The following is a 57,671-nucleotide window of genomic DNA, read 5'->3' as shown; positions in this document are numbered from 1 at the left end:
GTCCGCCAGGTAACGCAGGAGGATGCCCTCGGAGCGGGTGAGGGCGTAGAACGCGACGTACTCGCCGAAGCTCATGGCGCGCTCGTACATGTCGCGGACCACGGACTTCGGTGCCAGCTCGAAGTCACCGAGCCAGGGCGCCGACGCGCGGTACACCTCGAAGGACTGCTGCAGCAGGTCCTCCAGCGGCTTCGGATACCCGATCTCCTCGAGGCGCGCCATGCGGGCGTCGTAGTCGATGCCCTCCGCCTTCATCGCGGCGACGGCCTCGCCGCGCGCCTTCTTCTCCTGCGCATTGAGCACCTGGCGCGGCTTCTCGAGCGTCGCCTCGATCACGGAGACGACGTCGAGCGCGTACCCCGGCCCCTCGGGGTCCAGCAGCTCCAGGGCGGCGAGCGCGAACGGGGACAGCGGCTGATTGAGCGCGAAGTTCGCCTGCAGGTGCACCTTCAGTCGCACCTGCCGGCCGTCGGGCTCGGGTTCGGGCAGCCGTTCCACGATGCCGGCGGTGACGAGTTCGCGGTAGATGCCGATGGCGCGGCGCATGAGCCGCAACTGGGAGGCCCGCGGCTCATGGTTCTCCGTCAGGAGTCGCTTGGCGGCGACGAACGGGTCGCCCGGTCGCTCGAGGAGATTCAGGAGCATGGAGTGGCTCACCGAGAACGACGACGTCAGCGGGTCGGGGACGCTCTCGACGAGCCGCTCGAAGGTCGGTCTGCCCCACGAGACGAAGCCCTGCTGCGGCTTCTTCCGGACGACCTGGCGCAGCTTCTTCTGGTCGTCGCCGAACTTCGCGACCGCCTTCGCCATGGCCTTCGCGTTCTCCACGACGTGCTCGGGTGCCTGCACGACGACGGTCCCCGCGGTGTCGAACCCGGCGCGTCCGGCGCGACCGGAGACCTGGTGGAACTCGCGCGCATTGAGCAGGCGGGTCCGCACGCCGTCGTACTTGCTCAGCGCCGTCAGCAGGACGGTGCGGATGGGCACGTTGATACCGACGCCGAGTGTGTCCGTGCCGCAGATGACCTTGAGCAGACCGGCCTGCGCGAGCTGCTCCACGAGGCGCCGGTACTTGGGGAGCATCCCCGCGTGGTGCACACCGATGCCGTGGCGGACCAGGCGGTTCAGGGTCCTGCCGAAGCCGGAGGAGAACCGGAAGGTCGCGATCAGCTCGGCGATGCGGTCCTTCTCCTGGCGCGTGGCCATGGTGAGGCTCATCAGGTTCTGCGCGCGCTCGATGGCCTCGGCCTGACTGAAGTGCACCACGTAGACCGGTGCCTGCCGCGTGGACAGCAGCTCCTCCAGCGACTCCTGCACGGGGGTCTCGACGTAGTAGTAGTGCAGGGGGATGGGCCGCTCCACGGACGTCACCGTCGCCGTCGCGCGCCCGGTGCGCTCCGTGAGCTCCTGCTCGAAGCGCGTCACGTCGCCGAGGGTGGCGGACATCAGGAGGAACTGGGCCTGCGGCAGCTCCAGCAGGGGTACCTGCCAGGCCCAGCCGCGCTGCGGGTCCGAGTAGAAGTGGAACTCGTCCATGACCACGGTGTCCAGCTGCGCCCGGGCACCCTCGCGGAGGGCGAGATTCGCGAGGATCTCCGCCGTGCAGCAGATGATCGGGGCGTCCTGATTGACGCCGGAGTCGCCCGTGATCATGCCGACGTTCTCCGCGCCGAAGATCTCGATCAGGGCGAAGAACTTCTCCGACACGAGGGCCTTGATCGGTGCCGTGTAGTAGCTCGTCCTGCCCTCGGAGAATGACTTCAGGTGGGCTGCGATCGCGACGAGGGACTTGCCCGACCCGGTCGGCGTCGCCAGGATCACGTTGTTGCCCGAGACGAGTTCCATCGCGGCCTCGTCCTGCGCCGGGTAGAGGGTGAGCCCGCGGGACGTGGTCCACGCCGTGAAGGCCTCGTAGACCGCGTCCGCGGTGAGTCGGCCGTCGTCGTGCCGGGGCAGGTGCTCTTGGATCCTCATGGTCCGTTCAGCCTACCGGGGCCGGGTTTAGGGTGGAGCATGCGCTGGGACCCGGACCTCTATGCCCGTCATGCCGGACACCGCGGGCGTCCCTTCGTCGATCTTCTCGCCCGCGTCGCTCACCCTGGGCCGCGGAGGGTCGTCGATCTCGGCTGCGGACCCGGTCAGCTGACCGAGGCGCTGGCCCTGCGCTGGCCCCACGCGCAGGTCACCGGCATCGACGCGAGTCCCGACATGATCGCCGCCGCCGGGCAGCGGGAGGTTCCCGCCAATCTCTCGTTCGACGTGGGAGACCTCCGGGACTACACACCGGGCAGCGACGACGTCGTCGTCACCAACGCCGCTCTCCAGTGGGTGCCGGGGCACCAGGAACTCCTGGCGGCGTGGTCGGCGGGACTTCCGCCGGGCGGGTGGATCGCGGTGCAGGTGCCCGGCAACTTCTCGGCCCCGTCGCACGTCCTCATGCGCGAGCACGCCGCGAGCGAGCGATGGTCAGCACGCCTCGGCGGGGTGCTCCGCCACGAGGACGCCGTCGGCGAACCTGTCGACTACCTCCAGCTTCTGCTCGGCGCGGGACTCGAGGCCGACGTCTGGGAGACGACGTACCAGCAGGTACTCGCCGGGGAGGACGCCGTGCTCGACTGGGTGCGCGGCACGGGTCTGCGGCCCGTCCTCGACGTCCTCTCGCCCCAGGAGGGCGAGGAGTTCGAGGCCGGGTACGGGCGGCGGCTGCGCGAGGCCTATCCACGCGGCCCGTACGGGACGGTCTTCGGGTTCCGGCGCATCTTCGCCGTCGGGCACAGAACGTGTTGAGCGAAGCCCTGCCACTCGTGGTGCGGTGACTACCAGCCACGCTGCTTCCACTCGGCCAGGGAGCCGCGCTCGGCGCCGAGGGTGGTCCCTGCACCGTGACCCGGATGCACGACGGTGTCGTCGGGCAGCTCGTCGAACACGCGGGTCACGACGTCGTCGTACAGGGAGGCGAAGCGCTGCGCGTCGCCCTGCGTGTTCCCGAGGCCCCCGGGGAACAGCGAATCACCCGTGAACAGGTGCGCGGGTCCGTGCGGATCGCGGTAGAGCAGCGCCACGGATCCCGGGGTGTGCCCGCGCAGGTGGAGGGCCTCGAGCTCGAAGCCCTCGAAGGACCCGGTGTCGCCGTGGTGCAGCGGGACATCCGTCGGCACCTCGATGTCTGCGACGTCGTCGGCTCCCGCGGCCGTGCGGGCCTTCGTGGCCTCGCGCACCTCGGCGAGGGCCCGCACGTGGTCCCAGTGCGAGTGGGTGGTGACGATGAGCGCGAGGCGCGCCTCGGCATCGGTGTCCTCCTGCGCGTCCGCGAGGAGCGCCAGGATGGCCGGCGCGTCGTCCGCGGCGTCGATCAGGACCTGAGCACCCGAGGACTTCGAGGTGAGCAGATAGACGTTGTTGTCCATCGCGGAGACGGAGATACTGCGGATCGTTACCTCATCGAGGCTTGCGAGGATCATGCTCTCAGCCTAGGGGTCTCTTAGCACCGTCTTCGAGGAAAAGCTGAGCATTCTCAGCGTCGATCCGCTCATCCTCGGGGTCTGCGACTTTGAGGTCCTCGCGCATCGCTGAGATGAGATGAACCATCGATGCCTTATAGCGGGTCACAAATTCGCTGTAGGCCCTCCGGCGATCGGTTCGGTCTTCCGATGTTCCAGAGTCAACGTCTGCCAGGTCAGCCATGAACCATAGACCTGTCGCCTCGTTGTCTACGTCTCGCGCTAAGCGTCGGACGGTTGCGGAACCAAAGAGCCGAATCGCAGATCGAGCAGCGGTGATGGCGAGTAACCGATCACTACCTACTGCCTGCACATTAGTATCGAGGTCTTTCTCAAGCTCATCGAGTTTGATCAAGTACTCGATGTACGCCTGATTCTTCTCGTTCCGATGCCACTGTTTGTGCTCCGTCGTCCTCGTGAGGAAGGAACCGAGCAAGCTACCACCGAGTGCAGCGCCAGCGGCTAAAAGGGCAATGACAAGCTCTTGAGACATGCCCACACCCTATCGACGTAGAAGGCCGCTCCTGCTGTGGGGGTACGTCGGTCAGGTCTGCAAGCATCACGGCCTCAACCTATCCAGCTTGCTTCTCCTGAAGATCCACCCTCATGCCCATGAGAGCAGCACGATAATGCTCGTTAACCGTCCTCATTCTGCTTCGAAAGTCCTCCTCCGGGCCTGATTTGAGAAGGATGTTCTGAGCCCGTTCTAGAGCGTTGACGGTCTTCAGTACTGGTAGCGCAACTGCTTCCGGAGCCACGAGCAGGAGCCCTGCTCCGTCGTAGCTTTGCCATTTCGCGCTGAAGTCCTCAGGCAAGACACCACGCGCCTGGTACTGGATGAGGACTTCACTTCTTGCGTGGTAGATGCTGATGAACTCTGAGTACTTCTCTTGTCGCTGACCTCGCAGCCACTGTCGATGCTCGGTATTTCGGGTAAGAAGGTGGCCGATCAAACCAGCAACACCTGCGATGAGACCGCCAAGCAATATTCCCCGAAGTTCCATGCTGTCAGCCTAGCGACGACCTTGTCCCCTTCTTCGGAACCAAGGGGCTTTGTGGGCTTTAGTTCCAGTTGAGGTAGTAGATGACACCCGCCAAGACGACACCAGTGGTAAGGGTCGATCCAGCCGCGATGGTGTGGTCACGCCAAGTGCGTCTCCACCAACCTGCACTGCCTTCAGCGACAACAGCGCTACTGCCAACCAACTGCGAGGGGGTGTCCAAGTTCTGTGGCCGCGTCTCAGCGGCCCTCTCCGGCTGTGCCGCTGCATCTACGACCTTCTCAACGATGCGATCGAACGAGGCCTTGAGACCGTCCACGACGATTCGATTTGGTCCAGTAATTTCCAAGCTGATCGACCCGGAGATCCTGTACCAAGAAGTGAACTGGTAGTACTGATCTGGGTCTTCCTTCACCCTATTCATCTGATGCCTGAAGAGGCGCTGGGGAGCGAGGCCGTGGGTCTCGAACTCTTCAAGGAGTTCCACTGGATCTTCGCCTTCGACCTCGTTGGAGGCGGCATCCCACAGCTTCCACTCCACTGCTCCGATCTGTCGAGCCGACAGTTCGGGTGTTGACTCAATCAGCTTTACAACCTCGCGGTTGAAGACGTCCAGAGCCGACTTGTGGTTACTGCCGGTGTGATTACCTTCAGCGGTCCCAGTGAAGCGAATCGGCTTCCTCTGCCTCGCTGTCGTGTCCCCTCTGTTCTGTTCCACTGACACACTCACCCCTCGGTAGCCTGCCAACCAGCTTACGCAAAAGACCGCTCCTGCTGGTCTCAACAGGGATGGGTTAGTAGGAGCGGCCCTAGCCATGTCATAAGGGAAGCGGCCCCTAGGAGAGATAGGTGCCGAGTTCCGGTGATAAGGCCGGAAGCCTAAGCAGCTAGGTCGAGGATTGAGTAAGAGGCAGCGCTGCTAGTTGGAAGCCGACCGGTCTTCAAGGGTGCTGGCCTTTCGCTAGATCCGAAGGAAGTGGCGGCGCATCGACACGATGTGGGCACGAGGAGACGAGGGCATGCGGAGACAATTATTCAAGGTTCCTGCTTGGTGAACTAACTACCTCAACTGCTGCGGTACCAGGTTAGGCGTCCATCCCTCTTCTCGTTCGATAAACTCCCGAACGTTCTGCTCCTGCAGGGCAGGGGAAACGGTGACCTCTGAGATCTGGGACTGCCGAACGTAGATCACTGCTCGCTTCGAGGTCGCAAAGCCACGCTACATTTACCATTTCTAGTTATCCATCTCGGAGACGGAGATGCTGCGGATCGTGACTTCACTGAGGTCGAACATGGGTCCAGTGTATGGAGTGCACGGCCACGCGGACGGCCCGACGGTAGGGTTCTGGCACGGGGTCCGTCCGGTTCCCGACGAAGCCGAGGGAAGGTGGACGGCATGGAGCAGGACATTCCCCGCTGGCTGAGGTTGGACGCCACCAGCGCCGTCCCGCCGTTCGAGCAGCTGAAGCAGGCCGTCCTCGCCGCCGCCAACTCCGGCACGGCAGCCGTCGGGACGCGGCTCCCGCCCGTCCGGATCCTCGCCGCACACTTGGGGATCGCCGCCAACACCGTGGCCCGCGCCTACCGCGAGCTGGAGCAGGCAGGCGTCGTCGAGACCCGCGGCAGGGCCGGGACGCTGATCTCCGCAGGGGGTGACGAGGCCCGCCGTAAGGTCGCTGAGGCGGCCGACGCGTTCGCCGCCGTCGTGCATGCGGCGGGCATCGCCGAGCCCGATGCGGTCGCGCTCGTCAGGGCGGCATTGCGCCGAGCGTGAACGACGTCGGGACCCGCGCCGGAAGAGCGCGGAACATCATCAATTAGAAGATGTCTTCGAAGCCCCTTTCACCTACAGTTGACGGGTGTCTATCGCAAAGTCCCTCGAGTACCATGCCCACAATCCCGAGCCGGTCCCGCAGGACCTGTCGCGGTTGATCGTCAAGGGCGCTCGCGAGCACAACCTGCGCAACGTCGACCTCGATCTTCCGCGCGACGCCATGATCGTCTTCACCGGGCTGTCCGGGTCGGGGAAGTCGTCCCTGGCCTTCGACACGATCTTCGCCGAGGGCCAGCGCCGCTACGTCGAGTCCCTCTCCGCCTACGCACGCCAGTTCCTCGGCCAGGTGGACAAGCCCGACGTCGACTTCATCGAGGGACTCTCGCCCGCCGTGTCGATCGACCAGAAGTCCACGAGCAAGAACCCCCGCTCCACCGTGGGAACCATCACCGAGATCTACGACTACATGCGCCTGCTGTGGGCGCGCGTGGGCCGTCCCCACTGTCCCGTGTGCGGGGAGCCCGTCACCAAGCAGACGCCCCAGCAGATCGTGGACCAGCTGCTCGAGCTCGACGAGGGGACCCGCTTCCAGGTGCTCGCCCCCGTGGTGCGGGCACGCAAGGGCGAGTTCGTGGATCTGTTCTCCGAACTCACGGCGAAGGGCTACTCGCGGGCACGCGTGGACGGGACGCTGATCCAGCTCAGTGATCCGCCGACGCTGGGCAAGCAGTACAAGCACACCATCGAGGTCATCGTGGACCGGCTCGTGGTCAAGGACGGCATCCAGCAGCGGCTCACCGACTCCGTCGAGACCGCCCTGAAGCTCGCCGACGGACGCGTGCTCGCGGAGTTCGTGGATGTCCCGGAGGACGATGCGAAACGGCTGCGGGCCTACTCCGAGCACCTCGCGTGCCCCAACGAGCACCCGCTGGCCATCGACGAGGTCGAGCCGCGTTCGTTCTCCTTCAACAACCCGTTCGGTGCGTGCCCCGCGTGCACGGGGATCGGGACCAAGCTGGAGGTCGACGAGGAACTGGTGGTCCCGAATCCCGATCTGAGTCTCGCCGAGGGCGCGATCGCCCCGTGGGCGCTCGGAACGGCGACCCTCGAGTACTGGACCCGGCTGCTGCAGGGACTCGCGTCCGAACTGAAGTTCGACCTGGACACCCCGTGGCGCAAGCTCCCGGACCGGGCGCGGGAGGCGGCGCTGTACGGCAAGGACCACAAGGTCGTGGTGCAGTACCGCAACCGCTTCGGCCGCGAGCGCAAGTACAGCACGGGGTTCGAGGGCGCCATCCAGTACATCCAGCGCAAGCACCTCGAGACGGAGTCCGAGCACGCGCGGGACCGCTACGAGGAGTACATGCGGCAGATCCCCTGCCCCACGTGCGGAGGCGCCCGGCTGAACCCGGCGTCCCTGTCGGTCCTGATCAACGGCCGCTCCATCGCCGAGGTCTCGGCCATGCCGATGCGCGAGTGCGCCGAGTTCCTCGACAATCTCGTGCTCACGGAGCGTGAGGCGCAGATCGCCAACCAGGTCCTCAAGGAGATCCAGGCGCGGCTGACCTTCCTGCTCGACGTCGGCCTCGAGTACCTGAATCTCGAACGGGCCTCCGGGACGCTCTCGGGTGGCGAGGCCCAGCGCATCCGACTCGCCACGCAGATCGGCTCGGGACTCGTCGGGGTGCTCTACGTCCTGGACGAGCCCTCGATCGGTCTGCACCAGCGCGACAACCGACGCCTGATCGAGACGCTGATCCGCCTGCGGGATCTGGGGAACACCCTCATCGTCGTCGAGCACGACGAGGACACCATCGCGGAGGCCGACTGGATCGTCGACATCGGGCCGGGGGCGGGGGAGCACGGCGGTGAGGTGGTGCACTCGGGCCTGCTCGAGGACCTGCTGACCAACGAGCGATCGATCACCGGTGACTACCTCGCGGGGCGGCGGCGGATCGAGACGCCGGCGAAGCGCCGGAAGATCGACAGGTCCCGGCAGCTGAGGATCGTCGGTGCCAGGGAGCACAATCTCGCGAACGTCGACGCGACCATCCCGCTCGGTGTCCTCACCGCCGTCACCGGGGTCAGCGGGTCGGGGAAGTCGACACTGATCAACGACATCCTCTACAAGGTGCTCGCCAACAAGCTCAACGGCGCCAAGCAGGTGGCAGGCCGGCACAAGCGGATCGACGGCCTGGAACACCTGGACAAGGTCATCCATGTGGACCAGAGTCCCATCGGCCGGACGCCTCGCTCCAACCCGGCGACGTACACCGGTGTCTTCGACAACATCCGCAAGCTGTTCGCCGAGACCACCGAGGCCAAGGTGCGCGGCTATCTGCCCGGGCGGTTCTCCTTCAACGTCAAGGGAGGCCGCTGCGAGGCGTGCTCCGGCGACGGCACGCTGAAGATCGAGATGAACTTCCTCCCCGACGTCTACGTCCCCTGCGAGGTGTGCCACGGCGCCCGGTACAACAGGGAGACGCTGGAGGTGCACTACAAGGGCAAGACCATCGCGGACGTCCTGGACATGCCGATCGAGGAGGGCGCGGAGTTCTTCGCCGCCTTCAGCCCGATCGCCCGGCACCTGAACACACTCGTGGAGGTGGGGCTGGGCTACGTCCGGCTGGGGCAGCCCGCCACGACACTCTCCGGCGGGGAGGCGCAGCGCGTGAAGCTCGCGAGCGAGCTGCAGAAGCGCTCGAACGGCCGCAGCGTCTACGTCCTCGACGAGCCGACCACGGGCCTGCACTTCGAGGACATCCGCAAGCTCCTGCTCGTGCTGCAGGGCCTGGTGGACAAGGGCAACACCGTGATCACGATCGAGCACAATCTCGACGTGATCAAGAGCGCTGACTGGGTGATCGATCTCGGCCCCGACGGCGGGTCCGGCGGCGGGCAGGTCATCGCGACCGGGACACCCGAGCAGGTCGCGAGGAACGAGCGGAGTTACACCGGCACGTTCCTGAGGGAAGTGTTCGACAAGGCGGCGTCGTAGGGCAGGAGGGCAGCACGTCATAGCGAGGCGGCGGGCACGTCCGCCGTGGCGCAGACCGCGCTGTGGCAAGCTTGCCCGGTGGCCTCCATCTATTCGCTGATCCTCTTCGATCTCGACGGCACGCTCGTGGACCCGGCCGGAGCGATCACCGGCGGCATCAGCGCGGCCCTGCGCAGCCACGATCTACCCGTGCCCGACGACGCCGTGCTGGACGCGATGGTGGGACCACCGCTCGTGCACTCACTGACCGGGCTCGCTGCAGTGCCGGAACCCCTGATCGACCACGTCGTCGCGACGTACCGCGCCGGGTACGTCGCGACCGGGATCCACCGGAGCCGCCCCTATCCCGGGATCGCTCGGTGCGTGCAGGCACTGGCCGACGACGGCGCGGTGGTCGCCGTGGCCACCCAGAAGCCCGAGTGGCTCGCGGAGGAACTCCTCAGCGCCCAGCGGCTGCGCCATCTTTTCGCCTCCGTGCACGGCTCCCCCCGGAACGAGAGCGTCGCCACCGGCGGGAAGACCCCGATCATCCGGGCCGCGCTCGAGAGGCATGCCCCCGTACTGGAGCAGGCAGGACCGCAGCAGGCCGTGATGATCGGGGACCGCAGCCACGACGTCGAGGGTGCGCACGCCAACGGCGTGCCCTGCATCGGCGTTGCCTGGGGATTCGCCGCGCGCGGTGAGCTTGAGGACGCCGGAGCCGACGCCGTCGTGCACTCGGCCGAGGAGCTGCTGGAGGTCCTCCGTGGGGGTCTATGACCTGACGCGCAGCACGACGCGCGCCCTGATCGCCGCCCTGTGCCGGCCGACCGTGGAGGGGCTGCACCACGTGCCGGAGAGCGGCCCGTTCATCGTCGCCCCGAACCATCTCTCCTTCCTCGACAGTGTCCTGGTCCAGGCGCTCATGCCGCGCCCCGTCGCGTTCTTCGCCAAGGCGGAGTACTTCACGGGCACGGGGCTGAAGGGAGCGCTCCTGAGATCCTTCTTCGAGGGCGTCGGATCCATCCCGGTGGAACGCGGTCAGCAGGCGGCCAGCGTGCAGGCGCTGAGGACACTGCTCGACCTGCTGGAGCAGGGCGACGGCGTGGGGATCTACCCCGAAGGCACCCGGTCCCGCGACGGGCGGCTGTACCGGGGGAGGACCGGCGTCGGCTGGCTCGCCCTGACCACCGGGGCTCCCGTGGTCCCGGTGGGGCTCATCGGGACCGCTGCCCTGCAGCCGGCGGGGAAGAAGGGCATCCGTCCGCAGCACTTCACGCTGCGGGTCGGAGAGCCGCTCGTGTTCGCGAAGACCGGGCCCGGGCATCCGCTCCCCGCGCGACGGAGTGCGACCGACACCATCATGGACAGCATCGCCGCGCTCACCGGTCAGGAGCGCGCACCGCACTACAACCAGAGCCCGACCGCCGAGTGAGGCACTCGACAGCCGTCTATCCGACAGCCGCAGGGTCGGGCCCTGTCGCCGTCCGGCCCTAGGATTGAGCTGTGGCGAACCCAGTGACCTACCGGCCGAGAACAGGCGAGATCCCCCTCGATCCCGGCGTCTACCGCTTCCGCGACGAGCACGGCCGGGTCATCTACGTGGGCAAGGCGAAGAATCTGCGCTCGCGCCTGAACTCCTACTTCGCGAACCCGCAGGGGCTCATGCCGCGCACACGCTCCATGGTGTTCACCGCGGCCAGTGTGGAGTGGACGGTCGTCGGCAGCGAGCTCGAGGCCCTGCAGCTCGAGTACACCTGGATCAAGGAGTTCGACCCGCGCTTCAACGTCATGTTCCGGGACGACAAGTCGTACCCGTACCTCGCCGTCACGATGGGCGAGAAGTACCCCCGCGTGCAGGTGATGCGGGGCCAGAAGAAGAAGGACACGCGCTACTTCGGCCCGTTCTACCCGGCGAAGGCCATCAGGGAGACGGTCGACACGATGCTCCGGGTGTTCCCGGTGCGCACCTGCAGCGCCGGGGTGTTCAAGCGGGCCGAGCGCACCGGACGCCCGTGCCTGCTCGGCTACATCGACAAGTGCTCGGCGCCGTGTGTCGGACGGATCAGCGCCGAGGACCATCGGGAACTCGCCGAGGACTTCAGCGACTTCATGGCGGGGGACTCGAAGAAATTCATCTCCGGTCTCGAGCGGAAGATGGCGGACGCCGTCGCCGAACTCGACTACGAGACGGCCGCGCGCCTGCGCGATGACATCGCCGCCCTCCGCCGCGTGTTCGAGCGCAACACCGTCGTCCTCGGCGAGGACACCGACGCCGACATCTTCGCCCTCCGGGAGGACGAGCTGGAAGCCGCGGCGCAGGTCTTCCACGTGCGGGGCGGGCGGATCCGTGGTCAGCGTGGCTGGATGGTCGAGAAGGTCGAGGACATGGACACCCCCGAGCTGGTCGAACACCTGCTCCAGCAGGTCTACGGCGAAGGGAACAGCAGCAACGAGCAGATCCCCCGCGAGGTCCTCGTCCCCGTGCTGCCGAGCAATCAGGAGCAGATGCTCGAATGGCTCCGCGGGCTGCGGGGGGCACGCGTGGAGGTGCGGGTACCGCAGCGCGGTGACAAGGCCACCCTCATGAGCACCGTGGAACAGAATGCGGCCGACGCCCTGCGCCTGCACAAGAGCAGGCGAGCCGGTGACATCACCACGCGATCGGCCGCACTGCAGGAACTGCAGGAGGCACTCGATCTGCCCCAGCCGCTCATGCGCATCGAGTGCTTCGACATCTCCCACGTACAGGGCACCAATGTCGTGGCCTCCATGGTCGTGGTCGAGGACGGCCTGCCCCGGAAGTCCGAGTACCGGAAGTTCTCCATCACGGGGGACGCGGCCCGCGACGACACCGCGTCCATGTACGACGTCGTCCACCGCCGCTTCAGGAACTACCTCGCCGGGAAGCCACTCCCCGGGACGTCGGGGGAGCAGGGTCGCGCTGCCGAGGACGAGATACTCGACGACGACGCGTCGCTGATCGGCCACCCGGACGTCGTGGACCCCGAGAGCGGAGGCGACGGTCCCGGGGAGACCGGGGACCAGCCGGTCAGCGACACGACGACGGCCATCACCCGGAACCGGTTCGCCTATCCCCCCAATCTCGTGGTCGTCGACGGCGGTCCGCCCCAGGTGGCGGCGGCGGCCCGCGCGCTGGAGGACCTGGGGATCGACGACGTCTTCGTGATCGGTCTCGCGAAGCGGCTCGAGGAGGTGTGGGTCCAGGACAGCGAGTTCCCCGTCATCCTGCCCCGCGCGTCCGAGGGCCTGTTCCTGCTGCAGCGCATCCGTGACGAGGCCCACCGATTCGCCATCACGTTCCACCGCCAGAAGCGCGGTACCTCCATGACGGCCTCCGCCCTCGATGCCGTTCCGGGACTGGGCCCGGCCAGACGGAAGTCGCTCCTCAAGCACTTCGGATCGGTCAGGAAGATCCGCGCCGCCTCCGTGGAGGAGCTCGTCCTCGTGCCGGGAGTAGGGCCCGCGCTCGCCCGGACCATCCGGACCGCGCTCGCCGAGGCGCCGGAGGACGCGACGGCGCCGGCCGTCAACATGGCCACGGGCGAGATCATCGAGAATTAGCTAGGCTGAGCGGGCGGCTGCAGGCGGGCCGCCGAGAACCTACACATCAGGGCTGCCCGCGGTGCCGGGAATCCCTCGAGCCGGAACGGAAGCATCACGATGACTGAGGCCACGAGCCTGACTCCGGTCAAACCGCCCGAATCCGAGCTTCTCGTGGTGACCGGCATGTCCGGGGCCGGGCGCAGTACGGCCGCGAATGCCCTCGAGGACCACGGCTGGTACGTGGTGGAGAATCTTCCGCCGCAGCTGCTCACGACCCTGACGGAGCTGGTGGCACGGACCCCGGAGTCCATTCCCAAGCTCGCCGTGGTCATGGACGTGCGGGGCAAGGAGCTCTTCAGCGAGATGAAGGCGTCGCTCGACGGGCTCCGGGCCGCCGGCGTGAACTACCGGGTGCTCTTCCTCGACGCAGCAGATGCCGTGCTGGTGCGCAGGTTCGAACAGGGCCGGCGTCCGCACCCGCTCCAGGGCGATGGGCGCATCCTCGACGGGATCGCGGCCGAGCGGGAACTGCTCGCTGTGCTCAAGCATGCCTCCGACGTCGTCATCGACACCACTGAGTTCAACGTCCACGCCCTGGCGACCAGCGTGACGGAGCTGTTCTCGGACTCCGGCCCCATCGTCCTGCGGATCAACGTCATGAGTTTCGGCTTCAAGTACGGTCTGCCCGTGGACGCCAACTTCGTGGCGGACGTGCGTTTCATCCCGAACCCCCACTGGGTTCCCCTGCTGCGGCCCCGGACGGGTCTCGACGCGGAGGTCCGTGACTACGTGCTGGGCGCTCAGGGTGCCGCAGACTTCATCGACAGGTACGTGCACGCTCTCGTCCCCGCTCTCGACGGCTACCGTCGGGAGAACAAGCACTACGCAACCCTCGCGGTCGGCTGCACCGGAGGCAAGCACCGCTCGGTGGCTGTCACGGAGGAGATCGCACAGCGCCTGGCGCAGCTTCCGGGCGTGCAGGTGACCGCCCACCATCGCGATCTCGGACGTGAATAGTGGCATTGTTCTCCGGGCCGCTACCGCTGATCCCTCCTGCCGGCCGCCCGAAGGGCGAGGGGCAGGGAAGCAACCCCTCCGTGGTGGCGCTGGGCGGAGGTCATGGACTGTCCTCGTCGCTGTCGGCGCTGCGGCTGCTGACCCAGGAACTCACGGCCGTGGTCACGGTGGCGGACGACGGGGGATCCTCCGGCAGGCTCCGGCGCGAGCTCGGCGTCCTGCCGCCGGGGGACCTGCGCATGGCGTTGGCCGCACTGTGCGACGACACCGACTGGGGCCGCACCTGGCGCGATGTCATGCAGCACCGCTTCACGTCGAAGGACGGGGCAGGGAGTCCGCTCGACGACCACGCCATGGGCAATCTGCTGATCGTCACCCTGTGGGAGCTGCTCGGTGACTCCGTCGCGGGGCTGCAGTGGGCAGGTGCGCTGCTCGGCGCGCGAGGGAAGGTCCTGCCGATGGCCCGTGTGCCTCTGACCATCGAGGGGGACATCCTCAGCGAGACCGAGGGTTCGCTGCGCGTGCGGACCGTCACGGGCCAGGCGAAGCTGGCGGTCGCAGCCGACGTCGGGAACGTGAGCGACGTCCGGCTGCTGCCGGCCGGTGCCTCCGCCTGCCAGGACGCGCTGGAGGCCATCGAACTGGCCGACTGGGTCATCCTCGGTCCGGGATCCTGGTACACCTCCGTGCTGCCGCATCTTCTCCTCCCGGAGCTTCGCGATGCCCTGAGCCGCACCTCGGCCCGACGCTGCCTGACCATGAATCTGAGCAACGACACCAAGGAGACCCTGGGCATGAGCGCGGTCGATCATCTGAACGTGATCACGCGGTACGCGCCCGGGTTCACGGTCGACGTCGTCCTCGTCGATCCGTCGGTGGTGGGGGACCGCGCCGAGTTCGAGCGGGCCGTCGCACGGATGGGCGGCAGGGCCGTGTTCGCCTCCGTAGGGGTATCGACGGGTCGCCCCGTCCACGATCCCCTGCGGCTGGCCACCTCCTACAACGACATGTTCGCAGAGCACCAGGAGGGCGCGCGTGGCGCTGACCGCTGACGTCAAAGAGGAACTGTCCCACCTCGAGGTCAGGAAATCCTCGGTCCGGAAGGCCGAGGTCTCCGCGCTGCTCCGGTTCGCCGGCGGTCTGCACATCATCTCGGGGCGCATCGTCATCGAGGCGGAGGTCGATCTCGCCTCGACCGCGCGCCGACTGCGCACCGCGATCGCGGAGGTGTACGGGCACACGAGCGAGATCCTCGTGGTGACCGGTGGCGGCTTCCGCCGAGGAAGCCGCTACGTCCTGCGCGTCGTCCGGGACGGCGAGTCACTCGCCCGCCAGACGGGACTGCTCGACAGTCGCGGCCGACCCGTGCGCGGGTTGCCGTCCGCCGTCGTCAACGGCTCGGCGTCGGACGCCGAGGCTGTCTGGCGCGGTGCCTTCCTGGCGCACGGGTCGCTGACCGAACCGGGGCGCTCCTCGTCGCTCGAGATCACGTGTCCCGGGCCCGAATCGGCTCTCGCCCTGGTCGGAGCGGCCCGCCGCCTCGACCTCGTTGCCAAGGCACGCGAGGTACGTGGAGTGGACCGGGTGGTGATCAGGGACGGCGACACTATCGCGGCACTCCTGACACGCATGGGCGCCCATGACGCCCTCATGACGTGGGAGGAGCGCCGCATGCGCCGGGAGGTGCGGGCAACCGCCAACAGACTGGCCAACTTCGACGACGCCAATCTTCGCCGTTCCGCCCAGGCAGCCGTCGCTGCCGGTGCCCGGGTGGAGCGCGCGCTCGAGATCCTCGCCGACACCGTGCCGGAGCACCTCCGCTACGCCGGTGAGCTGAGAGTGGCGCACAAGCAGGCGAGTCTCGACGAACTCGGACGCATGGCGGATCCGCCGATGACGAAGGACGCCATAGCCGGTCGGATCAGGAGACTTCTCGCCATGGCCGACAGGAGGGCGGCGGACACCGGGATCCCCGGAACGGACGCCAATGTCACCGCCGACATGCTCGATGAGTGAATGAGTGCATAGGATGGATGTGGACATCCGCTCCGTACGGAGCGGGTGAGCCGCGGCCCGGGACCTGAGTGTCGGAGAGATGTCGGAAAGATGTCGGAGAACGATACGGAGTGGTACGGACACCGCGGCACAGGCGATCATCCATCAGGAGGATTATATGAGTGAGTACGTACTGCCGGATCTCGACTACGACTACGCGGCCCTGGAGCCGCACATCTCGGGCCGGATCATGGAACTGCACCACTCCAAGCACCAGGCCACCTACGTCAAGGGCGCCAATGACGCCCTGGCCCAGCTGGCCGAGGCCCGGGAGAAGGGTGAGTTCGGTTCCATCCCGAAACTGTCCAAGGACCTGGCGTTCCATGTGGGCGGTGTGATCAACCACAGCATCTTCTGGAAGAACATGTCCCCCGAGGGCGGGGACAAGCCCGACGGTGAGCTCGGAAGTGCCCTGGACGGGGCGTTCGGGTCCTTCGACGCGTTCCGTGCGCATTTCACCGCTGCTGCTACCTCGTTGCAGGGCTCGGGGTGGGCGGTGCTGGCGTACGAGCCGCTGGGGAAGAATCTGGTGATCGAGCAGCTCTATGATCAGCAGGGCAATGTGCCGGTGGGGACCATCCCGCTGCTGATGCTCGATATGTGGGAGCACGCGTTCTACCTGGACTATGTGAATGTGAAGCCCGACTACGTCAAGGCGTGGTGGAACCTGGTGAACTGGGCCGATGTCCAGGCCCGGTACCAGGCCGCGACCGCCGGAGCCTCCACCCTCATCACCCCCGGCCGCTGACCGCGTAGCTCCACTCCCGGTCCGACCCCGGCACAACGGTGTGCCCGGCAACACTCTCAACCCATCGCCGGAACCCGTCAGGGGCCTGTCGGCGATACCCCTATGAAGGAGACGAAACACCAGTGACTACCCGGATTGGCATCAACGGCTTCGGCCGCATCGGCCGGAACTACTTCCATGCAGCGCTCGAGCACGATTCCGACCTCGAGATCGTGGCCATCAACGACCTGACCGACACGAAGACGCTGGCCCACCTCCTGAAGTACGACTCCGTCACGGGTCCGCTCAAGGCCTCGGTGGAGGTCGACGGCAGCGACATGATCGTCGGCGGCAAGCGCATCAAGGTCATGGAGGAGCGCGATCCCGCAAATCTTCCCTGGAAGGATCTTGGCGTGGAGATCGTCATCGAATCCACGGGCCTGTTCACCAAGGCCACCGATGCGCAGAAGCACATCGACGCAGGTGCACGGAAGGTCCTGATCTCGGCGCCGGCGAAGGGTGATGCGTTCACGGTGGTCCTGGGCGTCAACGACGGCGACTACGACCCGGAGAACCACCACATCATCTCCAACGCATCATGCACCACGAACTGCCTCGGCCCGCTGGCCAAGGTCCTCCATGACAGCTTCGGCATCGAGCAGGGCCTCATGACCACCGTCCACGCGTACACGGCCGACCAGAATCTGCAGGACGGCCCGCACAGAGACCTCCGGCGTGCCCGCGCGGCCGCTATCAACATCGTTCCCACGTCCACGGGTGCCGCGAAGGCGATCGGCCTGGTCATTCCCGAGCTCGACGGCAAGCTGGACGGTTTCGCCTTCCGCGTGCCGGTGCCCACCGGTTCCGTCACCGATCTCACCGCGACGGTGAGCCGTGAGGTCACTGCGGAGGAAGTTAATGCGGCCTACAGGGCTGCTGCCCAGGAGGGTTCGCTGAAGGGCTACCTCTCCTACACGGATGAGCCCATCGTCTCCTCCGACATCGTCTCCGATCCGCACTCCGCGATCTTCGATTCCGGCCTCACGAAGGTCATCGGGACCCAGGTCAAGGTGGCAGCGTGGTACGACAACGAGTGGGGATACTCGAACCGCCTGCTCGACCTCACGGCGCTCGTCGCGTCCAAGCTCGCCTAGGCGGGCCGGAGCGTGGCGTACGCATCGTTGGACGACCTGCTGGCAGAGGGGGTGCGCGGTCGTCGCGTCCTCGTGCGGTCCGATCTGAACGTGCCCCTCGAGGGGGAGGTGCCCGCAGTACGGGTCACCGACGACGGTCGTGTCCGTGCCTCGCTGCCCGTGCTGCGCAGACTCACGGAGGCGGGAGCCGCCGTCGTGGTCATGGCACATCTCGGGCGGCCCAAGGGCTCGCCCGAGGACAAGTACTCCCTGAAGCCCGCCGTGGAGGTCCTGCGGGACCTCGCGGACTTCCCGGTCAGCCTCGCCCCCGACACGACGGGCGAGGGTGCGCGGAGTGCTGCTGCCGACCTGTCGGCGGGTGAGCTGCTCGTGCTGGAGAACGTGCGCTTCGATGCACGGGAGACCAGCAAGGACGACGACGAGCGCGCCGCCTTCGCGAGGGAACTGGCAGATCTCGTCGGCGAGGACGGCGCCTACGTGGACGACGCGTTCGGTGCGGTGCATCGCAGGCACGCAAGTGTCTACGATGTCGCCGCCCTGCTGCCGGCGTTCCAGGGAGACCTGGTGAAGGAGGAGCTGTCAGTGCTGGAGCGATTGACCCGGGAGCCTCAGCGGCCCTTCGTCGTCGTCCTGGGAGGGTCCAAGGTGTCGGACAAGCTGGCGGTGATCGAGAACCTCATCGGCACTGCCGACCGCATCCTCGTCGGTGGCGGTATGGTCTTCACGTTCCTCGCGGCGCAGGGACACGCGGTGGGGTCCAGTCTGCTCGAGCAGGACCAGCTGGAGACGGTCAGCGGCTACCTCGAGAGGGGATCCCGGGACGGGACGCAGTTCGTCCTGCCCACGGACATCGTGGTCGCGAAGAGCTTCGCCGCCGACGCCGAGCACGGCGTGGTCGCTGCGGATGCCATCGAGTCGGGCCCCTTCGCGGCGGACGGCACAGGCCTGGACATCGGACCGGCCACGGGAGCCGACTTCGCGGCGAACATCGCGGAGGCGAGGACGGTGTTCTGGAACGGCCCGATGGGTGTCTTCGAGTTCGATTCCTTCGCCGCAGGCACGCGGACGGTGGCCCAGGCCCTCGCCGACAGTCAGGCCGCGGGCGCACTGACCGTGGTCGGCGGAGGGGACTCGGCGGCAGCCGTGCGCAGCCTCGGCTTCACCGACGACCAGTTCGGCCACATCTCCACCGGGGGAGGGGCCAGCCTCGAGTATCTCGAGGGGAAGGAGCTTCCCGGGCTGAGCGCCCTGGCCCGCGACTGACCGATCCTGTCCCCGGTCGTGGCGGCGGGACCCGCACCGAGCCCTGCTCCGTGCGGGTCCCGCCGTCGCGACTGCAACGAATGGAGTAGCTGATGACCACCTCGACCAATGGCACCTTCGACCGCCGCCCGCTCATCGCGGGCAACTGGAAGATGAACCTGGACCACATGCAGGGGATCACCTTCCTGCAGAAGCTGGCGTGGACCCTGGATGACGCAGGGCACGATCCCGCGCGCGTGGAGGTCTCCGTCTTCCCTCCCTTCACCGATCTGCGAGGCGTGCAGACCCTCGTGAAGGGGGACTCGCTCGACATCGTCTACGGCGCGCAGGACCTCTCACCGGAGGATTCCGGCGCCTACACGGGCGACATCTCCGGCCAGTTCCTCGCCAGGCTCGAGTGCTCCTACGTCCTGGTCGGTCACTCCGAGCGCCGGACACTCCACCGTGAATCGGACGAGCTCGTCAACCGGAAGGTGCACGCGGCTTTCCGGCACGGCCTGGTCCCGATCCTCTGCGTCGGTGAGGGTCTTGAAATACGCCAGGCCGGCTCGCACGTGGAACACACACTCGCGCAGGTTCGCAGTGGTGTCGCCGGTCTGAGTTCCGAGCAGGTCGCGACACTCGTGATCGCCTACGAACCTGTCTGGGCCATCGGGACCGGGGAGGTAGCAGGCCCGGAGGACGCCCAGGAGATGTGCAGTGCGATCCGCGGGGCGATCCGCGCCGAACTCGAAGCACTCTTCGCCGCTGATACGGCTGCCAGGATCCGGCTCCTCTACGGCGGATCGGTGAAGGCGGCGAACGCGGCGAGTATCCTCAGGGAGCGCGACGTCGACGGCGTCCTCGTGGGCGGCGCGAGCCTCGACGTGGCCGAGTTTGCTAGTATTGTCAGGTTCGAGGAGCACCTGGTGACAGACTAGGTCCGTGCGCCTGCCGCTTCCGTGAAGCGGTAATCCGAGCCTTGAAAGGGCCCCGTGGAAATCCTCCGTATCATCCTGCTCGTCCTGCTCGGAATCACGAGTCTTCTGCTGACCTTCCTGATCCTGCTCCACAAGGGGCGCGGTGGCGGCATGTCCGACATGTTCGGCGGCGGTATGACCTCCAGCATGGGGTCCTCCGGTGTCGCGGAGCGCAATCTCAACCGCTTCACCGTCGCCTTGGGACTCTCGTGGGGCGTCGTCATCGTGGCGCTCGGTCTCATCCAGCGCTTCGCCGGTGACTCCTGAGGCTCGTACAGCATCAATTGGACCCGCGGACGCATGGTTCGGGGTCCGGCCCCTGACGAGCAGAAACGGAAGGTCCCCTCATCCGGACGGATGAGGGGACCTTCCGTTTCTCGGCCCTGAGGACTCCTCAGTCGTCGTCCTCGTCACCGCCGTCGGGGATCAGCCGGCCCGGCAGCTGCTGCGCGGCGTCCTGATCGATCAGCCAACGGGTCCTGCGCACTCCGCGGGCTCCTGCCGCAGGCACCTGGATGTGTCCCGCACCCGCCAGAGCAAGACCCACGGCGCCGGCCTTGTCACTACCGCTGACGGCCAACCACACCTCCTGGGCGCTGTTGATGGCCTCGAGGGTCAGGCTCACGCGCTGCGCAGGAGGTTTGGGCGCATCGGCCACGCCCACCGTCGTCTCGCCCCTGGTACGAATGCCACCGAGCTCGGGGAAGAGCGAGGCGACGTGCGCGTCGGGTCCGACACCCAGGAGGAGGACGTCGAAGCGGGGCAGCCGCGGATCCTGCTGCGACGAGTCCCCACCGGCCCGTTCCTCCTCCGCGGCCGACGCCAGAGCCCTGGCGTAGTCCTCGGCGGCCGCGTTCTCGTCCGGGAAGTCGTCCGTCGAGCCGAACTCGTGCACTTTCCGAGGATCGACCCGGATGCGCTCGAGCAGCGCGGCACGGGCCTGGACGGCGTTGCGCTCCGGATCGGCTGCCGGCAGGAAACGTTCATCACCCCACCAGAAGTGGACATTGCTCCAGTCGACGGCCGTGTGGGCCGGTGACTCCGCGACCGCCTGCAACGCTGCGGTCCCGATCGAGCCCCCCGTGAGTACCACCGTCGCCGTGCCCAGCTCGCTCTGCACATCCACCAGACGCGTGATCAGGCGTGCAGCGACGGCGGCTGCGAGCGGCTCCGGCGAGGGGTGGACGGTGACTTTCGGTTCAGCGCTCATGCTGCTCCCTTCCTCAGCTGTGTCCGCTGAAGTCCTTCGGTGATGACTTCCCCGAAGACCTCGTCGGGGTCGAGCCGCCTGAGTTCCTCCGCGAGGCAGTCACGGAGGCTTCTGCGCGGGAGGGAAATATGCTGGACCGGCTGGTCCGGCTGATGCAGCTCGGCCACATCGGTGCCAGGGCGGTACAACTCGACGTCGCCCCCTTCCCGTACCAGACGGACAGCTTTGAGCCCTCTTCCCGGGGGACCTGCGTCGATGGTCACCGGCGCATCGAGAGCGTGCGCGAGCCAGGCTGCGAGCAGGACCGTACTCGGAGAGTCCGATGCGCCCCCCACGGTGATCGCGGTGATCGGCGCATCTCCTTCGAGTTGGTCCATGACGGCTGCGAGCTGGACCCGCCAGTTCGTCAGCCGGGTCCAGGCCAGATCGGTGTCACCCGCCGTGTAGGTCGCGCTGATCGTGTGGAGTGCCTGTGTCGGGTCCGGCTCCTGCGCGGAATCGGTGATCCTGCGGTGTGCGATGGAGCCGATGGAGGTCCCGGCCACATTCGCCGGCGCGCCGTGCGGCCACCACGCGACGATCGGTGCATCGGGCAGCAGGAGAGCCGAGACCAGTGACTCGTTCTCCTCGGACAGATCCCCGTACCCGCGCAGGACGATGACCTCGGAGGCACCGGCGTCCCCGCCCACGCGAATCTGACCGTCGAGCCGGGTGGGCTCCTCGGCGGATCCCTCGGCAAGGACGATGATCCTGCACGGGTGCTCGCGACTGGCCTCGTTCGCGGCGTCGATGATGTCCTCCTCGTCACCCGACCGGGTCATCACCACGAGGGTGAGGACCCGGCCCAGGGCGACGACGCCGCCGCTGTCCCGCAGGGACATCAGTTCCTTCGACACCTTCGAGGTGGTGGTGTCGGGCAGCTCCACGATCATGGCCTTCTCCAGGTTCGTCCGTCGGCGGCGAGCAACTCGTCCGCGGAGGCCGGGCCCCAGCTTCCGGGCTCGTAGGTCTCGGGCTGGCCGTCGAGTGACTGCCAGTACTTCTCGAACGGGTCGAGGATCTGCCAGGAAAGCTCCACCTCCTGCTGGCGGGGGAACAGTGGCGGCTCGCCCAGCAGCACGTCGAGGATGAGCCGCTCGTAGGCTTCCGGGCTCGACTCCGTGAAGGAGTGACCGTAGCCGAAGTCCATCGTGACATCGCGGACCTCGGTCTGGGTCCCCGGCACCTTCGAACCGAAGCGGATGGTCACCCCCTCGTCGGGCTGGACCCGGATCACGACGGCGTTCTGGCCGAAGGCGGCCTCGTCGTGCTCCCTGAAGAGGAGATTCGGCGCCCGCTTGAAGACGACGGCGATCTCGGTGACCCGCCGCCCGAGCCGTTTCCCGGTACGCAGATAGAACGGCACCCCCGACCAGCGGCGCGTGTGGATGTCCAGCCGGAGAGCCGCGAAGCTTTCCGTCACCGAGTCGGCCGGTATGCCGTCCTCCTCGAGGAAGCCGTTGACGTGCTCTCCTCCCTGCCACCCGGATCCGTACTGACCGCGGGCCGACCGACCCGCGAGATCGTCGGGAAGTTGCACTGCGGCGAGGACCTTCTCCTTCTCGGTGCGGAGATGTTCGGCATCGAAGGAGATGGGTTCCTCCATCGCCGTCAGGGCCAGGAGCTGGAGGAGGTGGTTCTGGATCACATCCCTGGCTGCTCCCACGCCGTCGTAGTATCCGGCACGGCTGCCGATCCCGATGTCCTCGGCCATGGTGATCTGGACGTGGTCCACGTGATTGGCGTTCCACAGCGGTTCGAAGAGCTGGTTCGCGAAGCGCAGGGCCAGGATGTTCTGGACGGTCTCCTTGCCCAGATAGTGGTCGATCCGGAAGACGGCGTCAGGGGGGAAGACCTCCTCGACGATCCGGTTCAGTTCCTGGGCCGATTCGAGATCATGACCGAACGGCTTCTCGATCACCACCCGGCGCCACTGACCGTCGTCGGGTTGGGCGAGACCGTGTTCCGAGAGCTTCTGGCACACTGCCTCGAACGCATCGGGCGGGATCGAGAGATAGAACGCGTGATTACCGCGGGTTCCCCGATCCCGGTCCAGCTCCTCGAGGCACTCCTGCAGCGCCCCGAACGCCTCGTCGTCGTCGAACGTGCCCTGGACGAAACGGATGCCGGCCGAGAGCTGTTCCCACACCGCGTCGTTGAAGGGCGTCCGGGCGTACTGCGTGACGGACTCCTTGACCTCTGCGACGAACTCGTCGTCGCTCCAGTCGCGACGGCCGAAACCGACGAGACCGAAGCTCGGGGGCAGCAGCCCGCGGTTCGCCAGATCGTAGATCGCAGGCATCAGCTTCTTCCGGGCCAGATCACCCGTCACACCGAAGAGAACCAGCGAGGACGGGCCGGCGATCCGGTTCAGTCGCCGGTCACGCGCATCACGCAGCGGATTGGACGATCTGGGGGACGATGCTCCCGACCGGCTCATCCGTTCTCCCACGCCGCACCGGACCCGGCGAGAGTACCTGCCACGGCCCGGATCTGTTCCACGCCGGCGGTGCGGTCCGTCAGCCGGAGCCGCAGGACGGGGCGCCCGTGATCCGCGAGCACCTGGGCGTCGCCGGCGGCCTGCGCCGCGATCAGCTCACCGAAGCTGAACGGCTGCCCCGGGACGGACAGGTCGTCGTCGCTGGTCCCGGTGAGCTGCAGGTACACTCCGACGGGAGAACCGCCCTTGTGGTACTGCCCGGTAGAGTGGAGGAAGCGCGGTCCCCACCCGAAGGTGACCGGGCGCCCGGTGGCTTCGGCCAACGGACCGCGAACCTGCTCGAGCTCCACCTGACCCTGACGATCGAGATAGGCCTGTACCGCCAGGTAGCCGTTCTCCGGCAGGCGGGCCAGGAGATTCTCGAGGGCTGCCTGCACGGTCGTGGCGGATCCGAGCAGATCCGCATCCCCGCGGACCTCGACGGCTCCGTCCACGAACGCGGGCGCGGCGGTCCCGGGCCGATCGTCGAGCAGACCCCGGGCGGCCTTCTTGGCGGCCTCGACGTCCGGTTGATCGAACGGATTGATACCCAGCAGGCGGCCGGCGACCGCGACGGCGTACTCCCAGACGAACAGCTGGCTTCCCAGGGTTCCGCTGACGCTCACGCGCGTGCCGTTCATCGCCGTCCCTTCCACTGCGGCTCCCTCGACGGCGGGACTGTCCACAGGAGCCAGGACGACGGGCAGGACGTCGGGCGCGACGTCAGCCAGTTCCGGGGCATCGATCGACGCGACGACGGGCAGCAGACCCGTGCCGAGCTTGCCGGTCGATTCGGCGATCAGCTGCTCCGCCCAGTCCGCGAATCCCGGAAGACCGGAATCCTCGTCGGCGAAGACGATCTTGTCCCGCAGCGGCGCGGTACCGCCCAGGACCGCGCCCAGCTGCAGGCCCACGTTGTCCTCGGCGTCGTCCCCGAGGAACTCGGCGCTGTCCTCGGCGTCGTTCAGGAGCGTCTCGATGTCCGCCCCGGCGAGTCCTGACGGGACGAGCCCGAACGCCGTCAGAGCGGAGTAGCGTCCCCCGACATTCGGATCGGCGGTGAACACCTTGCGGTATCCGGCCTTCCGCGAGGCGTCCTCGAGGGGGGAGCCCGGATCCGTCACGACCACGATGCGCGAGGGAGCGTCGATCCCCGCGTCCGTGAAGGCCTGCTCGAAGAGGCGGCGCTGCGAATCGGTCTCCACGGTGGAGCCGGACTTGGAGGACACCACGATGGCGGTGCGCTGCAGGTCTCCCTCCAGCGCACGACGCACCTGCTGTGGATCCGTCGCATCGAGAACGACGAGTTCGACGCCGGCTTCCTTGGTGATCACCTCGGGCGCGAGCGACGAACCACCCATGCCGCAGAGCACGACGCGATCGACTCCTTCGGCCTGGAGATCGGCGCGGAGTCCCAGGATCTCAGGGATGAGAGCGCGCGAGCCGTCGAACAGATCGATCCAGCCGAGGCGGATCGAGGCTTCCGACTCGGCGTCCTCACCCCACAGGGTCGCGTCCTTGGCCATGAGCCGGGACGCGACGCGGTCCGAGACGAGAGTGGGCACGGCGGTTTCGACGGCGTCGAGGGCCGCACCGGTTGCACTGAGTGCGAACGAACTCACGGGTCTACTCCTTCGCCGCGTCGAGCGCGCTCTGGACGGTCTCGAGCAGCTCGGCCCAGCTCGCCACGAATTTGTCCAGGCCCTCGGTCTCCAGCTGATCCACGACTTCCGTGTAGGAGACGCCGAGCGCATCCAGTCGGTTCAGGATCTCGTTGGATTCCTCGTAGGTGCCGGTGATGGTGTCACGCTCGACGACGCCGTGATCCGCGGTGGCGTCGAGGGTCTTCTCCGGCATGGTGTTGACGACGTTCTCCGCCACCAGACCCACCACGTAGAGGGTGTCGGGCAGATCAGGGTCCTTCACGCCCGTCGAGGCCCACAGCGGACGCTGGGGGGCTGCCCCGGCGTCCTTCAGGACCTGCCAGCGTTCGGAGGAGAACTGCTCCTCGAAGATCTGGTAGGCCAGTCGAGCGTTGGCGAGGCCGGCCTTGCCCTTGAGCGAGGTCGCCTCCTCGGTCCCGATCGCGTCGAGCCGGGAATCGATCTCGGTGTCCACGCGGGAGACGAAGAAGGACGCGACGGAGTGGATGTCCGCGAGGTCGTGCCCGTTCTCCTTCGCCTGCTCCAGTCCCTGCATGAACGCGTTGATCACCGCGCGGTACCTCTCCAGGGAGAAGATCAACGTGACGTTGACGCTGATGCCCGCGGCAAGTGTCGCGGAGATGGCCTCGAGGCCCTCCACGGTCGCCGGGATCTTGATGAGCACGTTGGTGCGCTGCACCTTGGCGTGCAGGCGCTTGGCCTCGGCGATGGTCCCCTCGGTGTCGCGAGCGAGCCGCGGATCCACCTCGATGGAGACGCGCCCGTCCACACCCTTGGAGCGCTCGGCCTCCTCGGCGAAGAGGTCGCAGGCCTGGGAGACGTCGTGCGTCGTGATGTCGAAGACGGCCTGGTCGACGTCGGCGCCCGCCGCGGAGAGAGCGCCGACCTGCGAGGCGTAGGACTCGCCCTGCTTCAGCGCGGCCGCGAAGATGCTCGGGTTCGTCGTGACTCCCACGACGTTCAGGTCCTCGATGAGGTGCTTGAAGGCACCCGAGTTGATGCGTTCCCGGGAGAGATCGTCGAGCCAGATGGAGACGCCGGCCCTGGAGAGCTCGGCTGTGGGGGTTGTCATGGTGTGCTCCTTTTCCGCATCCGCGGAACTAGTGCTGGAAGGGAGGTAACGATGCTGCTGCGGCTACTGCTGGTCGCCCGTCTCGGTGGCACGGCGCCCGGAGGGCATGGCGACCGTGCGGTTCGGCGCCAGCGGATCCGAGCCCGCTGCCGCGATGGAGTCCTTCGCCGCCTGGACGACCGCCTCGGGCGTGATACCGAATTCGCGGAACAGCGTCTTGTAGTCGGCCGAAGCGCCGTAGTGCTCCAGCGATACGCTGCGTCCGGCGTCGCCGATGATCCCGTACCAGCTCTGCGCCACGCCCGCTTCCACCGAGACGCGGGCCCGCAGGGTGCGCGGCAACACGCTCTCGCGGTAGTCCTCGTCCTGTGCGTTGAACCACTCGAGGGACGGCATGGAGACGACACGGGTCGAGATCCCGTCCGCCTCGAGCGTCTCGCGAGCCGCGACCGCCAGCTGCACCTCCGAGCCGGTACCGATGAGGATCACGTCCGGGGAACCGTTCTTCGCCTCCGCGAGGACGTATCCGCCCTTGGCGGCGCCCTCGGCCGACGCGAACGTGTCGCCCTCGGCTGCGCCGGTGCCGCGCTCGAAGACGGGGATGTTCTGGCGGGTCAGGACGAGACCGGCAGGATTGTCGGTGTTCTCGAGAATGGTCCGCCAGGCGACCGCCACCTCGTTCGCGTCGCCCGGGCGGACGACGTCGAGACCCGGAATGGTGCGCAGCGCCGAGAGGTGCTCCACGGGCTGATGGGTGGGTCCGTCCTCGCCGAGACCGATGGAGTCGTGGGTCCAGACGTAGATCGCGGGAACACCCATCAGCGCACCGAGGCGCACCGCGGGGCGCTGGTAGTCACTGAAGATCAGGAACGTCCCGGAGAAGGCCCGCGTGCTGCTGTGCATGACGATGCCGTTGACGATCGCGGCAGCGGCGTGCTCGCGGATACCGAAGTGCAGGACACGCCCGTACCGGTCGCCCGACCACATGTCGGTCTGCCGGCTCTTCGGGATGAACGACGGCGCGCCCTCGATGGTCGTGTTGTTGGACTCGGCCAGATCCGCGCTGCCACCCCAGAGCTCGGGCAGCACAGGCCCGATGGCGGTGAGGATCTTGCCGGACGCCGCACGTGTGGACATGTCCTTGCCGGCCTCGAAGCTCGGCAGCGAGTCCTCCCACCCCTCGGGAAGTGTGCGCGCCTGGATGCGTTCCAGCAGCGCGGCCTCCTCCGCGTGCCCGTTCTCCCAGGCGTCGAAGTCCTTTTGCCAGGACGAGTGGGCCTCGGCGCCTCGCTGGACGACCTTCCGTGCGTGCTCGAGCACTTCGGGGTCCACCTCGAAGTGCTTCTCGGGGTCGAAGCCGAGCGCCTTCTTGACGGCGGCCACCTCGTCCGCACCGAGTGCCGAGCCGTGGGCCTTGCCGGTGTTCTGCTTGTTCGGAGCCGGATAGCCGATGATGCTGCGCAGCGCGATGATGCTGGGCTTCGAGGTCTCGTTCCTGGCGGCGACGAGTGCCGAATACAGTTCGGCGACGTCCTCGACGTATTCGCCGGTCTTCGTCCAGTCGACGCGCTGGGTGTGCCAGCCGTAGGCCTCGTAGCGAGCCAGGACGTCCTCGCTGAACGCGACATCGGTGTCGTCCTCGATCGAGATGTGGTTCTGGTCGTAGAGGACCACGAGGTTCCCCAGCTCCTGGTGCCCCGCGAGCGAGGAGGCCTCGGCCGTCACGCCCTCCTGCAGGTCACCGTCGGAGGCGATCACCCAGATGGTGTGGTCGAACGGACTGGTGCCCTCGGGGGCGTCGGCGTCGAACATGCCGCGCTGCCTGCGCTGTCCGTAGGCGAAGCCGACCGCGGTGGCCAGTCCCTGACCCAGCGGACCGGTCGTGACCTCGACACCGGTGGTGTGCCGGTACTCGGGGTGTCCGGGAGTCAGCGAACCCCAGGTGCGAAGGGCCTTGAGATCATCGAGCTCCAGACCGTAACCGGAGAGGTAGAGCTGGATGTACAGGGTCAGCGACGTGTGGCCGGGGGAGAGGACGAAGCGATCGCGTCCGGTCCACTCGGGATCGGAGGGATCGTGCCGCATCAGTTTCTGGAACAGGAGATAGGCTGCCGGCGCCAGGCTCATGGCGGTACCGGGGTGGCCGTTGCCCACCTTCTCCACGGCGTCCGCCGCCAGGACCCGAATGGTGTCGACCGTCTTCTGGTCCAGATCGGTCCAGGTCAATTCCTGCTGCTGCGTCTGTGGCACGTTTCCGGGCCCCTCTCTGTACGGAACAGCCGGACCACCGGTGAGTGCTCGCGCACGCGGTCGGGTCGGCCGTTCACCATTGAATCCTTCGAGGCTCCGCGCCGGTGTCGGAAGAATCACGCGTTTCTCGATCCGAAGCGGGCTTAGTAGTCCACCCTATCCTTTTCGTCGTCCGAACGAATCCGGACGCCGGAGGAAGTCATGTCGCGAAGGTGGGTCTGTACAGGTGAACCCCGCGGGGCCGCGGAATCTTCCCGTTCGTCCGACGAGAGCTGCTCGACGGGCTCCGCAGGGGCACCGGTGCAGGGCCCGTCGACGCCGGTACCGATTTCTACAGACGGTAAAAGGGTATGCTGGACGAGTCTTTTACCCCGGAAGAATCGAAAGTGTTGCCTCGTGAAGACCCAGCAGCTTCCTGCTCCGGTGCGTTCCCGGCAGACCCGTCCGAGCCTCGGCCGTAAGGCGAAGGCCTACTTCGCGCTCACGAAGCCACGAGTGATCGAGCTGCTCCTGGTGACGACCCTGCCGACCATGATCTTCGCAGCAGGTGGCTTTCCGCCACCGGGCCTGATCCTGGCGACCATGGTCGGCGGCGCCTTCGCAGCGGGAAGCGCCGGTGCCTTCAACTGCTACTTCGATCGCGACATCGACAGGGTGATGCACCGCACCGAGGGACGCCCGCTCGTCACCGGTGAGCTCACGCCGCGCGAGGCGCTGATCTTCTCCTGGGTCCTCGGGGCAGCGGCGATCGCCATCCTGTGGTTCGGTGCCAATCCGCTCGCCGGCATGCTCGGTGTGGCCGCGATCTTCCTCTATGTCGTCGTGTACACGCTCGTCCTCAAGCGCCGCACGTCGCAGAACATCGTCTGGGGCGGTGCAGCCGGGTGCATGCCGGTCCTGATCGCCTGGGCTGCGGTGACCAACTCGATCGAGTGGCCCGCGATCGTTCTCTTCCTCATCATCTTCCTGTGGACCCCGCCGCACTACTGGCCGCTGTCCATGAAGTACAGCGACGACTACGTCGCCGCCAGTGTCCCGATGCTCGGGGCGATCGCCGGCGCCCGCGTGGTGTCCGTCCAGGTGGTGCTGTACGCCTGGGCCATGGTGGCCTGCTCGCTGCTCCTCATCCCGGCCGGCGCGGGCTGGGTCTATTCGGTCGCAGCTCTCGTCGGAGGCGCCTGGTTCATCCGCGAGTCCCATCGCCTCTACTCGCTCGCGCGCACCGGCGAGCTCAGCACCAAGGCCGCCATGAAGGTCTTCCACGGCTCCATCAGCTACCTGACCGTGCTCTTCCTGGCACTGGCCGTCGATCCGTTCGTCGGCTCCGCCGTGCTGGCCTGAGCCGGGTGTCGGCCGCGGGGCGGGCCCGGGTCGGGTTCGTCCTGTCCTGACCGGTCCGGGTCGCGAGGACGGAACACCTAGGCTGACAGTCATGGACTTCACCGGACTGATCGCCTACCCCGTCACCACCTTCCGTCCCGACGGCGAGGTGTCCCACGCGGACCTCGGTCGTCTTGTGGACGGTCTGGCCTCCTCCGGGGTGGACGCCGTCACCGTCCTGGGGTCTTCCGGGAGTTTCGCGTATCTGGAACCCTCCGAGCGGGCACGCGTGGCCCGGACCGCGATCGAGGCCGCGGCCGGACGTACACCGGTTGCGGTGGGCATCAGTTCGGTGGGAACCCGCGAGGTCCTGGAGGCCGCAACGGACGCACAGGCGGCGGGAGCGGCCGGTCTGGTCCTGTCTCCGGTCTCGTACGTGCCGCTCACCGACGAGGAAGTGATCAACCAGGTACGCCAGGTGTGCTCGGCGACCGATCTGCCCGTGTGTCTCTACAACAATCCGGGCACCACGCAGTTCGACTACTCGCCGGCGGTGGTCGCCGATCTCGCGGAACTCGATCGGGTCGTCGCCTTCAAGGACACCGCCGCCGACGCAGCGACGTTCAACGCGCGCCACGCGGAGCTGGCCGGACTCGTCCGCGCCCCCTTCAGCCACGGGGCCAGTGGGGATCTGCTGATGATGACGGGTGAGGTGGCAGCAGACGCCTGGCACAGCGGCCCGGCGGCACTCCTGCCCGCGTACTACGCACGGTTCCGGTCGGCGGTGGTCAACGGTGACCAGCAGGAGATCGAGCGGATCCGGCAGGTCCTCGCTCCCCTGGTGGAGCATGTCGCAGGGCTGCGGAAGATCAGCGGGCTGCATCTGCTGGCACGTGCCTGCGGGATCGTGGCGGGCGATCCGCGGGCGCCGCTGCTGCCGAGCCCGGGGTCGGAGCTGCGCGAACTGGGCCGCCTCCTCGATCGTCTCGAGGCGGAGTTCGACGCCGACTGACGCGCTGGGTGCTCGTGCTACGGGTGCTCAGGCGACAGGCTGCGGCGTACCCGTCCGAACCGGTGTGGTACTGCCGGGCAGGGTCCTGCGCGTCGTACCCGTGTACTGCGCGTGCACCGCCGCCGCGACGAGCACGGAGGCTCCGAGCATGTGCAGGGCCACGAGAGCCACGGGAAGGTGCAGGAAGTGCTGCAGGTAGCCGATGGCGCCCTGGGCCAGCACGATGATCGCGAGAAGGACCACGGCTCGCCGGAGCTTCGCATGGACACCGGCGCGATACGCGACGACGACGGCGAGTGCCACCGTGGCGACGAGCAGATAGACCGGCAGGGCGTGCAGGCGCGTGATCAGATCGGGGTCCAGCCCGTTGCGGGCAGCACCCTGATCACCTGCGTGCGGGCCGGAACCGGTGACGATCACGCCCAGGAGCACCGCGACGGACGTCAGGACCGTCGCGGTGACGAGCAACTGCCGCAGGAGCGGGGTGGCGGCCGGTGGCCTGCGGACGAGGTACTGCTCCGTGGTGAGACGTGCCCGGTTGACGAGCACGGTCGCCAGGCTCACCAGCACCATGGAGGCGACGAAGTGCAGGCCCACGATCCACGGGTTCAGGTCCTGCCAGACGCTGATGCCCCCGATCACGGCCTGGACGGGGATGCCGAGGAAGATCGCGATCGAGAGCCGGAACAGGTCCCTGCGCTCCCTGCGCATCTCGAGGACGGCGACGATCATCGCCACGGCGATGATCACGAGCACGAAGGTCAGGAGCCGGTTCCCGAACTCGATCACACCGTTGAGGCCCATCTCGGGGGTCGTGATGATGCTGTCCGGTGTGCAGCGGGGCCATTCCGGGCAGCCGAGACCCGACGCGGTGAGGCGCACGGCCCCGCCGGTCACGACGATGCCGATCTGCGCGACGAGCGAGGCGACGGCGAGCCGGCGTACCACCGGCGTGGTGGTGGTGGGCAGGGCTCCCCTGAGGCGGGAGAGCGGGGGAAGGATCATGTCATCAGCTCCATTTGAACCAGCGGATGGCCGCCAGGCTGGCGAGCGCGGCCCAGCCCAGAAGCACGAGGCACGCGAGGGGGTCGAATGCACCCTCGATGAGGGCGCTGCGCAGGCCGTCCCCGAGAGCCGCCGACGGCAGCGCCGAGACGAAGGTCTGCACGGCTTCGGGCAGACTCTGCGCGGGAATGATCACGCCGCCGGCCGCGGCGAGGAGGATCCAGAGAAGATTGGTGACGGCCAGCGTCGCCTCGGGCCGGAGGGTGCCGGCGACGAGGAGCCCGAGAGCGGTGAACGCGGCGGAACCGAGCAGCAGGAGAATCGCCGCGGCGACGATACCGCCGGGATCGGGTGACCACCCCAGCAGGACGGCGGCACCGCCGACCACGAGCAGCTGCACGGTCAGGACACCCGCGACGGCGACGGCCTTGCCCAGGATCAGCCCGGACCGTCCGAGCGGCGTCGTGGACAGGAAACGCAGTACGCCGTAGCGACGGTCGAAACCCGTGGCGATGCCCTGGCCGGTGAAGGCGGTGGACATGGTGCACAGGGCCAGGACGCCCGGGGCTGCGACGTCGATGCGACCGGGGCCGTAGGCGTCGAGGACAGGGGTGACGACCAGCGCCACCAGAGCCAGCAGCGGCAGGACGATCGCCAGCACGAGCTGCTCACCGTTGCGCAGCATTCCCAGCATTTCGTAGGCCCCGTGCCGCAGGATGCGCGTACCCAGAGCAGCAGCGGAGCCGCGCTGCCCGCCCGGGGTCTCCGAGGCCGGATGCGCGGTCCCGCGGGGCGCTGAGGCGAGATCCCCCATCTTGTCCGGGCTCATCGGAGACTCCTTCCGGAGATGTCGAGGAAGACGTCCTCGAGCGAGCGAGGGGCCATGGAGATGGCGCTGGGCATCACTCCGCGGCCCGCCCACCAGCGAGCGAGGAGCTCGACGTCGCGAGCCGTCAGCGAGCCCCTCAGGACGTATCTGCCGGGCTCCGGTTCGCTCTGCTGCAGATGGGGGAGGAGATCGTCGGGGAGTGCCAGTCCCGGGATCGTCTCGAAGCTCAGTTCGCGCGGGCCCGCGGTATCCGTGTCGGCGGTCAGTTCCGCGACGGTGCCCTCGGCCACGGTACGCCCGCCGTCGACGATATAGACGTAGTCGGCGAGCCGTTGTGCGTCGTCGAGCAGATGTGTGGTGAGTACGACGGCGAGACCGTCCGCACGGAGCTCGTTGACGAGGTCGAAGACGATCGTCCGGGACTGCGGGTCGAGCCCTGCGCTGGGCTCGTCGAGGAACACCACGTCCGGCCGACCCACGAGGGCACACGCGAGCGCCAGGCGCTGCCGCTGTCCTCCCGAGAGCCGGCGGATGGAGACGGCGCCGAACTCGTCGATGCCGAGTCGCTCCGCGAGCAGATCGACGGGCAGGGGAGAGCGGTACATGGACGCGACGTGTCGCAGGAGGGCCAGGGGCCTCACGGACGGGGGAAGCCCGCCCTCCTGCAGCATCACCCCGACGCGGGCCCGCAGCCGGGGCGTGGCGCGGTAGGGGTCCTCGCCCAGGAGGCGGACCGTACCGGCATCGGCACGCTGGAGTCCCTGCGCGCATTCCAGGGTCGTCGTCTTACCCGCTCCGTTCGCTCCGAGGAGGACGGTGACGGCCCCGTGTTCCGCGGAGAGGCTGACACCGTCGAGAACGCGCATCATGCGCCCGTCGAGTGAACCGATCGGACCGAAGTCCTTGATCAGGCCCTCGATCACCAGGGCAGGGGCAGAAGTCGGCACCGGATTATTCTACGTCACGTAGTAGTGACTCAGGGGTGCGATGGATAGCCTCGCCTAAGTGGTGGAGCGGAATAGATTACGTCATGATCGTGTTGTCTATTGTGTCTGCGAAAGGAGGGCCCGGCCATGAGTGCATCGAGTGCATCGCCCGTGAAGGCATCGTCGTCGATCGGCTCGACTGCCACCGGAACCGCCCCCGGGTCGCACACGCATCTCGATGAGCGCACCAGGGACAGGGTACTGTCGGCAGTCCTGGAACGCGGCCCCGTCAGCGCCGCGGAACTCGGCGAGAGCCTCGGGTTCACCCCCGCAGCCGTGCGACGCCACCTGGACGCCCTGTCCGGCGACGGACTGATCGAGATCAAGCGCCTCCGTAGTCCCGCAAGTGGTGCCGGCCGGCCGGCCCGGCGCTACGTGCTCAGCCGGCGGGGGCAGAGTGCAATGGGCGAGGACTACCTGGAGATCGCCCGCACAGCGCTGGCGAGCCTCGGCCAGGCAGCCGGTCCCGAGGCCATCGACGACTTCGCGCGCGCCCGGTTCTCCCGGATGGAGGAGCGGTACGGTCCTGTCGTGGACGCCGCCGGTCCGGAGCTCGAGTCCCGGGCGGATGCGCTCGCGCAGGCCCTGACCGCCGACGGTTTCGTCGGCTCGACGAGGGAGGTCGGGTCACCGGGTGTGCGCACCGGCACGGCTTCGGCCATGGCGAGCCTGCAGCTCTGCCAGGGACACTGCCCCATCCAGTCGCTGGCAGCGGAGTTCCCGGCCTTCTGCGAGCAGGAGACGAGTGTCTTCGCCCGCCTGCTCGGAGTCGATGTGCGTCGGCTCTCCACCCTCGCCCGGGGTGGCCACGTCTGCACCACCCATATTCCCCTGGGACGGTCCAGTGCGACCCCGGTTGCCCCCGAGGACGCACAGGTGAGCGATCCAGCAGCGTTATCCAACCATCAGCAAGGAAGGCCGTCATGACGGACCAAGTAGACCGTAAGCCCATGGCGTCGGACGTACCGGAGTCGACGATCAGTGACATCCTCGAGCGGAACCCGGAGCTCGAGGGCATCGGTACCTACCAGTACGGCTGGGCCGACAAGAACGAGGCCAGCGACAACGCGCGCCGCGGACTGAGCGAGGAAGTCGTCCGCGACATCTCCGCGAAGAAGAACGAACCCGAGTGGATGCTCGATCTCCGCCTCAAGGGACTGAAGTACTTCGACCGCAAGCCCATGCCGGCCTGGGGTGCGGACCTCTCCGGCATCGACTTCGACAACATCAAGTACTTCGTGCGCTCCACGGAGAAGCAGGCCAACACCTGGGAGGACCTCCCCGAGGACATCCGGAACACGTACGAGAAGCTCGGCATCCCCGAGGCGGAGCGCGCCCGGCTGGTGTCGGGTGTCGCCGCGCAGTACGAGTCCGAGGTGGTGTACCACCAGCTGCGGGAGGACCTCGAGCGCCAGGGCGTGATCTTCCTCGACACGGACACGGCGCTGCGCGAGCATCCGGAGATCTTCAAGGAGTACTTCGGCACCATCATCCCGGTCGGTGACAACAAGTTCGCCTCGCTGAACACGGCCGTGTGGTCGGGTGGATCGTTCGTCTACGTCCCCAAGGGCGTCCACGTCGAGATCCCGCTGCAGGCCTACTTCCGCATCAACACCGAGAACATGGGTCAGTTCGAGCGGACGCTCATCATCGCGGACGAGGATTCCTACGTGCACTACATCGAGGGGTGCACGGCGCCGATCTACACCTCCGACTCCCTGCACTCCGCCGTCGTGGAGATCGTGGTGAAGAAGGGTGCGCGAGTGCGCTACACCACCATCCAGAACTGGTCGAACAACGTGTACAACCTCGTCACCAAGCGCGCCGTGGCGCACGAGGGCGCCACCATGGAGTGGGTCGACGGCAACATCGGCTCGAAGGTCACCATGAAGTACCCGGCGGTCTACCTGGTCGGGGAGCACGCCAAGGGCGAGACGCTCTCCATCGCCTTCGCGGGCGAGGGCCAGCACCAGGACACCGGGTCGAAGATGGTGCACATCGCGCCCAACACGAAGTCCTCGATCATCTCGAAGTCCGTGGCCCGCGGCGGTGGTCGTGCCGCCTACCGCGGCCTGGTCCAGGTGCGCGACGGCGCCACCCACTCCGCGAACACCGTGCGCTGCGATGCGCTCCTGGTGGACACGATCTCCCGCTCGGACACCTACCCGTACGTCGATATCCGCGAGGACGACGTCACGATGGGGCACGAGGCCACCGTCTCGCGGGTGAGCGAGGAACAGCTGTTCTACCTCATGTCCCGCGGCATGCCCGAGGACGAGGCGATGGCGATGATCGTGCGCGGCTTCATCGAGCCGATCGCGCGCGAACTGCCGATGGAGTACGCGCTCGAACTGAACCGCCTGATCGAGCTGCAGATGGAAGGGGCCGTGGGCTAGGAATGGCTGAGACGACACAGACGGACATCACACCGGACACCCCGCTCGACGGCGGGGCCAGTGCCCTCGACGAGAAGGCACGCCTCGGCTCCGCGACCATCGGGCGGGCCGCCATCGATGGTTTCACCGAGGAGGGCGAACGCCTTCCCGGCGGAGACGACGGCACGGAACAGCTCGGACTCAAGAAGCACAGTCACGGCAATGCGCCCGTGATCCCCGAGGCATCGAGGGGGGAGCGACGCCGGTCCTTCGACCTGGCGGACTTCCCGCCGCTCACGGGGCAGGAGGAGGACTGGCGGTTCACTCCGCTGAAGCGCCTGCGCGGTCTCCACACCGATGACCTCACGGGTCGGGCTCCCGCGGTCGAGGTCACCGGCGCGACCAATGTCAGGGTCGAGACCGTGGGTCGCGACGACTCGCGTCTCGGCACGGCCGCCACTCCCGAGGACCGTGTCTCCGCGGCCGCCTGGAACGCGTTCACCGAGGCGACGGTCATCACCGTCCCGCGGGAGACCAGCGCGGACGGCGAGGTCATGGTCAGGATCACCGGGAGCAGCGCGGATCCCGCCGCGCAGTACGTCCTGATCCGGGCGGAGCAGTTCTCGAAGGCCGTCGTGGTGCTCGATCACGTGGGATCGGTGGCCCTGGCCCAGAACGTCGAGATCGTGGTCGAGGACGGCGCGGAGCTGACGGTCGTCAGTGTCCAGGAGTGGGACGACGACGCCGTCCACGTCTCCTCGCAGCAGGCGAGGATCGGACGGGACGCACGCTACAAGCACGTGGTCGTCAGCCTCGGCGGCGACCTGGTGCGCCTGACGCCGTCGTCCGTCTTCTCCGCTCCCGGCGCCGAGGTGGAGATGTACGGGCTGTACTTCGCCGACGCCGGCCAGCACCTGGAGCAGCGCCTCCTGGTCGATCACGCCACCCCGAACTGCACGTCCCGTGTCACCTACAAGGGTGCCCTGCAGGGTCAGGACGCACACACCGTGTGGGTGGGCGACGTGCTGATCCGCAAGGCGGCCGAGGGCACGGACACCTACGAGACGAACCGCAACCTGCTCCTCACCGACGGCGCCCGCTCGGACTCCGTGCCCAACCTCGAGATCGAGACCGGACTCATCGAGGGCGCGGGCCACGCCAGCGCCACCGGCCGGTTCGACGACGAACACCTGTTCTACCTGATGGCCCGCGGCATCCCGGAGAAGGCTGCCAGGCGCCTGGTGGTGCGTGGCTTCCTCACGGAGGTCATCCAGCAGATCAGGGTTCCCGCGCTCGAGGAACGGCTCTCGGAGTCCCTCGAACGTGAACTCGCGGCAGGCAACCTGTGATGGCCGGGACACCACGCGGCGAGTTGATCTGCAGCGTCGACGACATCCAGGTCAAGCAGGCGCTACGTGTGCTGATCGACGACTACCCGGTCGTCGTCGTACGGGACTCCGACGGCGGGATCCACGCGCTGGGGGACACCTGCTCCCACGCCGACATCTCGCTGTCCGAGGGCGAGGTGGAAGGCTGTGCCATCGAGTGCTGGGGGCACGGGTCCCAGTTCGACCTGCGCAGCGGTGCCCCGCTCCAGCTCCCCGCGTACGAGCCCGTGCCCGTCTTCGCACTCGAGATCCACGACAACGACGTCTACGTGGACGTCACCACCGTCACCAACGGAGCGCCTGCACCCCAGCTGGGGTGAGGTGGGCGCCGACCACTTCCTGCCCACGACTTCCTGTACCCCCTGCGAGGCAGGGGAAGGAGAGAGGACATCATGTCCACGCTTGAAATCAAGGATCTGCACGTCAGCATCGACACCGACCAGGGGAACGTTCCCATCCTGCGGGGAGTCACGCTGACGATCAACACCGGTGAGACCCACGCGATCATGGGCCCGAACGGTTCGGGGAAGTCCACCCTGGCCGCGACGATCGCCGGGCACCCGCGCTACAGGGTGGACGGCGGGTCGATCCTCCTGGACGGGGAGGACGTGCTGTCGATGAGCGTCGACGAGCGCGCGCGTGCCGGGCTCTTCCTCGCCATGCAGTACCCGGTCGAGGTTCCCGGCGTGACGATGACTAACTTCCTGCGCACCGCGAAGACGGCGCTCGACGGCGAAGCCCCGAGCCTGAGGCACTGGACCAGGGACGTCAAGAAGGCCATGGGCGATCTGCGCATCGACGCCGACTTCGCCCAGCGCAATGTCAACGAGGGATTCTCCGGCGGCGAGAAGAAGCGCGTGGAGATCCTGCAGCTCGAGCTCTTCCACCCCCGGTTCGCCATCCTCGACGAGACCGATTCGGGACTCGACGTCGACGCGCTGAAGATCGTCTCGGAGGGCGTCAACCGCGAGCACGCCAAGGGCGGGATGGGTACGCTGCTCATCACCCACTACACGCGGATCCTGCGCTACATCAAGCCGGACTTCGTCCACGTGTTCATCGCCGGACGTATCGCGGAGCAGGGCGGTCCGGAACTCGCCGACCGCCTCGAGGAAGAGGGCTACGATCGATTCACCGCGGTCGAGGCCTAGACCACAACGATGTCCGGTCCCGAGCCGGACCGCCCGAGAGGAGAACTTCGATGAGTGATGTGCAACAGGCACCGACGGCGCTGGACGACGTCGAGGAGGCGCTGCGGGACGTGATCGACCCGGAGCTGGGGGTGAACGTCGTCGACCTCGGACTCCTGTACGGACTGACCTACTCCGACGACGGCGCCCTGCTGATCGACATGACCCTCACGACGGCCGCCTGCCCACTGACGGACGTGCTCGAGGAGCAGGTGGGCCAGGTCCTGGACGGCGTGGTCGACGAGTGGCGGCTCAACTGGGTGTGGATGCCGCCGTGGGGCCCGGAGAAGATCACCGAGGACGGTCGCGACCAGATGCGCGCCCTCGGGTTCAACATCTGACCGGTTCGCAGCCCAGAGCCTTGGGGTCGTAGAGACGCAGGGCTGAGTGCAGGCATCCCGGAAGCAGTCGGGGTGCCTGCTTCCATGTGAGCTCAGGGTCCGTCGTCGTCCTCGTCGTCCTCGTCCCCGAGGCCCCTGGCGGCCAGGGCCTCGCCCGTCCGGTGCGCGTAGGCGACGGCGCCGAGGACCAGGGGGGTCACGACCACCCGGGGATCCCGCTCGAGCCCGCGAGCCCGCGCGGCCTGACGGACATCGACGACCATCCCCGCCAGATACGGGATGCTCCGGAGCATGATCGACACCGCGAGCGCGAATCTCTCCGGATCGGCGCCGATGCTCCGGAACGGACGGACCAGCCGCACGACACCGTCGAGGAGATCCTGGGTCGTGGTGGTCAGGGTCAGGGCCCGCGCGGCGAGCAGGCACGCGGTGATGCCGCCGACCACGACGAACGCCCGGAGCCACCCCTGCGCCAGGGACTGGTAGAGGGCGAGGATCCCGAGGACGGGAGCGGCGGGCAGGAGCATGCGAAGGAGGCGGGCGGGGGAGAGCCGTGCACCCACCAGCAGGCACCCCACGGTCAGCACGAGCGCGACGGCGGTGGTCGACGGCGAACGCCACGCGATGACGGCGACGGCGCAGCCGAGCGAGGCCGCAGCCTTCACCGCGGTCGGGAGTCGGTACAGGAAGCCTTTCCCCGGTTCGTACAGCCCGAGAGTGGCCCCGTAGCCTCTCATGCTCCTCCCGGGGCAGCGCTACCGACGAGGTGGCGATAGTGGGCGACGGCGTCGGGGGGCGGACCGTCGAAGACGATCCTGCCGTCGTCGATCACGAGGGTCCGGTCGGCCTCGAGCGCGAAATCGAGATTGTGGGTGGTGAACACGACCTGCTGGTCCAGGCCCGCGACGAGTGAGCGCACACGCGCATCGTTGCGCAGGTCCAGGAGCGTGGTCGGCTCGTCGGCGACGAGGATGCGCGGTTCCACCGCGAGGACCACCGCCAGGGCCAGGAGCTGGCGCTCGCCACCGGAGAGATCGTAGCTGCTCCGATCCGCGAGGTGCTCGAGGCCGAAACGTGCCAGCACGTCGCTCGCCAGTTGCTTCCGGTCGGCCGCCGGGATCCTGCGGGTGCGCAGGGAGAGCTCGACGTCCTCCCGACCGGTGGGCATCACCAGCTGTGAGAGCGGGTCGGTGAAGACGAAGCCGACGCTCCGGCGCACCCTGCGGCCCATGGTGGCCGTGTCCATACCGTGCACTGCCACCGACCCGCTGCTCGGCAGCAGGAGACCGTTGATCAGGCGCAGCAGCGTCGACTTGCCTGATCCGTTGGGGCCGATCACGCCCACCCGCTGCTCGGTCAGGGTGAGCTCCACCGGGTGGAGGAGTACTCTGCCCTCGGGCTCTGCGCGGACCGTCGCGCGGCGGAACTCGATCACGGGAGCACTCAGGCCGGCGTGCTCCGCGTCCCCGCCAGGAGCCGGGGGAACGCACGATGCACCGAGACCGCCAGGAGTGCGGCGAGGACGTCCTTGATCACATCTCCGGGAAGATACACCGCGTCCACCAGGATCGCTTCGCGCAGGGGCAGCCCGGCATTGACCATGAGCCCGGCGATACCGAGCGGGTGGATGGTGAGCAGGCTCGCTGCGAGGCAGGCCAGGAAGAGCAGCGCGGTGCGGAAGCGTCGCCCACGGCGCAGGACGCCGACGGCGAGGAGTCCTGCGACCAGCGCTGCGAGAGGGAATGCCAGCAGGTATCCGGCGGTCGGACCGGCCAGGACGCCGAACCCGCCGCTGAAACCGCTGAAGACCGGCAGGCCGATCAGGCCGACCACGAGATAGAGCAGGACGGCGGCTGTTCCGCGCGCCGGTCCCAGGACGATGCCGGCGAGCAGCACCCCGAGTGTCTGCAGTGTGATGGGGACCCCGAGCGGACCCACAGGTATACCGGGTAGGATCGACAGAGCGGCAATGAGGGCGGCGAAGACTGCGACCAGTGAGAGATCGGTGGCATTCCACCGCCGGCGGGCCGGACGTCGGCCCATATCGGCGGGTCCCGTACCGGTCTGCTGGGCTGGCTGCATGTCTCGAGCTCCTTGGCTGGGCCTTCGGTCTCACCGGTCGGACAGCGAATGCCTCCATGTATCCCGGCCACTCTTGCTTCTGTATCGACACTAGCGCCGCTCACCCGGGGATCTTTTGTGGACTCCCTACAACACATGCCGACGTCGGCTCAGCGAAAGGCCCAATCGTGATCAGCGTATCGAACCTCGAGTTGCGGGCAGGAGCCCGCCTGTTGATGGACGAGGTGTCCTTCCGCGTCGACAAGGGGGACAAGATCGGCCTCGTCGGCCGCAACGGTGCCGGCAAGACGACGCTCACGAGAGTGCTGGCGGGCGAGGCGCTGCCCGCGGGGGGCATGGTCTCCCGCTCCGGGGAGATCGGCTACCTGCCGCAGGACCCGCGGACCCCGGACATGGACCAGCTCGCCCGCGACCGCATCCTCTCGGCCCGCGACCTCGACGCCGTCGTCGGCGACCTGCGCCAGGCGCAGGAGGACATGGCGAGCGAGAAGAGCTCGGTGCGCAACAAGGCCATGGCGCGCTACGACCGCATCGAGGCCGCGTTCCTCGCCGGTGGCGGGTATGCCGCCGAGGCCGAGGCGGCGGCGATCTCGTCGAATCTGGCCCTGCCGGAGCGGATCCTGAACCAGCCCCTGAGGACGCTCTCGGGCGGGCAGCGCCGCAGGGTGGAGCTTGCCCGCATCCTGTTCTCGGGGGCCGAGACGATGCTCCTCGACGAACCGACCAACCACCTCGATGCCGACTCGATCACGTGGCTGCGGGACTTCCTGAGGAACCACCAGGGCGGTCTGATCGTGATCAGCCACGACGTGGAGCTGCTCGAGGCCACCGTCAACAAGGTGTTCCAGCTGGATGCGAACCGGGCCACGATCGACATCTACAACATGGGCTGGAAGCGCTACCAGCTGCAGCGCGAGACGGACGAGCGCGCCCGCAAGCGTGAGCGCGCCAATGCGGAGAAGAAGGCCCAGGTCCTGATGGACCAGGCCAACAGGATGCGGGCCAAGGCCTCCAAGGCCGTCGCGGCACAGAACATGGCCAAGCGCGCCGAGCGACTGCTCGGAGGGCTCGACGCCGTGCGCGCCTCGGACCGCGTGGCGGCGCTGCGCTTCCCCGAACCGGCGCCCTGCGGCAAGACCCCCATGACGGCGGAGGGTCTGAGCAAGGCGTACGGATCGCTGGAGATCTTCACCGATGTGGACCTCGCGATCGACCGCGGGTCCAAGGTGGTGATCCTCGGACTCAACGGTGCGGGCAAGACCACGCTGCTGCGCATGCTCGCGGGCGTGGACGAGCCGGACACGGGAAGGGTCATCGCCGGTCACGGTCTCAAGGTGGGCTACTACGCGCAGGAGCACGAGACGCTCGACACCGAGCGCAGCGTCCTGGAGAACATGAGGTCCTCCGCCCCCGACATGCAGGACGCCGAGGTGCGCGGCATCCTGGGATCCTTCCTCTTCTCGGGCGACGACGTCGACAAGCCGGCCGGTGTGCTCTCGGGCGGGGAGAAGACCCGCCTGGCGCTCGCGACAATCGTGGCGTCCTCGGCGAACGTCCTGCTCCTCGACGAGCCGACGAACAACCTCGACCCGGCCAGCCGCGCCGAGATCCTCGGTGCCCTGAAGAACTACAGCGGCGCCGTGGTCATGGTCAGCCACGACGAGGGCGCGGTCGACGCCCTCGACCCGGAGCGCGTGGTCATGCTGCCCGACGGCGTCGAGGACCTCTGGAACCAGGACTACCTGGACCTCGTGACCCTCGCCTAGCCGTATTCACGGTGTATTCGTTCTGTCTCCTCTGTCGTTCCGGTTCGTCGTCCTTCCTCGTGCCCCTCGCCGGACCGCTCCGGTAGGTACTGCGCAGGGTCTGAGTATGTGGTCCGGCAGATTCTTCACGTAGTTACTACTCGTGTAACCGCAGCTGCGGGTCCGTAGCGTGGAGAGTCGAAGGGGGTCCGCCGTCGTGCCCTGAGAAGTCGAACGTCAGGGAGACCCACCATTTACGCGCCCAGCACCGCACTACCCAGCACCACAGAAGCAGCGTCCGCGATGACTCACCTCGGGGGTGTCCCGCTGCGCTCGCAGGAGACCTTCGGTCGGGACGGTGCGATGTTCGAGTCCCTGCTCGGTTTCGTCGCCGAGCTCAGCATCGTGCTGTGGTCCCTCGTGATCCTCACCGTGCTCCTCCGCTTCGTCGGGGTCCGGATCTATCGACGTGGCGCCCGCTCGGCCCCGGCCGGGACGATCGCACCCGACGCTGCCGCATCGAAGGCCGTCCGCGCCGACGACACCCACGGGCAGGACACCCCGCTCGCTCCGGCTGCCGGCGCGTCTCCCGTCCGGGTGGTTCATCGGATCCCGCGTGAGAATCACACGGGATCGCGGTCCAGCACGCGCGTCCCCGCACTCGCCTCCCGCTCGACGAAGGCATAGGCGTGGACTTCGCGCTCGTGATCTTCTGGCTCTTCGCCGGAGTCAGTATTCTCTATGTGGTCCATTTCGGCCTGTACCTGGTGGGCGCCAATATCTACGACGTCTGGCAGGAACGGCGCAGGAGCCGACCGGGCGTCAGACTCCCCGCCGCGCACGAGCCGGAGTCCGCTGCGACGGCGGTCTGGGACCGTCGTGCCCTTCCCGAGGTACCCGGCCTGGTGTCCGTCATCATCGCCGCGCACAACGAGGAGAGCGTGATCGTCCGGACACTGGATTCCGTCCGGCGCAGCAACTACCAGTTCTTCGAGGTCCTGGTCGCCGATGACGCGTCCACCGACCTGACCGGCCGACTGGTGCGCGACTACCAGTTGCGTCACCCCGAGATGGACCTGCGCATGGTGCGGATGCGCACGAATGTCGGCAAGGGGGCAGCGCTGAACGCTGCACTTCGCAGATACGCGCGAGGCCAGTTCGCCATGACGCTCGACGCCGACTCGATCATCGATCCGGACGCCATCTCGAACGCACTGACCTATTTCGACGACCCGTACGTGGCAGGTGTCGCCGCCAACGTGCAGATCATGGAGGAGGGGACGGCGCTCGGCATCCTGCAGCGCTTCGAGCACATGATCGGCTACCGCTCGAAGAAGCTCTACTCGATCCTGAACTGCGAATTCGTCGTGGGTGGGGTCGCCTCCACCTATCGCATGCGCGTGCTGCACAAGGTCGACTTCTACGACACCGACACCCTCACGGAGGATATCGGACTCAGTGCCAAGATCACGAGCCTCGGCAACCGGCGGTTCCGGATGGTCTTCGGCGCCGACGTGGTGGCCAAGACCGAGGGTGTGCTCACCTTCCGGGCATTGGCGAAGCAGCGTTACCGGTGGAAGTACGGGAGCCTGCAGAACCTGGTCAAGTACCGCGGCCTGATGCTGAACCCGAGCCGACGGTACTCACGCACCCTGACGTACTACCGGATGCCCATGGCGGTGCTGAGCGAGTTCACCCTGCTCGTCTCGCCCCTGGCCTGGACCTACGCGGTCTACTGGTCGATCGTGACACAGACGCCGGCGCTGATCCTGGGCGCCTATGCGACCATCACCGTCTACACGCTGCTGACGGTCTGGCTCGACGAGAACCTCAGTGTCCGGGAGCGGGCGCGACTGTCCGTCTACGCACCCACGGCGTACTTCCTCTTCTACATCATGGATCTGGTGCAGCTCACTGCGGCGCTGCGCTGCATCGCCCGCTCGCGGGGCCTGTTCGTACGTCCCGAGATCAACACCTGGACCTCCCCCCAGCGTGCCGGCAGTGGAGCGGTGGCAGCTGGTGCCGCGTAGACGGGGAGTTCTCCTGCGAGTGCTGCTGAACCCGCTCGTCGTCGTCGCGGTGGTGGTCGCGGTGATCACCGCCGGCTGGGTGCTGTACACGGACGGGACCGGCAGCGTCGCGCAATCGCGCCCAGGCGGGAATCTGTTCCCGGCGATCGATCCGAGCGCAGAGCCCACCACCTCGGCGTCCGGTGACCCGACGGCGCCGGAGGACGGCGTGGGCGGCTGGACGGTCGATCACAGCGGCGATTCCCGGGCCTCGCTGGCGCTGGTCGACGGACAGGTCAGCGACACGGCGCTGCAGCTCGACGTCACGGCCTACGGCTCGGGCGATGTCACCCTGACGAGCCCGCGCGTGGAGGTGGAGCCGGACACGACGTATCTGTTCAAGGCATTCACCACGAGCGCGGCGGATTTCACGCTGTTGGTGCGCGTGCATCATGCCGACGGAAGGACGACCCTCGAGGAACTGCCCAGCGCCATCGAGCGGCCGGGTGATGCGCCGTTCACGGTCAGCGACGCGTTCCGGGGCGCGGAGACCACCACCGCCGTGGAGTACGTCTTCAGGCTGACGTCGAAGGCCGGTCTCCGGGTCGAGGGAGCCTACCTCGAGGCTGCGGAGGATGTCCTGGTACCACCGGCAGCGACGACCGAGCCGAATCTCATTCCCGACCCCCGGTTCACGGACGTCCGCCTCACGGATGCCCAGGTCCCCGGTGCCGAGATCACCGGTGCCGAGCCTGCCCAACCGCATGCTTGGACCCCCTACGCCTCCGGCCGGTTGAGAGCGGAGTCCGGACGCAGCACCGACGACGACGGCAGCTTCCTGTGGACACGCATCACCGACTATCAGGACGGTGAGGCCAAGTGGCAGTACGAGCCCGTGCCCGTGTCCGTCGATCGGGCCTTCGAGTTCGGGGCCACCTACCGGTCCGAGCGCGAGGTGGACGTCGTGGCGGAGTTCGAACTCGCCGACGGCGGACGATCGTTCCTCAACCTGACGACGGTCCAGCCCGCCGGTGAGTGGACGACGATCAGCACCAGGTTCCAGGTACCGGCCGGTGCGACGACGGTGATGGTGACCCTGGTGTCCCACGGTGACGGCACCACCGGCGTCCGCGACTATTCCCTCGTCGACGTCACCGCACCCGGTCCCCTCCGCTGGGACGAGCCCATGGTCTCCATCACCTTCGACGACGGCTGGCAGTCGGTGTACGACCGCGCCCTGCCGTTGCTCGACCAGCATGGCTTCCGATCCACCCAGTACGTCAATCCCAGTTCGCTCGAGACGCCGAACTTCATGACGGGTGCGGAGGTGCGGGAGCTGCACGAAGCCGGGCACGAGATCGCCTCACACAGCTATGAGCACGTGGACCTGACCTCGATCGGCGCCGACCGGCTGGACGAGGAGATGAGGAGGAGCAAGGAGGTGCTCACGTCCGCGGGCCTGGGCACCGATGACCTGGCGGTGCCGTACGGACGGTCCGATCCCCAGGTCGACTGGTACGCCACCAGATACTTCGGTCTGGTACGCGGCACGGACGACGGAATCAACACGGCGCAGAACCTGGAGCCACACAACCTGAAAGTGTTCTACGTGACCGACGAGACCACCACGGCCGAGCTGAACGAAGCCCTCGCAGCCACGAGCCGTGTCAACGGCTGGCTCATCCTCGTCTACCACCAGATCGCCACCCCCGATGCGACCGGTATAGAGGAGAACACGATAGCGTCGGACCGTAGCCCCATCACCAGCGATGTGTTCGCGGAGCAGTTGCAACTCATCGACGACAGCGGCATCGAGGTCCAGCCGGTCGCCCGGGCGTTCGATCTGCTGCAGACACCATGAGCGCGGATCGCCCGTGCGCCCCATCGTCGCCGACCACCCGACGGGAACCCCAACGAGAACAGAGAATCACATGTCAAGGACTGGGACCGGCAGCCGACTCGGCGCGGCACGGGGGCGCGCACGCCTCGCGATCATCGCGCTGGTGTCAGCAGCGCTGGGTGGTGCGCTCCTGACACCCGCGCTGGCTCACGCGGTCGTCGACAACCCGGCGCCCTCGGCGCTCGTATCGTTCACCTTCGACGACGGCAAGCTCAACTCCCTCACGGAGGCAGCTCCGACGCTCGAGAAGCACGGTCTGACGGGCACGAACTACGTGATCACGAATTGCGTCGGTATGACGAGTGTGCCGAACTCCTGCCGGGCCGATAGCAGTGCCCCGTACATGACGTGGGCCCAGATCAAGCAGCTGAACAGCCAGTACGGGTGGGAGATCGGCTCGCACAGCGTCGATCACTCGTGCCTGGCCTCGGCGGGCGGCGACTGCCAGGCCAGGAAGCTCACGGCGGCACAGGTCGACGCACAGCTGGCCGACAGCAGGGCCGCCCTCGCTGCCCAGGGGATCACCGCGACCGCTTTCGCTCCCCCGTACGGGGACTACGACCAGACCGTCCTCGCCACGACGGCCAAGTACTACACGTCGATGCGTGGCTTCCGGGACGAGGGCGTGAACCCGTGGCCCTTCAGCGACTACCTGGTTACGAACGTGGCCGTCGAGGAGGGCACGGACACGGTGGCGGCACTCAAGGAGAAGGTCGACGAGGCGATCGCGACCGACAGCTGGGTGGTGTTCACCTTCCACGACATCGTCCCGTCGCCGAGTACCGTCCCGGAGGACTACCAGTACGGCACGGCAAAGCTGGACGAGCTCGCCGCGTACGTGCAGACCAAGGTGGCGGAAGGTCGGATCAGGAACGTCAACGCGTCCCAGGGCATCGTGACGGGTACTCCCAACAAGATGCCGAATGCCACCTTCAACTCCGGCATCGCCGAAGGCTGGCGGACCGACGCCCCCGCGACCATCACGGCGGATGCCGGCGGAAACGGCAGCTACCCGGATCCCGCGCGCTCGGTGAAGTTCGTGTCGCGTGCCACGCCGTCCCACCTGTTCTCGCCGCAGGTCGCGGTCTCCCCGGGCACGAACTATCTGTACAAGACCTTCCTCAACGTCTCGGCGCTGACCTCGGGCGAAGTGGCCTTCTACGTCGACGAGTACGACGCCGCCGGCACCTGGATCTCGGGGCAGTACCGGAAGCGGGAGAACTCCCGCTGGGTGGAGGAGCTCAACTTCACCTATACACCGAGTTCGACGCTCGTGGCGAAGGCCGGCCTCCAGGTGATCGTCGCGGGTACCGGCATCAGGGGCTACCTGGACAATGTGGAGTTGCTGGCACTGGGCAGCGAGGAGCCACCGCCTCCGCCCGCCAATCTCGTGACCAACGGCACGTTCGATGCCGGTCTCGGCGGCTGGAGATCCGACACCACGACGGGCGTGGTCGCGGATGCAGGCGGCAACGGCGCCCCGGACAACCCGGTGAACTCGGTGAAGCTGCAGGGCACGGGAACAGGGGACGCCCACCTGCTCTCGCCGCAGGTCGACGTCACACCGGGTACCTACAACATCTCGGCGTACCTGGACATCAGGAATCGCCGTAGCGGCGAGGTCGGGTGGTACATCGACGAGTACGACGCCGACGGCACGTGGATCTCCGGACAGTGGAAGCTCGCCAGTACCGCTGTCGGGGACGCCACGGTGGACCTGACCTACTCACCGAGCACGACAGACGTGGCGCGGGCGAGTCTGCAGGTGTACGTGACGCGTGAGTCAGGAATACTCGCCTACGTGGACGACGTCCGCTGGTGGCAGCCCTGACGACGCGGCGGAGGCGTGCGGTGACGGCACTGGTGTCCGGACTGGTGCTGGCCCTGGCAGGGTGCAGCTCGAGCGACGAGGAGCCGGTTCCGGTGATCGACCTGGTCGGCCACCACTGGCAGCACATGCCGGGTGTGACGAACCACGGCGAGGTGCTGCGGGTCGAGCCCACCGTCCGGAGCATCGTGGAGCAGGACGGCGGGGGAGGACAGCCGAACCCGCCGGTCAACCTGTTCGGCACACATCTGGTGGCCGGGGGGGACTTCACCCTGGCCGCCTCGTTCGCCGACGTGACGGCGGACGCCTCCTGGACCGTCTACGACAGCCCGCCGGTGATCGCCGACGAGTTCCGGATCGAACCGGCGAGCCTCAGGCTCACCCTACGCGGGGACGAGCTCGAGATAGCGCTGTTCGACGGCGCGGCCCAGCAGGTCGTCACGGACCCGCAGCCCGCCCACGAACAGCGCGTGGAGATACCCGAGGGTGGGGCGTCGCTGGCGGTGCGTCGGAACGGGCGGACGCTCGAGGTTGCCAGCGGCCCGGACACGGTGTGGTCCGGACCGCTCGGCGACATGTTCGCATCCGGGAAGCTCTGGCTCGGGCTGTCGAGTGAGGAGGGCTCCTTCACGGTGGATTCCCTCACGGCCTCCGCTCCCGATGGGGCATCGCTGACCACGGCCGGCCCCGCCGTCCTGCAGCTCGGGCAATCGGCGGAGGGGCTGCAGGCCCTGGCCGCCCGGACCCGGCCGGAGTTCCTCATCGGTGCAGCGGTGGCGCTGGGTCCGCTCGCCTCCGACCTCGACTACGCCCGCGAGTTCGTGGGCAACTTCGGAGCCCTGACACCGGAGAATGCGATGAAACCGCAGTTCCTGTCCCCGCGGCAGGGGGTGTATACCTTCGAGGAGGCCGATGCCCTGCTCGACGTCGCCGAGAGCAAGCAGCTCGCCGTCCATGGGCATACCATCGCCTTCTCGGAGGCCATGCCCAGCTGGATGCAGGAACTCCCGAGCGGATCCGAGGCCGAGCGCGAAGAGAGCGCGGAGGCCCTCATCGACTACGTCACCACGGTGGTCACCCACTTCAGGGGACGGCTCGCCTCGCTCGACGTCGTCAACGAACCGTTCGACGTCGACCAGGGGACCGGTCTCCAGCAGAACATCTGGTACCGCGTCTTCGGTCCGGACTACCCGGCCGTGGTCTCGCGGGCGGTCCACGAGGCCGATCCCGATGTTGCGCAGTTCATCAACGAGAACGGTGCCGACGTTCCCGGGCCCCGCCAGGACGCCCTGCTCGAGCTCGCCCTCGAGACTAATGCGCGGGGTGGACACATCGAGGGAGTCGGTCTCCAGGGGCACGTCTACGACCTCGGGACCGACGCGATCCCGGTCGAGGCGCTCACCGAGACGCTCACCCGCTTCGACGACGCCGGGCTGCGTGTGCGCATCTCGGAGAACGACGTCACGGACGAGGAGGGGACCCGGGTCCAGGCCGAGCAGTACGCCGCGGTGCTGTCGACCTGCTTCCGCTCCCCGGCCTGCGTCTCCTACACGACGTGGGGGGTGGACAACCGGTACAACTGGTGGGTCGACGACGACGGCGAGCTGCAGCAGGGCCATGACTTCGTCTTCGAGGACGGGAAACCGACACCTGCCCTCGAGGCCATGAGGCGAGCCCTCGGCGGCTGATACCGGGAGGGCTGCGGCGGGCTCGAGCGCGTGGACCGGGCAGGCGGCTCCGCCTCGGAAGTCTCAGCGCTTCGCCTGTGCGTCGAGGATGGCGTCCTCTTCCTCCTCGGCGGAGGGCCGCCGTCGCCGGGTCGGCCCGGCAGGTGCGCTGCCGTCCTGCTCGGCGTTGCTGCGGCGCTGCTGCCGCGCGGCGTAGCCGAGGCCGATGAACGCGAGGACACCGAAGGCGAACCACTGCAGCGCGTACGACAGGTGCGGGCCCTCGTCCACGGAGGGCTTGGGCGGGGCGATGGGGGTCTGTTCCGCGGCGGGCCGTTCCAGGGCCAGGAGACCGTACGCGGCATCCTGCAGCGGGTAGTCGAGCCGCTCGGCGAGCGAGGTCAGATCTATCGAGGCGATCTGCCCTTCCGGTGCGCCACGATTCACGGCGGGTTCGCCCGGCTTGATCCGGGCCGTGACCTCCACCTCGCCCCGTGGCGGCGCAGGAATCTCATCGGGTCGTCCGGCCTCGTCGTTGCCGATGGGAAGCCAGCCGCGGTCGATGATCACGGCTGTCCCGTCCTCGAGCCGCAGCGGCGTGAGCACCTCGTACCCGGGCTGCCCGTTCAGTGGCCTGTTGCGGACGATCACCTGGTTGGCGACGTCGTAGGTTCCCATGAACGTGATCGGCCGCCATTCCTGCGCGGGATCGAAACTGTCCAGCACCTGCCCGCCGGGCTCGTACTGTTCCGGATCGGCGTCGTAGTTCGCCTCGATGCGCTCGATGTTCTCCACGACGGCCTCACGACGCTCGAACTGCCAGCGACCCAGAGCCACGCATCCCGCGGCGATCAGCAGCACGAGGGCGAGCCAGCCCAGCCAGCGCGCAGAGAACAGGAAGCGGTACACCTAGCGGGTCTCCATCGGTCGGTCGGCGGTGAGAGGACGGGTCTCCTTCCAGAGCCCACGTTCCATCAGGTACTCCTCGAACCACACCCGGTGGTCGACGCAGGAGGCCCAGGCCTTCCGGCGCTCGGGCGTGTGGATACGGGGGTTGTTCCACAGCAGCTGCCACTGTGCAGGAGCACGGCAGTTCTTCCGCGAGCAGACGGGCCGGCCGTCCTCGCGCTGCACCGGAGCGAACAGTCCCATACCAGCCGCTGCGGCGGGTCGCGGGTCGGTCGAGGGATCGGGCGGTGACGGGTCAGCCATCGGTGCGGGTCCTGCCCGTGGCGGTCGGAGGCGTGGTGTGGGAGCCGTGGGCCCCCGGTCCCTGGTCGTCGATGATCTCCCCGCTGAGGACCGTTTCCTCATCGGCTGTACCGGCGTCGCTGACCTTCGCCTCGAGTTCCCGGAGAGGGGCGCGATCGAGCAGCGCATCACTGTGGCGGATGCTGCTGGTGTCGCTCCCGCCGTTGGCGAGGATGACGGCGAAGTAGGGCAGGAAGACCGCTCCAGCGACCATGACCCACTGGAGCCAGACATAGGGGACCACGAAGACGAGGACGAAGCAGACGAGGCGGATACCCATGGAGACCGAGTACCGGATCATGCGGCTTCGCATCTCGTCGGTGTGCGACTCCCGGGCATCGGAGATGCTGTGGACGTCCGGGCTGTGCTTGGTTTGCTTGCTCATCACACTCCAGGAAGGCTCCCTCCATCATCTCACTCCGGGTCCCGTTCCCGAAGTCGAGGGATGCTTCGTTAGGATCGTCGGAACAGTTCGATACGCGTCCTCCCGCTCGGCGGGAGAATGACACGGACCGCTTCCGGCCCGCAGACAGAGGAGTTACCCCGTGGCACCTGATGCAGAGAGCAAGACGACGACCGGTCGGAGCGTGCTGGTCACCGGGGGGAACCGGGGTATCGGACTTGCTATCGCAAAGGTATTCGTAGCCAACGGCGACAGGGTTGCCATCACCTACCGCAAAGGTGAGATTCCCGCCGGAATGCTCGGGGTCAGGGCCGATGTCACGAGCGAGGAACAGATCGACGCCGCCTTCACGCGCGTCGAGGCCGAGCACGGCCCGGTGGAGGTCCTCGTGGCGAACGCCGGCATGACGCGGGACACCCTGCTCCTGCGGATGAGCGAGAGTGACTTCACCGACGTCGTCGACACCAATCTCTCCGGAGCGTTCCGCGTGATCAAGCGCGCCTCCCGCGGCATGATCCGCCTCAGACGCGGGCGGATCATCCTGATCTCCAGTGTCACCGGGCTCTACGGAGCGCCGGGCCAGATCAACTACTCCGCGTCGAAGGCGGGGCTCGTGGGGATCGCCCGCTCCATCACGCGCGAACTGGGCTCCCGCGGGATCACGGCCAACGTCGTCGCTCCCGGATTCATCGACACCGACATGACGGCCGCGCTGCCGGAGGAGACGCGCAGGAGCTATCTCGCCACCATCCCGGCCGGGCGCTTCGCGTCGCCTGACGAGGTGGCCGGCGTCGTGTCCTGGCTGGCCGGCGATGCCGCGGGCTACATCTCCGGTGCGGTCATCCCGGTCGACGGCGGCCTCGGCATGGGCCACTGACACCGGCGGTCCGCCCGCACGGCATCGACAGAGCAGTCATCCCCACCAGAAGGAGCAGCATGGACACCCTCGAGGGCACCACGGCAATCGTCACCGGATCCTCGCGCGGCATCGGCGCCGACGTCGCCGCGCAACTCGCGGCGCAGGGTGCAGCCGTCGTCGTCAACTACCGGCAGAAGGCGCCGCGCGCCACCAGGGTGGTCACGGGGATCGAGGCAGCCGGTGGCAGGGCCGTCGCCGTGGGAGCCGACCTGACCACGCCCGAGGGTCCTGCAGCGCTCGTGGACACCGCCGTGTCGACCTTCGGGGGACTGGATCTGCTCGTGCTCAACGCCTCCGGGGGCATGGAGACGGCGATGGGCGAGGACTACGCCCTGCGGCTGAACCGGGACGCGCAGGTGGCCATGCTCGCCGCGGCCGTCGACGTCATGCCGGCCGGATCGCGCGTGGTCTTCATCACGAGCCATCAGGCGCACTTCGTCGAGAAGGTCGAGACCATGGCGGCCTACGAGCCGGTCGCACGCAGCAAGCGGGCCGGCGAGGACGCACTGCGGGCCATGATCCCGGAACTGGACGCGAAGGGCATCTCGTTCGTGGTCGTCTCGGGGGACATGATCGAGGGGACGGTGACGGCGACGCTGCTGGACCGCGCCACTCCCGGGGCCATCGAGGCCCGGCGCCAGGAGGCAGGGCGGCTCTACTCCGTGGCCGAATTCGCCACCGAGATCGTCAGGATGGCCACGGCGGATGTACCCACCGGCCATACCGAGTACGTCGGCGGCGCGGAGGACTTCCTCGCCAGGAGCTGAGCCGGCGGGGACCGCCGGAGAGACGCTAGAGACGCTAGAGACCCGAGAAGTACCGGACGACGTCGAGATCGGGCAGGTCCAGGGCAGCACCGGCGGAAGCGCGGACGGCGGGCTTGGCATTGAACGCGACGCCGAGACCCGCCGCGGCCAGCATGTCGAGATCGTTAGCGCCGTCGCCCACGGCGAGTGTGGCCTCCAGCGGAACGCCGGCGCGTGCGGCTTCGCGCCGCAGCACCCGCTCCTTGGCACGCCGGTCGACGACGGCACCCGAGATGCGGCCCGTGAGATGACCGTCGACGATCTCGAGCTCGTTCGCCTCGGCGAAGTCGAGGCGGAGCCGGGCGGCGAGCGGCGCCAGCACCTGGGAGAAGCCTCCCGAGACGACTCCCACGGGCTGTCCTGCATCGTGGTAGGCGGTCACGAGCTGCTCGGCGCCGTCGCTCAGCTCGATCCGGTCCACGACGGCGTCGACCACCGAGACCGGCAGGGACTCCAGAGCGAGCACCCTCCGGTGCAGCGACCGGGCGAAGTCGAGCTCACCGCGCATCGCCGCTTCCGTCACCGCCGCGACCTCGGCCTCCCGACCCGCATGGGCCGCGAGCAGCTCGATGACCTCCTGCCTGATGAGGGTCGAGTCGACGTCGAGGATGAGCAGCTTCGGGCCCGGCCGGTGGACGGGTGCCGGAACGCATGCCGCGCCGATCCCCGTCGTCGTGGTCCACACCGACAGCTGTGCACGGAGCTCCGAAAGCTCCGCGGACGGGGTGAGATTCAGGGTCAGGACGTCGAAGGTGGGCTGCTGGGCGGATGCTTCAGCAGTGATCCGCCCGCTGTGCCTCAGCGCCCGGATGAGGGACAGGCGGTGCCCGTCGTCGATGGTTCTGGCATAGGCGACGACCCGGGCGCTGTCAGCGGTGATCTCAGCGGCGATTTCGGTCATCACGCTCCTCCTGTCCCCACCCCACGGGGTGCTCACTGCCGCTGATGCAGGCAACCGTCGTCGCCCGTCCGGAAGCGGCCACCGGGTTCGCCACGGATTTCGCCACGGAGGCGCTCCTTAGCCTAGTGTCTAGGACCATGAGCGACGTTCTGGAACTGGCGGGCGTGAGCCTCGTCAGGGGTGGCAAGACGCTGCTCGACGGCATCGACTGGCAGGTCCGCGAGGGTGAGCGCTGGGTGGTCATGGGCCCCAACGGCGCAGGGAAGACCACCCTGCTGCAGCTGGCAGGCGCGCGCCTGCATCCCACGAGCGGGGTGGTCGGGATCCTCGACGAGGTCATGGGCGCCGTCGACGTCTTCGAGCTGCGACCGCGGATCGGGCTGGCGTCGGCCGCACTTGCCGCGCAGGTGCCGGAGCAGGAGACGGTCCTGAACGTCGTCGTCACGGCTTCCTACGGCGTTACGGGCCGCTGGCGGGAGGAGTACGAGCGCCTCGACGAGCGACGCGCCCTGCGGTTGCTCGACACCTGGGGAGTCTCCCGCTTCATGAACCGGCCCTTCGGCTCGCTGAGCGAGGGCGAGCGGAAGCGCGTCCAGATAGCCCGGGCGCTCATGGCCGATCCCGAACTGCTGCTCCTCGACGAACCTTTCGCCGGACTCGATCTCGCCGGTCGGGAGGACCTCGTCCGGCGTCTGAGTGCGCTGGCCCGTGACGAGGACGCCGCCGCGATGGTCCTCGTGACCCATCACCTCGAGGAGGTCCCACCGGGCTTCACCCACGCGATGCTGCTGCGCGAGGGAGCCGTGGTGTCCGCCGGACCCATCGAGGAGGTCCTGACGGAGGAGCACCTCGGTGCGGCGTTCGACCTCGAGGTCGGTCTCACGAGGGAGAACGGGCGTTACAGGGCCGTCGCCAGACAATGAGCGGACACCACGGGATGTTGCCGCTGGCCCCAGGACGGACCCCGTGCCACTGATCGATGTCCACTCCTCCGACGATCCGCGCATCTCGGACTACCGGAAGCTCACCGACGTCCAGCTCCGCCTGCTGAAGGAACCGGCCGAGGGGCTCTACATCGCCGAGGGCCCGAAGGTGCTGCGCCGGGCGATCGACGCCGGCCACGCGCCGCGGTCCTTCCTCCTCACCAGCTCCTGGGTACCCGGTCTCGACGACGTCCTCGCCCGGTTCCCCGACGTCCCGGCCTTCGTCGCGGCGGATCCGGTGCTCGAGGCGATCACGGGTTTCCCGCTGCATCGCGGCGCTCTGGCGGCCATGCACCGTCCGCCACCACGACTCCTCTCCGACGTCCTCGCCCCCGCCCGGCGTGTCGCCGTGATCGAGGACCTGATCGACCACACCAATCTCGGTGCCATCTTCAGGTCGGCCGCAGCGCTCGGGATCGACGCCGTCCTGCTCAGTCCGCGCAGCGCCGATCCGCTGTACCGGCGTGCCGTGCGGGTGAGTATGGGCAGCGTGCTGCAGGTGCCCTGGGTACGGGTCAACACGTGGCCCGACGATCTCGAGGTGCTCGGCGCCGCGGGATTCACGCTCGCCGCGCTGGCCCTGACCCCGGACGCCACGCCGCTCGGCGTGTTCGACGCCCGCGCGCACGAGCGCCTGGCACTGCTCCTCGGCACCGAGGGTCACGGGCTGAGCGGCAGTGCACTCTCGCGGGCCGACGTGAACCTCACCATCCCGATGCACGCCGGAGTGGACTCGCTCAACGTGGCCGCTGCGGCCGCGGTAGCCTTCTGGGAATGCCGGTGGTGAGCGATGCTGCGCTGTTTGCCGACTGCTTTCGCGAGGAGCACGGAGCCTGCGCTAGTATGGACAGTTGGCCCCGTTGCCACCCTTTCAACCATTCGTGCCTGGCAAAATCCAGGCACCCAGAGAAGGTAGTCCCGTGAAGTCTGACATCCACCCCAAGTACCAGTCGATCGTGTTCCGCGATCTGGCCTCCGACAAGGCATTCCTGACGAAGTCGACCGCCGGATCGTCCAAGACCATCGAGTGGGAGGACGGCAACACGTACCCCCTGATCGAGGTCGAGATCTCCTCGGAGTCCCACCCGTTCTACACGGGCAAGCAGCGCATCATGGACTCCGCAGGTCGCGTGGAGCGCTTCAATGCCCGCTTCAAGGGTTTCGGCAAGAAGTAGTTCGGCTCGAACCGGCACGCCGGGTCGTGTCGATGGTCCGCGAGGAGGAGCCACGCCCGTCAGGCGTGGCTCCTCCTCGTTTAAGATCCTGGTTCAGCGCAGCAGCGGCAGTCCCGGTGGCGTCCGTCGCAGCATCCACAACACTCAGGTCGCTTCTGGCAGCGGCCCCGCGAGAAGGAGACCAGTCATGGCTCGAATACCCGACACCGAGCGTCTGCACGGCGAATTCAAGACTCCCGGCGGCAAGCTGACCGCCGTCGATCTCTCGGTCGAGGACGGTCGCCTCGCCGGTGTCTCGGTCAACGGCGACTTCTTCCTCGAGCCGGACGAGGCCCTGCTCGAGATCAACGCGGCACTGGAGGGACTGCCCGCGGACACCGCGCCGGGAGACCTCGCCTCGGCCATCACCGCCCGGCTGGACCCGGGCGTCGTCCTCTTCGGCTTCTCGGCGCAGGCCATCGCCACAGCCGTCCGCCGTGCCCTGGGCAAGGCCTCCGGCTTCGCGGACCACCAGTGGGAGATCATCCCTCCGACACCACTGCCGACCGCGATGCACGTCGCCATGGACGAGGTCCTCACACACGACGTGGGAGTCGGCCGCAGGAACCCGACCTTGCGCTTCTGGGAGTGGGAGTCGCCGTCCGTGGTGATCGGCAGCTTCCAGTCGATGCGCAACGAGATCGACCCGGAGGGAGCGCAGCGGCACGGTGTCACCGTGGTACGACGGATCAGCGGCGGCGGGGCGATGTTCATGGAGCACGGGAACGCCATCACGTACTCGCTCTACATCCCGCAGACCCTCGTGGACGGTCTCAGCTTCGCCGACTCCTACCCGTTCCTGGACGCCT

55 protein-coding genes (2 of these 55 cut by a window edge) are annotated in these 57,671 nt (G+C 67.7%); 34 read left to right on the top strand and 21 right to left on the bottom strand.

Translation table 11 applies throughout. From position 1 onward, the window contains the following. On the bottom strand, positions 1 to 1,974 hold the 5' portion of the coding sequence (locus tag E8P82_RS04625; protein WP_136453332.1) for a DEAD/DEAH box helicase. Its footprint begins 570 nt before the window's first position; only the first 1,974 of its 2,544 coding nucleotides appear in the window; it begins with the start codon at positions 1,972 to 1,974; the stop codon falls past the left edge of the window. A 39-nt stretch (positions 1,975 to 2,013) separates the two neighbouring features. Here E8P82_RS04625 and E8P82_RS04620 point away from each other — a divergent pair, with 39 nt between their 5' ends. Next, entirely contained in the window at positions 2,014 to 2,787 is a 774-nt protein-coding gene (locus tag E8P82_RS04620) for a trans-aconitate 2-methyltransferase (RefSeq protein ID WP_136453331.1), read from the top strand. A 29-nt stretch (positions 2,788 to 2,816) separates the two neighbouring features. Here the strand turns inward: E8P82_RS04620 and E8P82_RS04615 are convergent, their stop codons facing one another. From E8P82_RS04615 to E8P82_RS04600, 4 genes are all read right to left on the bottom strand, one after another. Beyond that, entirely contained in the window at positions 2,817 to 3,461 is a 645-nt protein-coding gene (locus E8P82_RS04615) for an MBL fold metallo-hydrolase (RefSeq protein ID WP_136453330.1), read from the bottom strand. Positions 3,462 to 3,465: 4 nt separating this feature from the next. Next, on the bottom strand, positions 3,466 to 3,993 hold the full coding sequence (locus E8P82_RS04610; protein WP_136453329.1) for a hypothetical protein: 528 nt from the start codon (positions 3,991 to 3,993) through the stop codon (positions 3,466 to 3,468). A gap of 79 nt (positions 3,994 to 4,072) precedes the next feature. Then, complete coding sequence (locus E8P82_RS04605) at positions 4,073 to 4,504, bottom strand: hypothetical protein (RefSeq protein ID WP_136453328.1); 432 nt, start codon at positions 4,502 to 4,504, stop codon at positions 4,073 to 4,075. Positions 4,505 to 4,562: 58 nt separating this feature from the next. Further along, positions 4,563 to 5,219, bottom strand: a complete 657-nt coding sequence (locus E8P82_RS04600; protein WP_136453327.1) for a hypothetical protein — start codon at positions 5,217 to 5,219, stop codon at positions 4,563 to 4,565. A 678-nt stretch (positions 5,220 to 5,897) separates the two neighbouring features. On the opposite strand from E8P82_RS04600, the gene E8P82_RS04595 reads away from it, so the two are divergent. From E8P82_RS04595 to secG, 13 genes are all read left to right on the top strand, one after another. Further along, positions 5,898 to 6,275: a GntR family transcriptional regulator gene (locus E8P82_RS04595; RefSeq protein WP_211096796.1), complete on the top strand. Its 378-nt coding sequence runs from the start codon at positions 5,898 to 5,900 to the stop codon at positions 6,273 to 6,275. A gap of 85 nt (positions 6,276 to 6,360) precedes the next feature. Further along, positions 6,361 to 9,273, top strand: a complete 2,913-nt coding sequence (gene uvrA, locus E8P82_RS04590; RefSeq protein WP_136453326.1) for an excinuclease ABC subunit UvrA — start codon at positions 6,361 to 6,363, stop codon at positions 9,271 to 9,273. 78 nt (positions 9,274 to 9,351) lie between these two features. Further along, complete coding sequence (locus E8P82_RS04585) at positions 9,352 to 10,032, top strand: HAD hydrolase-like protein (protein ID WP_168796487.1); 681 nt, start codon at positions 9,352 to 9,354, stop codon at positions 10,030 to 10,032. Continuing rightward, positions 10,019 to 10,687 (top strand): lysophospholipid acyltransferase family protein, encoded by a 669-nt coding sequence (locus E8P82_RS04580; RefSeq protein WP_136453324.1) that lies wholly within the window; start codon positions 10,019 to 10,021, stop codon positions 10,685 to 10,687. The genes E8P82_RS04585 and E8P82_RS04580 overlap by 14 nt, the downstream gene beginning before the upstream one ends. Before the next feature lie 71 nt (positions 10,688 to 10,758). Further along, a complete protein-coding gene (gene uvrC, locus E8P82_RS04575; protein ID WP_136453323.1) occupies positions 10,759 to 12,837 on the top strand; it encodes an excinuclease ABC subunit UvrC in 2,079 nt (692 codons plus the stop codon). A 99-nt stretch (positions 12,838 to 12,936) separates the two neighbouring features. Next, positions 12,937 to 13,836, top strand: a complete 900-nt coding sequence (gene rapZ, locus E8P82_RS04570; protein ID WP_136453322.1) for an RNase adapter RapZ — start codon at positions 12,937 to 12,939, stop codon at positions 13,834 to 13,836. Further along, positions 13,836 to 14,888 carry a gluconeogenesis factor YvcK family protein gene (locus tag E8P82_RS04565; protein WP_136453321.1) on the top strand — a complete coding sequence of 351 codons (1,053 nt, stop codon included), beginning with the start codon at positions 13,836 to 13,838 and terminating at the stop codon, positions 14,886 to 14,888. Before rapZ ends, E8P82_RS04565 begins: the two co-directional genes overlap by 1 nt. Further along, positions 14,872 to 15,852: a DNA-binding protein WhiA gene (gene whiA, locus E8P82_RS04560; protein ID WP_136453320.1), complete on the top strand. Its 981-nt coding sequence runs from the start codon at positions 14,872 to 14,874 to the stop codon at positions 15,850 to 15,852. Before E8P82_RS04565 ends, whiA begins: the two co-directional genes overlap by 17 nt. Before the next feature lie 157 nt (positions 15,853 to 16,009). Further along, the gene (locus E8P82_RS04555; RefSeq protein ID WP_136453319.1) at positions 16,010 to 16,639 is read left to right on the top strand and encodes a superoxide dismutase; all 630 of its coding nucleotides are present in this window, start codon (positions 16,010 to 16,012) and stop codon (positions 16,637 to 16,639) included. Positions 16,640 to 16,761: 122 nt separating this feature from the next. After that, positions 16,762 to 17,772: a type I glyceraldehyde-3-phosphate dehydrogenase gene (gene gap / locus E8P82_RS04550; protein ID WP_136453318.1), complete on the top strand. Its 1,011-nt coding sequence runs from the start codon at positions 16,762 to 16,764 to the stop codon at positions 17,770 to 17,772. Positions 17,773 to 17,784: 12 nt separating this feature from the next. Beyond that, positions 17,785 to 19,035 carry a phosphoglycerate kinase gene (locus E8P82_RS04545; RefSeq protein ID WP_136453317.1) on the top strand — a complete coding sequence of 417 codons (1,251 nt, stop codon included), beginning with the start codon at positions 17,785 to 17,787 and terminating at the stop codon, positions 19,033 to 19,035. A 92-nt stretch (positions 19,036 to 19,127) separates the two neighbouring features. Then, positions 19,128 to 19,955 (top strand): triose-phosphate isomerase, encoded by an 828-nt coding sequence (gene tpiA, locus E8P82_RS04540; protein ID WP_136453316.1) that lies wholly within the window; start codon positions 19,128 to 19,130, stop codon positions 19,953 to 19,955. Between the two features lie 54 nt (positions 19,956 to 20,009). Beyond that, positions 20,010 to 20,261 carry a preprotein translocase subunit SecG gene (secG, locus tag E8P82_RS04535; protein WP_136453315.1) on the top strand — a complete coding sequence of 84 codons (252 nt, stop codon included), beginning with the start codon at positions 20,010 to 20,012 and terminating at the stop codon, positions 20,259 to 20,261. Positions 20,262 to 20,388: 127 nt separating this feature from the next. Here secG and pgl read toward each other — a convergent pair whose 3' ends face one another. The 6 genes from pgl to tkt form a co-directional block, all read right to left on the bottom strand. Further along, positions 20,389 to 21,204 (bottom strand): 6-phosphogluconolactonase, encoded by an 816-nt coding sequence (gene pgl / locus E8P82_RS04530; RefSeq protein ID WP_136453314.1) that lies wholly within the window; start codon positions 21,202 to 21,204, stop codon positions 20,389 to 20,391. Further along, positions 21,201 to 22,136, bottom strand: a complete 936-nt coding sequence (locus E8P82_RS04525; RefSeq protein ID WP_136453313.1) for a glucose-6-phosphate dehydrogenase assembly protein OpcA — start codon at positions 22,134 to 22,136, stop codon at positions 21,201 to 21,203. The genes pgl and E8P82_RS04525 overlap by 4 nt, the downstream gene beginning before the upstream one ends. Beyond that, entirely contained in the window at positions 22,133 to 23,683 is a 1,551-nt protein-coding gene (gene zwf, locus E8P82_RS04520) for a glucose-6-phosphate dehydrogenase (protein ID WP_136453312.1), read from the bottom strand. Before zwf ends, E8P82_RS04525 begins: the two co-directional genes overlap by 4 nt. Further along, positions 23,680 to 25,344 (bottom strand): glucose-6-phosphate isomerase, encoded by a 1,665-nt coding sequence (locus E8P82_RS04515; RefSeq protein ID WP_136453311.1) that lies wholly within the window; start codon positions 25,342 to 25,344, stop codon positions 23,680 to 23,682. The genes zwf and E8P82_RS04515 overlap by 4 nt, the downstream gene beginning before the upstream one ends. A gap of 4 nt (positions 25,345 to 25,348) precedes the next feature. Continuing rightward, positions 25,349 to 26,458, bottom strand: coding sequence for a transaldolase (gene tal, locus E8P82_RS04510; protein ID WP_136453310.1), 1,110 nt, complete (start codon positions 26,456 to 26,458; stop codon positions 25,349 to 25,351). A gap of 63 nt (positions 26,459 to 26,521) precedes the next feature. Then, positions 26,522 to 28,708: a transketolase gene (gene tkt, locus E8P82_RS04505; protein WP_136453309.1), complete on the bottom strand. Its 2,187-nt coding sequence runs from the start codon at positions 28,706 to 28,708 to the stop codon at positions 26,522 to 26,524. Positions 28,709 to 29,104: 396 nt separating this feature from the next. Between tkt and E8P82_RS04500 the strand changes: the two genes are divergently transcribed. Beyond that, on the top strand, positions 29,105 to 30,049 hold the full coding sequence (locus tag E8P82_RS04500; RefSeq protein ID WP_136453308.1) for a heme o synthase: 945 nt from the start codon (positions 29,105 to 29,107) through the stop codon (positions 30,047 to 30,049). A 91-nt stretch (positions 30,050 to 30,140) separates the two neighbouring features. Further along, a complete protein-coding gene (locus E8P82_RS04495; protein ID WP_136453307.1) occupies positions 30,141 to 31,040 on the top strand; it encodes a dihydrodipicolinate synthase family protein in 900 nt (299 codons plus the stop codon). Between the two features lie 27 nt (positions 31,041 to 31,067). On the opposite strand, the gene E8P82_RS04490 is transcribed toward E8P82_RS04495, so the two are convergent. Genes E8P82_RS04490 through E8P82_RS04480 form a run of 3 tightly spaced genes read right to left on the bottom strand, consistent with a single transcriptional unit; the run spans position 31,068 to position 33,821 of the window. After that, positions 31,068 to 32,045, bottom strand: coding sequence for a COX15/CtaA family protein (locus E8P82_RS04490; protein WP_136453306.1), 978 nt, complete (start codon positions 32,043 to 32,045; stop codon positions 31,068 to 31,070). 4 nt (positions 32,046 to 32,049) lie between these two features. Continuing rightward, on the bottom strand, positions 32,050 to 32,874 hold the full coding sequence (locus tag E8P82_RS04485; RefSeq protein ID WP_136453305.1) for an ABC transporter permease: 825 nt from the start codon (positions 32,872 to 32,874) through the stop codon (positions 32,050 to 32,052). Then, positions 32,871 to 33,821 (bottom strand): ABC transporter ATP-binding protein, encoded by a 951-nt coding sequence (locus tag E8P82_RS04480; RefSeq protein ID WP_246020946.1) that lies wholly within the window; start codon positions 33,819 to 33,821, stop codon positions 32,871 to 32,873. The genes E8P82_RS04485 and E8P82_RS04480 overlap by 4 nt, the downstream gene beginning before the upstream one ends. Before the next feature lie 126 nt (positions 33,822 to 33,947). Here E8P82_RS04480 and E8P82_RS04475 point away from each other — a divergent pair, with 126 nt between their 5' ends. From E8P82_RS04475 to E8P82_RS04450, 6 genes are all read left to right on the top strand, one after another. Next, the gene (locus E8P82_RS04475) at positions 33,948 to 34,787 is read left to right on the top strand and encodes a helix-turn-helix transcriptional regulator (RefSeq protein ID WP_136453304.1); all 840 of its coding nucleotides are present in this window, start codon (positions 33,948 to 33,950) and stop codon (positions 34,785 to 34,787) included. Then, positions 34,784 to 36,256: a Fe-S cluster assembly protein SufB gene (gene sufB, locus E8P82_RS04470; RefSeq protein WP_136453303.1), complete on the top strand. Its 1,473-nt coding sequence runs from the start codon at positions 34,784 to 34,786 to the stop codon at positions 36,254 to 36,256. Before E8P82_RS04475 ends, sufB begins: the two co-directional genes overlap by 4 nt. 2 nt (positions 36,257 to 36,258) lie before the next feature. Beyond that, positions 36,259 to 37,584, top strand: a complete 1,326-nt coding sequence (gene sufD / locus E8P82_RS04465; RefSeq protein ID WP_136453302.1) for a Fe-S cluster assembly protein SufD — start codon at positions 36,259 to 36,261, stop codon at positions 37,582 to 37,584. Further along, on the top strand, positions 37,584 to 37,943 hold the full coding sequence (locus E8P82_RS04460; protein WP_136453301.1) for a non-heme iron oxygenase ferredoxin subunit: 360 nt from the start codon (positions 37,584 to 37,586) through the stop codon (positions 37,941 to 37,943). Before sufD ends, E8P82_RS04460 begins: the two co-directional genes overlap by 1 nt. A 72-nt stretch (positions 37,944 to 38,015) precedes the next feature. Beyond that, positions 38,016 to 38,774 carry a Fe-S cluster assembly ATPase SufC gene (sufC, locus tag E8P82_RS04455; RefSeq protein ID WP_136453300.1) on the top strand — a complete coding sequence of 253 codons (759 nt, stop codon included), beginning with the start codon at positions 38,016 to 38,018 and terminating at the stop codon, positions 38,772 to 38,774. 50 nt (positions 38,775 to 38,824) lie between these two features. Next, a complete protein-coding gene (locus tag E8P82_RS04450) occupies positions 38,825 to 39,154 on the top strand; it encodes a metal-sulfur cluster assembly factor (protein ID WP_136453299.1) in 330 nt (109 codons plus the stop codon). A 92-nt stretch (positions 39,155 to 39,246) separates the two neighbouring features. Here the strand turns inward: E8P82_RS04450 and E8P82_RS04445 are convergent, their stop codons facing one another. The 3 genes from E8P82_RS04445 to E8P82_RS04435 are packed head-to-tail and all read right to left on the bottom strand — an operon-like array spanning position 39,247 to position 41,236. Beyond that, on the bottom strand, positions 39,247 to 39,891 hold the full coding sequence (locus tag E8P82_RS04445; RefSeq protein ID WP_136453298.1) for an energy-coupling factor transporter transmembrane component T family protein: 645 nt from the start codon (positions 39,889 to 39,891) through the stop codon (positions 39,247 to 39,249). Further along, a complete protein-coding gene (locus E8P82_RS04440; protein ID WP_246020945.1) occupies positions 39,888 to 40,589 on the bottom strand; it encodes an energy-coupling factor ABC transporter ATP-binding protein in 702 nt (233 codons plus the stop codon). Before E8P82_RS04440 ends, E8P82_RS04445 begins: the two co-directional genes overlap by 4 nt. A gap of 8 nt (positions 40,590 to 40,597) precedes the next feature. Further along, positions 40,598 to 41,236, bottom strand: a complete 639-nt coding sequence (locus E8P82_RS04435; RefSeq protein WP_136453297.1) for a biotin transporter BioY — start codon at positions 41,234 to 41,236, stop codon at positions 40,598 to 40,600. A gap of 167 nt (positions 41,237 to 41,403) precedes the next feature. On the opposite strand from E8P82_RS04435, the gene E8P82_RS04430 reads away from it, so the two are divergent. From E8P82_RS04430 to E8P82_RS04405, 6 genes are all read left to right on the top strand, one after another. Then, a complete protein-coding gene (locus E8P82_RS04430) occupies positions 41,404 to 43,002 on the top strand; it encodes an ABC-F family ATP-binding cassette domain-containing protein (RefSeq protein ID WP_136453296.1) in 1,599 nt (532 codons plus the stop codon). A gap of 282 nt (positions 43,003 to 43,284) precedes the next feature. Then, positions 43,285 to 43,668 (top strand): hypothetical protein, encoded by a 384-nt coding sequence (locus tag E8P82_RS04425; protein WP_136453295.1) that lies wholly within the window; start codon positions 43,285 to 43,287, stop codon positions 43,666 to 43,668. A 2-nt stretch (positions 43,669 to 43,670) separates the two neighbouring features. Continuing rightward, complete coding sequence (locus E8P82_RS04420; RefSeq protein ID WP_168796486.1) at positions 43,671 to 45,011, top strand: glycosyltransferase family 2 protein; 1,341 nt, start codon at positions 43,671 to 43,673, stop codon at positions 45,009 to 45,011. Next, entirely contained in the window at positions 45,001 to 46,851 is a 1,851-nt protein-coding gene (locus E8P82_RS04415; RefSeq protein WP_136453293.1) for a polysaccharide deacetylase family protein, read from the top strand. Before E8P82_RS04420 ends, E8P82_RS04415 begins: the two co-directional genes overlap by 11 nt. A gap of 70 nt (positions 46,852 to 46,921) precedes the next feature. Continuing rightward, complete coding sequence (locus E8P82_RS04410; RefSeq protein WP_168796485.1) at positions 46,922 to 48,721, top strand: polysaccharide deacetylase family protein; 1,800 nt, start codon at positions 46,922 to 46,924, stop codon at positions 48,719 to 48,721. After that, the gene (locus tag E8P82_RS04405) at positions 48,709 to 50,406 is read left to right on the top strand and encodes an endo-1,4-beta-xylanase (protein ID WP_136453291.1); all 1,698 of its coding nucleotides are present in this window, start codon (positions 48,709 to 48,711) and stop codon (positions 50,404 to 50,406) included. The genes E8P82_RS04410 and E8P82_RS04405 overlap by 13 nt, the downstream gene beginning before the upstream one ends. Positions 50,407 to 50,469: 63 nt before the next feature. Here E8P82_RS04405 and E8P82_RS04400 read toward each other — a convergent pair whose 3' ends face one another. From E8P82_RS04400 to E8P82_RS04390, 3 genes are read right to left on the bottom strand one after another with little or no spacing between them, the layout of a single operon-like run. Next, complete coding sequence (locus E8P82_RS04400; RefSeq protein ID WP_136453290.1) at positions 50,470 to 51,294, bottom strand: SURF1 family cytochrome oxidase biogenesis protein; 825 nt, start codon at positions 51,292 to 51,294, stop codon at positions 50,470 to 50,472. Further along, positions 51,295 to 51,537: a hypothetical protein gene (locus E8P82_RS04395; protein ID WP_136453498.1), complete on the bottom strand. Its 243-nt coding sequence runs from the start codon at positions 51,535 to 51,537 to the stop codon at positions 51,295 to 51,297. A gap of 52 nt (positions 51,538 to 51,589) precedes the next feature. After that, positions 51,590 to 52,021 (bottom strand): DUF3099 domain-containing protein, encoded by a 432-nt coding sequence (locus E8P82_RS04390; protein ID WP_136453289.1) that lies wholly within the window; start codon positions 52,019 to 52,021, stop codon positions 51,590 to 51,592. 160 nt (positions 52,022 to 52,181) lie between these two features. On the opposite strand from E8P82_RS04390, the gene fabG reads away from it, so the two are divergent. Beyond that, positions 52,182 to 52,916 (top strand): 3-oxoacyl-ACP reductase FabG, encoded by a 735-nt coding sequence (fabG, locus tag E8P82_RS04385; protein ID WP_136453288.1) that lies wholly within the window; start codon positions 52,182 to 52,184, stop codon positions 52,914 to 52,916. A 59-nt stretch (positions 52,917 to 52,975) separates the two neighbouring features. After that, positions 52,976 to 53,725: an SDR family oxidoreductase gene (locus E8P82_RS04380; protein WP_136453287.1), complete on the top strand. Its 750-nt coding sequence runs from the start codon at positions 52,976 to 52,978 to the stop codon at positions 53,723 to 53,725. 34 nt (positions 53,726 to 53,759) lie between these two features. Here the strand turns inward: E8P82_RS04380 and serB are convergent, their stop codons facing one another. After that, on the bottom strand, positions 53,760 to 54,665 hold the full coding sequence (gene serB, locus E8P82_RS04375) for a phosphoserine phosphatase SerB (RefSeq protein WP_136453286.1): 906 nt from the start codon (positions 54,663 to 54,665) through the stop codon (positions 53,760 to 53,762). Between the two features lie 137 nt (positions 54,666 to 54,802). On the opposite strand from serB, the gene E8P82_RS04370 reads away from it, so the two are divergent. The 4 genes from E8P82_RS04370 to lplAB all read left to right on the top strand — a co-directional run. Then, a complete protein-coding gene (locus tag E8P82_RS04370) occupies positions 54,803 to 55,588 on the top strand; it encodes an ABC transporter ATP-binding protein (protein ID WP_136453285.1) in 786 nt (261 codons plus the stop codon). 52 nt (positions 55,589 to 55,640) lie between these two features. After that, the gene (locus tag E8P82_RS04365; protein ID WP_136453497.1) at positions 55,641 to 56,435 is read left to right on the top strand and encodes a TrmH family RNA methyltransferase; all 795 of its coding nucleotides are present in this window, start codon (positions 55,641 to 55,643) and stop codon (positions 56,433 to 56,435) included. Positions 56,436 to 56,568: 133 nt separating this feature from the next. Then, positions 56,569 to 56,823: a type B 50S ribosomal protein L31 gene (locus tag E8P82_RS04360; RefSeq protein WP_136453284.1), complete on the top strand. Its 255-nt coding sequence runs from the start codon at positions 56,569 to 56,571 to the stop codon at positions 56,821 to 56,823. 187 nt (positions 56,824 to 57,010) lie between these two features. Then, a protein-coding gene (lplAB, locus tag E8P82_RS04355; protein ID WP_136453283.1) for a lipoate-protein ligase LplAB crosses the window boundary here: on the top strand, positions 57,011 to 57,671 show its 5' portion. It continues 416 nt past the right edge of the window; 661 of the gene's 1,077 nt are visible here — the first part of the coding sequence; the start codon lies at positions 57,011 to 57,013; the stop codon falls past the right edge of the window.

Origin of the sequence: Arthrobacter echini (genome assembly GCF_004803505.1) — a bacterium.
In the GTDB taxonomy this organism is placed as follows: Bacteria; Actinomycetota; Actinomycetes; order Actinomycetales; family Micrococcaceae; genus Arthrobacter_D; species Arthrobacter_D echini.
Note: the sequence above shows the minus strand (reverse complement) of the source record. Positions and strands in the feature narration are given on the sequence as shown.

Bases quoted from the DNA above. Each gene is read 5' to 3' on its own strand.
- E8P82_RS04620 (WP_136453331.1), top strand. From the start codon at position 2,014: ATGCGCTGGGACCCGGACCTCTATGCCCGTCATGCCGGACACCGCGGG.
- E8P82_RS04390 (WP_136453289.1), bottom strand. From the start codon at position 52,021: ATGAGCAAGCAAACCAAGCACAGCCCGGACGTCCACAGCATCTCCGAT.
- serB (WP_136453286.1), bottom strand. From the start codon at position 54,665: ATGACCGAAATCGCCGCTGAGATCACCGCTGACAGCGCCCGGGTCGTC.
- zwf (WP_136453312.1), bottom strand. From the start codon at position 23,683: ATGAGCCGGTCGGGAGCATCGTCCCCCAGATCGTCCAATCCGCTGCGT.
- E8P82_RS04555 (WP_136453319.1), top strand. From the start codon at position 16,010: ATGAGTGAGTACGTACTGCCGGATCTCGACTACGACTACGCGGCCCTG.
- sufD (WP_136453302.1), top strand. From the start codon at position 36,259: ATGGCTGAGACGACACAGACGGACATCACACCGGACACCCCGCTCGAC.
- pgl (WP_136453314.1), bottom strand. From the start codon at position 21,204: ATGAGCGCTGAACCGAAAGTCACCGTCCACCCCTCGCCGGAGCCGCTC.
- E8P82_RS04370 (WP_136453285.1), top strand. From the start codon at position 54,803: ATGAGCGACGTTCTGGAACTGGCGGGCGTGAGCCTCGTCAGGGGTGGC.
- rapZ (WP_136453322.1), top strand. From the start codon at position 12,937: ATGACTGAGGCCACGAGCCTGACTCCGGTCAAACCGCCCGAATCCGAG.
- E8P82_RS04380 (WP_136453287.1), top strand. From the start codon at position 52,976: ATGGACACCCTCGAGGGCACCACGGCAATCGTCACCGGATCCTCGCGC.
- E8P82_RS04490 (WP_136453306.1), bottom strand. From the start codon at position 32,045: ATGATCCTTCCCCCGCTCTCCCGCCTCAGGGGAGCCCTGCCCACCACC.
- E8P82_RS04460 (WP_136453301.1), top strand. From the start codon at position 37,584: ATGGCCGGGACACCACGCGGCGAGTTGATCTGCAGCGTCGACGACATC.
- E8P82_RS04610 (WP_136453329.1), bottom strand. From the start codon at position 3,993: ATGTCTCAAGAGCTTGTCATTGCCCTTTTAGCCGCTGGCGCTGCACTC.
- tal (WP_136453310.1), bottom strand. From the start codon at position 26,458: ATGACAACCCCCACAGCCGAGCTCTCCAGGGCCGGCGTCTCCATCTGG.
- E8P82_RS04425 (WP_136453295.1), top strand. From the start codon at position 43,285: ATGACTCACCTCGGGGGTGTCCCGCTGCGCTCGCAGGAGACCTTCGGT.
- E8P82_RS04395 (WP_136453498.1), bottom strand. From the start codon at position 51,537: ATGGGACTGTTCGCTCCGGTGCAGCGCGAGGACGGCCGGCCCGTCTGC.
- E8P82_RS04475 (WP_136453304.1), top strand. From the start codon at position 33,948: ATGAGTGCATCGAGTGCATCGCCCGTGAAGGCATCGTCGTCGATCGGC.
- E8P82_RS04595 (WP_211096796.1), top strand. From the start codon at position 5,898: ATGGAGCAGGACATTCCCCGCTGGCTGAGGTTGGACGCCACCAGCGCC.
- E8P82_RS04410 (WP_168796485.1), top strand. From the start codon at position 46,922: ATGTCAAGGACTGGGACCGGCAGCCGACTCGGCGCGGCACGGGGGCGC.
- E8P82_RS04435 (WP_136453297.1), bottom strand. From the start codon at position 41,236: ATGCAGCCAGCCCAGCAGACCGGTACGGGACCCGCCGATATGGGCCGA.
- E8P82_RS04615 (WP_136453330.1), bottom strand. From the start codon at position 3,461: ATGATCCTCGCAAGCCTCGATGAGGTAACGATCCGCAGTATCTCCGTC.
- E8P82_RS04485 (WP_136453305.1), bottom strand. From the start codon at position 32,874: ATGAGCCCGGACAAGATGGGGGATCTCGCCTCAGCGCCCCGCGGGACC.
- sufB (WP_136453303.1), top strand. From the start codon at position 34,784: ATGACGGACCAAGTAGACCGTAAGCCCATGGCGTCGGACGTACCGGAG.
- E8P82_RS04605 (WP_136453328.1), bottom strand. From the start codon at position 4,504: ATGGAACTTCGGGGAATATTGCTTGGCGGTCTCATCGCAGGTGTTGCT.
- E8P82_RS04445 (WP_136453298.1), bottom strand. From the start codon at position 39,891: ATGAGAGGCTACGGGGCCACTCTCGGGCTGTACGAACCGGGGAAAGGC.
- sufC (WP_136453300.1), top strand. From the start codon at position 38,016: ATGTCCACGCTTGAAATCAAGGATCTGCACGTCAGCATCGACACCGAC.
- E8P82_RS04450 (WP_136453299.1), top strand. From the start codon at position 38,825: ATGAGTGATGTGCAACAGGCACCGACGGCGCTGGACGACGTCGAGGAG.
- E8P82_RS04525 (WP_136453313.1), bottom strand. From the start codon at position 22,136: ATGATCGTGGAGCTGCCCGACACCACCACCTCGAAGGTGTCGAAGGAA.
- tpiA (WP_136453316.1), top strand. From the start codon at position 19,128: ATGACCACCTCGACCAATGGCACCTTCGACCGCCGCCCGCTCATCGCG.
- E8P82_RS04495 (WP_136453307.1), top strand. From the start codon at position 30,141: ATGGACTTCACCGGACTGATCGCCTACCCCGTCACCACCTTCCGTCCC.